Source organism: Nocardia sp. CA-151230 (genome assembly GCF_050942175.1).
Lineage (GTDB): Bacteria > Actinomycetota > Actinomycetes > Mycobacteriales > Mycobacteriaceae > Nocardia.
The window spans coordinates 286,329-343,999 of sequence record NZ_CP192061.1; the positions used below are offsets into that span (position 1 = coordinate 286,329).

Below are 57,671 nucleotides of genomic sequence, written 5' to 3' on the forward strand. Positions count from 1 at the left end.
GCGGTGACCTCGACAGCGCCGAGCGGCTGCTGGATCAGAGCCACGAACTGACCGCCCGGGTCGGCCCGGTGGACTTCCTGGTCACCATCTTCGTGAGCGGGGCCCGGGTGAAGGCGGTCCGCGGTGACCGGGAGACCGCCGCGGCGCGCCTGGACGAGGGGGCGCGCATCGCGGCCGACCGCCGGCTCACCCGCCTGGCCGCCCAGGTCCGGGCGGAGCGCCTACGGCTGGGCCTGCCCGCCGATTCGCTGACCGCGGGCCTGGTCACCGATCCGATGGCCCGCGCGCTGCGGCACGCCACCGGCGCGGCGGCGCTGGCCGCCGAGGCGGAGGAGATCGCCACCATCCGTGCCCTGCTGGCCCGGCACTACCGCGGCGAGGACCGCGCCACCGACGACCTGGCCCCGCTCGGCACCGACGACACCGCGGTCAAGCACGCCCGCGCCCTGTATTCGCGCATCCGTGAACAGCACCGCCCGCGCGCCGAACTCGACGCCGCGCTGCTGCTGGCCGAATGCCTGTCGGTCTCCGGCTGGCTCGGGGAGTCCATCGCGGTGCTCACTCCGGTGGTGGTCCGCTGCGCCGGGCTGGGCTGGTCCCGGCCACTGCTCGATGCCGGGCCGGGCGTGGTGAACATCCTGCGCACCATGCGCCACGAGATGCCGCTGGACGACGATACCGAGGCGCCGGAGCTGCCGCGCCGATTTCTCGATTCGCTGCTCTGAGCAGCGGATTCGGCGATACGGCCGGCGAATTCGGGCGAGCTCGCCCAGCATCCAGGCTTCATGCAGCCTATTCACAGGGTTTCTCGAGGAACGGTGTCGAGAATCGCCGACGTGCCTGTGACGACGATGCTGCAGTCCCCGCCCGCCGTGCCGCCGGCACCGCAGTTGCCCGCACAGATCCAGACCGGGTTCGGGGGCGGCCTCCACCACGGGGTTTCACTGCTGCACGGCTGGCTGCCCCAGGTGATCACCTTCGTCGCGGTCTTCCTGCTGGTCGTGGCGTTCGCACGATTCACCCGCCGGTGGTGGCTGCTGTGGGTGCCGGTCTGTGTGGTGTTCGCGCTCGGGGTGGTGTGGGCCTCCTGGATGTACACCAACGACGAGGGGCTGGCGTCGGATCCGGCGCCGATGCTGCTGTGGGTCGCGATCGGCCTGGCGGGGGCGGCGCTCGCCGCCGCGGTGGTCGGCATCCGAACCGGTGGCTGGTGGCAGCGGATCGTGGCCGTGCTGGCGGTGCCGGCGGCGCTGCTGAACGTGGGTGTCGTGCTGAATCAGTGGGTGGGCTACTACCCGACCGCGAACGCGGCGTGGGCTGCCCTGACGGCGGAACCCCTGCCGCATCAGACCAGTCTGGATTCGCTGGCGTCGCTGCGGAACACGAATGTGGGAACCGGGCGGATCGTGCCGGTGGACATTCCGGAATCGGGTAGCCACTTCAATCACCGCACCGAATACGTGTACCTGCCGCCGGCCTGGTTCCAGGGCGACCAGCCGCCCACCCTGCCGGTGGTCATGATGATCGGCGGTGAGTTCAACACCCCCGCGGACTGGGTGCGCAGCGGTCAGATCATGCCCAGCGTGGACGATTTCGCGAGGTCCAACAACGGCCGGACGCCGATCCTGGTGTTCGTCGACTCCGGCGGCAGTTTCAACAACGACACCGAATGTGTGAACGGCCCGCGCGGTGACGCGGCCGACCACCTCACCAATGATGTACCCGCATATGTGGAATCGACCTTCGGCGCGTCCGCGGATCCCGCGAAGTGGGGGATCGTCGGATGGTCCATGGGCGGGACCTGCGCGGTGGATCTGGCGACCATGCATCCGGAACTGTTCGGCACCTTCGTGGATATCGCGGGCGATCTCGGTCCGGTCGCGGGCAACAAGGAGCAGACCGTCAAGCGGCTCTTCGGCGGCAGCGAGCAGGCCTGGGCGGCCTTCGATCCCACGACCGTGATGCAGAAGCACGGCCCGTATGCCGATACGGTCGGCCTGTTCGACGATCTGACGCCGCCCGCGTGGCAGAAGAAGATGGCCTCCGACCCCAAGGCGAGGGCCTACATGCAGCAGCAGTCGATCGACGAGAGCAAGGTCGGCATGGGCGGCAAGGACGGCGTCTACGACACCGGCGAGGTCGGCGCGGCCGAGGAGCTCTGTGCCCAGGGGCAGCAGGTCAATATCAACTGCACGGTGCACACCACCGAGGGCGGACACACCTGGCAGTTCGCGGCGGCGGCCTTCACCTCGTCATTCCCGTGGATGACCGCCCGACTGGGAATTCCGGTCGCGGGCCTGTCCTCGTAGCAGCGAAGGCAGGCGTGCGGCGAAAGCCGCACGCCTGCTTCGTCTTACGAGGTTTCTACGCCTTCCACCAGGGGCGGAGCGGCACGGTCCACGCCTGGTCCGCGCCGAGCTTGACGCCCAGGATCTGGTGCAGCTGCACCACATTGCGCTCGAAGCCGAGCTGGCAGCCGGCCATGTAGAGCCCCCACACCTTGGCGGTGCCCTCGCCGACCTCCTCGACGGCGGCGTCCCAGTTCTTCACCAGATTGTCGCACCATTCGGCGAGGGTGAGGGCGTAGTGGCGGCGCAGGTTCTCCTCGTGCAGCACCTCGAGGCCCGCGTTCTGGACCTCGGAGATGATGCGGCCGGAGCCGGCCAGTTCGCCGTCGGGGAAGACGTAGCGGTCGATGAAGTCGCCCGCCTTGGTGACGCGGGTGTTGTCCGGCCGGGTGATGGAGTGGTTCAGGAACAGGCCGCCGACCTTCAGCTTCGACTTGATGAATTCGAAGTAGGCCGGGTAGTTGTGCACGCCGATGTGCTCGGTGAGCCCGATGGAGGACACCGCGTCGAAGTCGCTCTCGCGGACGTCGCGGTAGTCGCTGTGGCGCACCTCGGCGAGGTCGGACAGGCCCTCCTCGGCGATCTTGGCCTGCGCCCACTCGGCCTGCTCGGCCGACAGGGTGGCGCCGATGACCCGCACACCCCGCGCGGCGGCGTAGCGCACCATGCCGCCCCAGCCGCAGCCGATGTCGAGCAGCCGGTCGCCCGGCTTCAGGTTGAGCTTTTCGAAGACCAAGCGGTACTTGTTCTCCTGGGCCTGCTCCAGCGTCCAGGCCGGGTCCTCGTAGGTCGCGCAGGTGTAGGTCATGGACGGGCCCAGCACGTACTCGTAGAACGTGTTGGAGACGTCGTAGTGGTGGTGGATGGCCTCGGCGTCGCGAGTCTTGCTGTGCCGCAGTCCTTCCAGCGCGATGCGCCGCCAGCGCGGCAGGGTCTCCTGCGGCGGCGGGGGCACCGGCTTGAGCAGTTCCCAGCCCAGCGAGCGGGCGATGACCACCAGCTGCAGGGCGGTCGGGCGGCGGAACTTCATGCCCGCGATGGCCTTCAGCAGCGCGTAGGGGTCGCCGGGCTCGACGCCGTGGGCGATCAGGTCGCCGGAGATGTAGGCGCGGGCCATGCCGAGATCGCCGGGCGCGGTGGCGATGTAGTTGACGCCGCGCGGGGTGGTGATCTCCAGGCCGAATTCGGAGTCCTCGGGCCCGGCGCTGCTGCCGTCGTAACAGGTCAGGCGGATCGGGACGGGGCCGTCGACGAGGGTCTCGAAGATCTCGGCAATGCTGAGTTTGGTTCCGAGCTCGGCGAATACGTCGGAACGATCCTTGTACGTGGTCACTTGCGTTGCACCGCCTTCGAATACAGATCCAGTAGACGAGAATCCGGGTCGTAGCGCTTCTTCAGAGTGGAGTACGTGTTGCCGCCGTAGTAGAGGCCGGCGAATTCATCCTGGTCGTAGAAGGCGTCCGAATACAGCGATTTGTGACCGTCCAGTTCGGACACCTTGCGCTCGACGGCGCGGTTGGCGGCGCCGTCGGGCTGTCCCGGCACCGTCGGCACCGCAGACCAGAAACCGACATTGACGTAGTCGCGGCCGGGCTCGAGCGGATAGAGCGGCCACGGGCGTTCACCCTCGGTGTCGCGCAATCGCAAGGGGCACAACCAGATCGGCTCGATCGGGATCTCGCGGAGGAACCACTCCACGAAGTCCGCGGTGTGCTCGATGGGCACCTCGATGTCCTGCACCACCCGTTCGCGCGGCGGATTCCCGTGCCGCGCCTCGATCTTGTCGCCGATCGCGTACTTGTGATCCAGCGCGATGAGCTTCCAATAGAAGCTGGAGCGCCGGTACTGCCGGGGCCAGAAGCGCCGGATCTTCGGGTTCTGCGCCCCGAATGCCCGTGAGCACCAGAACCAGTCGGTGTCCCAGCGCCACAGGTAGTCGTGGATGGTCAGCCGATCGCGCTTGGGCCGCGCCGAATCGTGCTGGATGGACCGGTAGTAGATGTCCATGCCGGTGTAGTCGCTGACCGGGCCGGGCTCGTCGGTCTGGCGGCCCAGGATCAGGTAGCTCTCGTCGGCGGTGAACGCCACGCCGTCGAGGTAGTCGACCGGTTCGCCGTCGTAGGAGCGATCCGCGATGATCTGTGCCATCGTCGCCTCCAGCGCCCGCAGATCGTGGAACCGGACGTGCCGGACCTCCACGTATGGCCGCACCGGCTCGAGTTCTATCTTCAGTCGGGTCGAGTACCCCAGTGTGCCGTAGGAATTCGGGAATCCGCGGAAGAGATCCGCGTGTTCGCCGTCGCGGGTGGCGGTGACGATCTCACCGGCGCCGGTCAGCACGTCGATCTCGAGCACGGATTCGTGCGGGAGACCGTTGCGGAACGAGGTGGATTCGATGCCCAGTCCGGTGACCGCGCCGCCCAGGGTGATGGTCTTCAGCTGCGGCACCACGAACGGGGCCAGCCCGTAGCGCAGTGTGGTGGCGACCAGATCCTCGTAGGTGGTCATGCCGGCCACGTCGGCTGTGCGGGTCTCCGGGTCCACCGCGATGACCTGCGTCAATCCGGACACATCGAGGCCGGGCGCGGTGCTGCGGGTCCGGGCCCGGAAGAGGTTGGACGTCTTCTTGGCCAGCCGGACGTTGGCATCCGGCGGGATGGCGCGGTACGAGGCCAGGAGGCGATCGACTCCGGCCCGATGCGCGGCGAAACCTGATTCCTGTGCGGCCGATGCGCGGCCGGCCTTCCCCAACAGACTCACTGCCACCTTCGGAAACCTAGCGTGCACCGACCGGTACGGCCAGCAGGGGAGCACCGGCGGGGCGGGTTTTCACACACAGTTTGCATGCGTGTCGGCGGGTGCGACCTGCCGTGTAGCGAGGGTATTCCCGTCTCCACCGTGATGATTGTTACTTCAGCTAACAATTGGGTTACGGTGCGGCCGAGCCCTTTACAGCGGGTCGTCGAGCTCCATCTGCCGGATCTGCGGCAGATACGGATCCAGTTCGCCCGCCTCGAAACGGCACAATCCGATCACGTGCCAGAACTGGCCCGCCGTCAGGCCCTCGGTCTTGTAGCGGCCGTCCGGTGTGAAGGCCACCCAGCCCTCGGGCAGCCCGAGCAGGGTGCCGCGCGGCTGTGGGGCCGCGGCCGGATCCGTCAGCGACCACAGCATGATCGAACCGTCGTTGCCGGCGCTGGCCAGCAGCCGGCCCGACAGGGCGAAAGCCAAGGATCGCACCCGGTTTCGATGGCCGTAGAGGGTGTGCAGATGCCGGCCCGAGGTGATGTCCCACAGGTTGATGACCAGATCGTCGCCCGCCGTGGCCAGCGTGCCCGACACCGGATCCACCGCCACGCACCACAGCCGCCCGCGGTGCAGGTCCAGCCGGTGCAGCGGGGGACCGCCGGTCGGACTCCAGATCCGCACCATGCCGTCCCAGGAGATGCTGGCCAGCCGGTCGCCGTGGAAGACCACCCCGTAGACCCGGTGGCCGCTCGCACCGTCGCGGACCGGGTCCGACAGTGTTTCCAGCAGGCCGCCGGACGCCACGTCCCAGAGCCGGACATGGCCGTCGTCGCAGCCGGTGGCCATGGTCGCGCCCAGCGCGTCGAAGGCGATCGAGCGCACCCGGCCGCGATGCTCGGCGCAGACGGCGTGCTCGCCGCCGGTCTCGCGGGTCCACAGGGTGACGGTGTCGTCGTCATTGGCGGTGGCGATGTAGCGGGCGGTCGGGTCGTAGGCGATGGCCCATACCGGGGCGGAATCGACGGTGATGTCGCGTTCCGCGGTGGCGGCGTCGATATCGAACACCCGCAGCCGCCCGGCATTGCCCACCGTCACCAGCTGGGCGGGGTGGGCCGGGCTGAAGACGCCGGACTCCAGGGTGATCAGCCCGTCCGCGCTGCCCTGCAGCCGCTGCGCCAGCCGCCCGGTGGCAGCGTCCCAGAGCCGCACGCTGCCGTCGTTGCCGCAGCCCGCGAGCAGGGTTCCGTCGGCATTGAAGGAGACCGCGCGCACATGGCGGCCGTGCCCGTTGAGGGTGTGCAGGCGCTCGCCGGTGGCGGGATCCCAGATGCGCAGCGCGAACTGGTCGTCGGCGACGGCCAGCTGGGTGCCGTCGGGGCGGAAGGCGAAGGGCCAGATGGATCCGGTGTGGCCGGTGAGCCGGTGCAGCGGCGCGCCGGAACGGCCGTCGCGCACGTAGACCGCGCCCGCGGTGTCGCCGGAGGCGAGCATGTCGCCGGCCGGATCGAAGCCGAGCCAGTGGATGCGCGCACTGCCGTGCTCGGTGCGGGTGTGCAGCGTCTCGCCGGTGCCGGTGTCCCACAGGCGAATTCCGCCCGCCGTGTCGCCGCTGGCCAGGATGGGCTCGACCGGGTGGAAGGCCATGGTGTACACGATGTGCCGGTGCCCGGCGAGGTCGCGGATCCGCTCGCCGGTGGCCGGATTCCACAGGCCCAGCGCGCCGTCCGCGCCGCCGGCGGCGAGCAGCGCGCCCTCGGGATCCCAGCAGATGCGGCGGATCGGGCCCGGCGCGCCCCGGAAGACAGCGACCTCGGCGCCGGTCGAGAGCTGCCAGATACGCACCGCGCCATCGTGATACGCGGCGGCCACCCGGTCCCGGTGGAAGGCGATGCTGTAGATGCGTTGCGGCCGGCCGTCCGGCGGCGGGAACTCGTGCAGCCGTTCGCCGTCGGGCAGCTGCCGGATGCGCAGCACCCCGGCCGCGTCGCCGGTGGCGAGCAGCGTTCCGGCGGCGTCGGTTTCCAGCGGCCACGGCCAATTCTCGTGGCCGGACAGGATCTTTCGCACCGCCCCGCTGGCCGCGTCCCAGATCCGGACGGTGCCGTCGGCCGAACCGGTGACCAGGACCTGCTGGGTGTAGGCGACCGCGAAGGTGCGGGCGCGATGCCCGTGCAGAGTGCGCAGCGTGCGCCCGGTGTCGGAGCCGTAGACGACCACACTGCCGGAATCGCAGCCGACGGCGACGGTGCCGCCGTCCGGGCTGTAGGCCAGCGGGCGGGGCAGCCGTCCGCTCTGCGCGTCCACCCCGTGCTTGACCCCGATTGCGGCCGGGGCGAATTCGGTCAGCGGTGGGGTGCCCGGCACCCGCCCGGACCCGGCCAGTTCGGTGCCGATCGGGCTGCCGATCACGTCCAGCAGGGCGGCCCGGGTCCAGCGGCTGCCCTCGCCGCGTGCCCCGGTGAGATCGGTGCGGGCCAGTCGCGCACCGGTCAGGTCGGCGCGGCCGAGGTTGGCGCGCACCAGGGAGGCCTGATCCAGATGCGCCCGGTGCAGGCGGGTCCCGCGCAGGTCGGCGTCCTGCAGGTTGGCGCTGGTGAGTTGGACCTCGGTCATATCCGCCCCGCGGAGATCGGTGCCGACCAGGGAGGCCTGGTCGAGTTGCGCGCCCACCAATCGCACGCCGCGCAGGACCGCCTGGTCCAGCACCGCGCCGGTCAGCCGGGTCTCGGCCATGTTCGCGCCGGTGAAGTCGAGCTGTTGCAGATTGCGGAAGGACAGATCCTCCCGCGAAAGGTCCAGTCCGCGCAGGTCCTTGTCGGGCGAGATGCGCAGCCGGGCCGCGATTCTGGCGGCATTGGTCCGGGTGATCTCGTGCACGTCCGGATCATCCTGGGTGCGCTCGACCCAGCCCTGTAGTAGCTCGACTTCGCCCAGATCGCAAAGGAATTCGACGGCCAGCGGTTCCAGCTGCGCCTGCGCCAGCGGCGCGGGGGCGGCGACTCCCGTGCTCAGCTGGGCGGCGACCTGCTTGGCCACCAGCCAGTCCCGCACCGAGGAGTGGATGAAGCCGAAGCGGTTGTCCTCCGCCCGCACGATCAGGCTGCGGGAACCGAGGGTGTGCACGAACTGCGCGACATTGAGCCGGCTCGCGTCGATCTGCTCGAGGGCGGCGTGGGCGACCTCGGTCAGCTCGGCCAGATTCAGGTACGGTCGCCCGGTCTCCCACACGCGCAGCGCGAAATACGTGACGGCGAGCCACAGTTCGTCGATGCGCAGGGTGGGATGCGAGGCGCGCTCGGGGGAGCGTTCGATCTCGTAGCCGAGCCAGCTGGTCAGGATCTCCTCGTAGAGCCGGGTCGGTCCGATGATGCGGCGGGCCCCGGCCGCGGTGCGCAGCCGCTGTTCGTCGAGATCGGCGATGAAGCTCAGCATGCGCGGGTTGCAGGCCAGCTCGAGTAGCCCGGGAATGCCGCGGAGCAGCCGCATCCGGGCGTCGGCCGAGGGGCCGGCGGTGCCGTAGCGATTGACCAGGAAGGCGTGCACCTGCTCAGCGGTGAAGTTCTCCACGCTCAGCAGGTAGCGATCCGGATGGGGTTCCTCCTGGGTCTCCAGCGCGGTCGCGATCTGGTCGTAGGACTTGAAATGCTGGGTGCGCCCGGCCACCACGACCTTGGCCCGGCCCACCGCGGCCTGCAGCAGGGTGGCCATGTGCTCGGCGGCGCTGTCGTAGTTGAGGCGGGTGAGCAGTTCGTCGAAGCCGTCGAAGAGCAGCACCACCCGGCCCTGTTCGAGCATGTAGCGCAGGGCGCGCAGATCGATGCGGGATTCGCCGTTGTTGGCCAGGTGCGCGGCCAGCAGGGTGTCGAGGGAGCTGGTGCGGTCCAGGTCCCGCAGTTCGATGAGGATGGGGACGAGCCGCCCGGCGTTCGCGGTGATGCGGCGGGTCAGCTCGCGCAGGGCGAAGGTCTTGCCGAGCCCGAAATCGCCGAGCAGCAGCACGAATCGGCCGTCGTCGGCGGTCACCAGGCGCATGAGTTCGGCGACCAGGTCGCTCTGCACCTCGCGGCCGTGCGGGGCGAGCATGCGGAAGCGTTGCGGCACATACAGATCGGGTGCGTAGGCGGGGTCGTCGTGCAGCCGGGCCGACTGTTTGCGCAGGTAGTCGCCGAGGTTGGCCATGCCCTGGAAGTCGGGGAAGCTGCGGATCCGCACTCCCTCGGCGGCCGCGCGGTCGAGCAGTTCCCGGCTCGGCGCGGGACCCAGGTAGATGAGCTGGGAGCCGGGTTTCGGTTCCGGGCCGAGGAATTCGTCGAGGACCTGGCCGGTCACCTCGCCCACGTGCGCGCCGATGATGAGCTGCTCGATCACCGGCTCGGATTTCACGGTGACCAGCAGGTACGGCAGGTCGGAGGCGATGCGGCGGATGCGCGCGCCCGGATAGCGGACCTCGCACACCTCGGCGACCTGCTCCAGCAGCATGTCGTGCGGGCGGGCGGTCTCGCTCGCCCGGAGCTCGGGCCGGCGGGGTTCGGGCGGGGGTGGCGGCAGCTCCGAGGGCGCGGCCCGGCTCGACAGCGCGACAGCGCAATTCGTCCAGGTGAGCTGCTGCAGGGCAGGGGTCTCGAAGGATTCGTCGCACCGGTGGCGGGTCAGTCCGGCGGCGGTGATGTGGAGGAGTTCGGCCTGGCCCGGGGCGGGAGCCGACAGCACCGGCAGGGTGCCGGTGGGATGGGCGAGCGAGCGGCCCGCCCGCCCGGGGCCGCGCAGCAGCAGGTTCAGACGCGGGCCCAGGCGGCGGAAGGTGCGTTCGGCGTCGCGGAGCACGCCCGGGTCGTACGGTGAGACGTTCGCGCCGGGGGCGGGGTCGTGGCGGACGACGCCCAGCCGGAACCAGCCCTGCGCCTCCTGGGCGCGCAGGTGCTCGGCGAACCAGTCCTTCTGCTCGGTGCCGACGAAGCCGTAGTCGTCCTCGGGGCGGTGCGTGGCGGCCATGGTGGAGTTCAGACCCGCCACCACGAGCCGCAATTCGGGCACCGGGAACAGGGTCCAGGGCTGGCCGACATCGAAGACCAGATTGTCGAGTCCGCGGTACAGGGTGTTGAACATCTGCTCGAACAACCGCAGTTTCGCGTAGTAGGGCGGCCGGGGGAGGCGGTCGTTGGCCTCGCAGTCGAGGAAGTGGGCCCGGCAGAGGAGTCGGGAGATGTCGTGATTGCCGGGGACTACGACCAACCGGTCGGGTTCCAGCTTGAGCAGGACCCGCAGTCCCGTGAGAAACGAGACGGCCTTGCGGAATTCGGCCGGATGGGCGGACTCGGTGAGGTCACCGCTCACCACGATCAGGTCCGGCGCGGGGGCCTGCCGGTCGATGAGCTCGGTGACCTCGCCATAGATATGCGACTGCAGGCCTTCCGGATCGGCGGGTACATCGGTGGACGACAGGGTGCGGCCGAATCGCGGGCCGCCGACATGCAGGATCGACAGCCCCGCATGCGGACGACTCGCCGCCGTGTCCCCCGGAAAGGCCGGCGGCGACAGCGGACGTCGGCGGACCTGGGCGGATTCCGCTGCCGGAGACCAGATGTCGTCCGCGCGCGGGTCCGGCTGCCGCCGCGGCGTCCACCGGTCCGAGAGCATCCGCTCGACCCGGTCCAGCATCGCCCGCCGCATCTGCGCCGCATCGCTCACCCCGAGCAGATCGAGGCACGCGACACCCGTGGGCAGCCACTCCAGCGAACACTCGCTGACCCGAACCGCCAGCAGCTTCCCCGGATCCACATCCAGCGCGGCCTGCGACTCCCGGTTCGCGTGCCGCGAGGACACGTAGTCCCGCGTCAGCACCGCCACCACCAGATCGGACTCCCGCACCCCGCGCTGCACGAAGTCCGCATAGTTGGTCGCCGGATCGAAATCCCACGACGACAACACGGTTCGATACCGCGCCTCGGCGTGCTCCAACTGCCAGGCCAGCCAGATGGCCCACCGCTCGTCGGCCGGTGAGTAACTCGTGAAGAGCATCCGCGACCGCCCACCCCACAGCGTCACCCTGCCAGTATCCCGCCATCGAAAGCGTCCCGAGGCCAATCGAATTGACCTATTTCGCAATTCTCGGCCGCGCGACAGTTCTCGTCGGCCGCGCGGCAGTTCTCGGCCGCCGCGATATCAGCCGCTGCGACCCTCCCCTCAACCCTGCGATCATTGGCCAATGCCCGAACAGCTGCGACCGGATCGCCGATGAGCGCGTTCCGAGTACTCGTTCAGCGCCCTGCGGTGATCATCGCCGTACCGGAGTCGATCTCGGTGCTCCGCAGTCGAAAGCAGCCTCGCCCCAGGGGAAAGCGACATGCGTAGCGTGGAAGAGGTGGACCGGCCCGTCGGCGCGTGGCGGCCCAGTGTGCTGGATTCGGTCCGGATCGGGCTGCTGATTGTTGGATTGCTCTGTGTGGCAACGGGACTGCTGCCACGCCAGGAGGCGGCGGAGAACATGCGGCGGATCGCGCCGTTGCTGTTGTTTCTGGGCAGTGTGATCGTGCTGGCGAATCTGGCTCGGCGGGCCAAGGTGTTCGATGTGATCGCGCACCGGCTGGCGATCATTGCCGGTGGGAATTATGCCGGGTTGTTCCTGCTGTGCGTGCTGTTCGCGTCGACCACGACGACGGTGCTGAATCTGGATACCACGGCGGTGTTGCTGACGCCGGTGATGCTCGCGCTGGCGGGGCCGGCGCGGATTCCGCCGCTGCCGCTGGCCATGACGACGCTGTGGCTGGCGAATACGGCGAGCCTGTTGCTGCCGGTGTCGAATTTGACCAATCTGCTGGCGGCGGATCGGGTGGCGCTCGACGCGACCGGGTTCGCTGCCAGAATGTGGCTGCCGCAACTGCTTTCGATCGCGGTGACCATGCTGTGCCTGTGGTGGTGGTACTGGCGGCGATCGCAGCGCGGGGCCGACCGGTATGTGGTGCCGGAGCCGATCCGGCCGGCGGATCCGCGGGAACGCGTGCTGCTGTACGCGTCCGGGGGCGCGTGTGCGCTGTTCGTGCTGGCCATTCCGTTCGTGGGGGATCGGATCGGGATCGCGGCCACGGTGGCCGCGGCCATCGCGGTGCTGGCCTTCGCCATCTGCGACCGGTCGGCGCTGCGCCCGTCGCTGTTCCCCTGGCAGCTCCTGGTTTTCGTGTCCGGGCTGTTCCTGGTGGTGCCCACGCTGTCCGCGCACGGGCTGTCGGCGGTGATGGATCATCTGATCGGGCAGGACACCAGTGGTCCCGGCGTGTTCCGGGCCGCCGGTGCGGGCGCGGCGCTGTCCAATGTCGTCAACAATCTGCCCGCCTACACCGCGGGCGAGGCCGTGATCGCGCCGGGTGAGCGCAATCAGTTGCTGGCCTTGTTGATCGGCACCAATGCCGGCCCGGTGATCACCCCCTGGGCCTCCCTGGCCACGCTGCTGTGCCTGGAGTTCTGCCGCACCCACGCGGTGCGGGTCCCCATGCGCCGGTTCCTGCTGACCGGCCTGGTGCTGGCGGTGGCCGCGACCGCCGCCGCCACCACGGGGCTGCTGCTCACCGGCTAGAACGTATTCACCGGGCGCAGTGCGTATTCCACGATCTCGATGACGTCGTCGTCGGTATACACGGTCGGCAGGGGTAGACCGAGGCTTTCCAGCAGCCTGCGCACCTGCCCGATCGTCGGCTCGCTCGGCGGCCGCAGATCGGCGTCGCGGCTGAGCTGCACCGGCTGCGCCTGTTTGAAACTCACCGCCAATTCCCGGGTGAAATCCGAATATTGGGACTTGCCGCGCTCGAACAGCAGCGCCGGGGTCTTCGAGCCGCGCTGATTCATGATCACCACATTGTCCGACATATCCCAGCGGTAGGTCGACAGCGTCGACGACAGCCCGAGTTCGACGGTGAGGAACTCCGATTGCTGCCGATACCAGGCGCAGGCCAGCGCCGTGGCATAGGACTGCTTGCGAATGCGGTCGGCCGTCCACGGTCGCCCGCTGGCATCCCCCTGCGGCTGGAGCGAATTGCGGTACTGCGCATCCGCCAGGCACAGCTGCTCATTGCCCGGGTCCAGGACCTCCACCCGCAGATTCAGCAGGTGGCTCTCGTCCCGCGCCCGCCCGAGGAAATACGGCAGCGTCACCGCGCGCAGGTAGGTCCCGGTGCCGCCCTTGTAGATCCAGTTGTCGGTGTCCCGACGGGCCTGCGCGTGCGCCTGGTCGATCTCCGCGCCGTGCAGCAGCCGGACCGCCGCCAGTTCCCGGACCAGCCGGGAGGTCCGATTGCGGTCGCGCAGCAGGGTGAGCGCGAGCAGGCTCAGCACGAGCAGCGTCGCGCCGCTGACCGCGTTCAGATTGGCGAACTTGTCGAAGGCCTCGACCACAATGGCCGTGGCCGCCACGACCAGCGTCACGACACCGTCGATATTGAGCCGGATCCAGGTCACGAACCGCGTCATCACCGCGTCCTCCCCCGCAGTAGTGCACCCAGGATAGGTGGCCGACCCGACACGGCGCAGCGAACCGGCGCACCCGGATGCGGCGTAGCATGACCGAGCGGTAACAGGGCAGAGTGCCGGTCGGCCCGCGCAATCACTAAGGAGCACATGGTGGGACAGGTCAGCGCCTCCAGTTCGATCGTCGTCGCGGCGGATCCGAAGCGCACCCTCGACGCGATCGCCGATTACGAGACAGTGCGGCCCAAGATCCTCTCCGCGCACTACCGCGACTACAAGGTGGTCGAGGGCGGCCAGGGCGCCGGCACCGTCGCCGAGTGGACGCTGCAGGCCACCGAGAAGCGCTCCCGCAATGTGCGCGCGGCCGTCTCGGTCTCCGATTCCATGGTGACGGAACGGGATTCGAACTCCTCCATGGTCACCGCCTGGACCGTGACCCCCTCGGGCACCGGCTCGCTGGTCACCGTGCGCACCACCTGGAAGGGTGCGGGCGGCATCGGCGGCATCTTCGAGGGCATCTTCGCACCGATCGGCCTGAAGAAGATCCAGGCCGAGGTGCTCGAGAACCTGAAGCGCGAGCTCGCCTAGCGAACGGGGGTCAGCCCTAGCCGCCGATATCGAAGAGGTTGCCCTCCGGGTCCGCCAGCGTCGCCCACTTCACGCCGTATTCGTCGAAGTCCGCGAGATGTTTGGCCCCGAGGGCAACCGCACGCTCGACCTCGGTGGTCAGGGCGCTGCCCGCACTCAGGTCGACGTGCACGACGTTCTTGCCCGGGTTCTTGTCCGGCACCTGGACGAACATGAACGCCGGGCCGGCGGCGGCATTGTCGATGGTCGCGAAATGCTCGTTCGCGCCCTCGTCGACCGGGCGGTCCAGCAGCTGCGCGTAGAAGCCCGCCAGCGCGGCGGCGTCGTGGCAGTCGAAGACGATATTGCCGAGGGACAGTGCCATGGATTCTCTCCTTCTTCAGAGCCGGCCGATGGGCCAGCAGACTTCGGTGCGGTAGTCGGCGGGCTCGGCGTCACCGGGCCCGACCAGGTAGATCTCGCGCACGGGTTCGGCGAGCGCGGTGTCGTGTTCGGCCACATGGCTGCCCAGCGCGCCATAGGTGCGGTCGAATTCGGTGAACGGGCCCGCGTGGACGGCGATGGCGAACCGGCGGGCGGGCAGGTCGAGGACGGTCCCGGCGTCGATGCGGTCCCGGTGCCGCTCGTCGATGGGCACGAAGGTGACGACTTCGCCCCGGTCGTATTCGAAGAACTCCGGCGCATACGTGGCGCCGCCCGGTCCGGCAGGTGCGAGGTTCGCGGCGGCCAGTTGCGCGTACATGGTTCCGTAGCTGTGCTCACACCATGTATCGCAGTCCTCGCGCGCCACCTCCGCCGTCATGGCCAGTGCCGGATAGCTTGCGACGGAACGGTATTCGACGCTGATCCCGGTCGACGGCAGCAGCAGCGCCCGAAGCGAGGCCACCACGTCGCGGGTGCGCACCAGCTCGGCCTCCATGCGCTCGAGATGCGCCCGGATGGCCGCGTCCCGCGCCGCCTGATCCGGGGCGGCCATCACCGCCTTGATCTCCGGCAACGGCATGTTCAGCTCGCGCAGCCGCTTGATCAGGTGCGCCTGGTCCACCTGCTCGGTCGAGTAGAACCGATAGCCGGAGCCCGGGTCGATCGTGACCGGGGCCAGCAGGTCGATCTCGTGGTAGTACCGCAGCGTTTTGATGGTCAGGTAGGTGAGCCGGGAGAACTCGCCGATCGGAACCGTTGCCGTCATGCCCTGAGCGAACACCCTCCAGCGAGGGGAGAGTCAAGCAGCGCGGCGCGCGTCGCCGACTAGGCTGGGGAGCGATCACCATCCCCCAGGAAGGACGCGCCGTGCAGCCCGGTGAAGGTTTCGATTTCCAGCAGTTGATGGCCCAGGCCCAGCAGATGCAGCAGGCCGTCATGGCCGCGCAGCAGGAGATCGCGGAGTCGGAGGTCGAGGGCGAGGCGGGCGGTGGCCTGGTGCGCGCCCGGATCCGCGCCACCGGCGAGGTGCTGGCGCTGACCATCGACCCGAAGGTGGTCGATCCGGAGGATGTGGACACGCTGCAGGACCTGATCATCGGCGCGCTCAACGACGCCATGGAGACCGCGCAGAACCTGGCCGCCGAGCGGCTGGGCCCGCTGGCCGGCGGTCTCGGCGGCGGCGCGCTGCCCGGACTCTGATCGGGGCTGGGTAGGTGTACGAGGGTCCGGTTCAGGATCTCATCGACGAGTTGGGCAAGCTGCCCGGCGTCGGCCCGAAGAGCGCGCAGCGCATCGCGTTTCATCTGCTCTCGGTGGAGCCGCCGGAAATCGACCGGCTGCAGGCGGCCCTGCAGAAGGTGCGGGACGGCGTGCGGTTCTGCGCCGTCTGCGGCACCGTCTCCGACGGTGAACTGTGCCGTATCTGCGCCGATCCGCGCCGTGACCGCACCATGATCTGTGTGGTCGAGGAGCCCAAGGATGTGCAGGCGATCGAGCGCACCCGTGAATTCCGCGGGCGCTATCACGTGCTGGGCGGCGCCCTGGACCCGCTGTCGGGTATCGGACCGGACCAGTTGCGCATCCGGGAATTGCTGACCCGCATCGGAAATCAGGACGACGGCGTCGATGTCACCGAGGTGATCATCGCCACCGACCCGAATACCGAGGGCGAGGCGACGGCCACCTACCTGGTCCGTATGCTGCGCGATTTCCCGGGACTGAGCGTGACGCGCCTGGCCTCGGGCCTGCCCATGGGCGGCGATCTGGAATTCGCCGACGAATTGACCCTGGGCCGCGCCCTTTCCGGGCGTCGCGCCCTGTAAGTGGTTTACCGGGATCGGGTTATGTCCAGGTCGGCGGCGCGGGGAGTGCCGCCGGCTGCGGGCAGGGAATGTGTTGAACGTTCCTGGGGATATCGGCGCCGGCCCCGCTGGCGTGTAATGCCACGGCGATAGCGAAGGTAGCCGCCAAACCGGCCACGACTGCCAAGCCCTTACGCAAGGTCCCGTTCTTCAAGGACGGGCGTAGCTTCGACGGGCGTAGCTTCATTTTTCGCTCCTCGCCTCGGTGAGTAATGCGTACAAGCTCGGAAACACCGCGTGCAATTAGCGAAATGCTAGCTTTCCTGCGCGTGCGCAGCCTTCATTCCGGGGGGTTGGAAGTGGAAATTGGAATCTGTCCGTTATTCGACGGTCAGAACGTGAGACGCTGCCAATCCAGAGCGGCGAATCCCGAACGATCTCCGGTGGCCCAGCCCCAGATGAGATCGGCCACAATTCGCGAGTCGTTCGCGGTGGCGGCGAAATGCTTGTCGGCGGACCCGTCCCGGTATTCCAGGTCGTAATGCCCGTCCTGATGCCGATAGGTCTGGATGTAGATCTGATCTCCGGTTTCCACGATCAGATATGGACCGGGCTGTCCCAGCTCCGGAATCCACAGCTCCACCAGTTGCCGTGTCAGGTATGGGAATTCACCCGCCCCGCCGTGTGTGACGGCGGCCGTGACCGATTCGGCCGGATCCACCAGCCAGGCCAGCTGCGGGTCCCACAGCGCGTAGTCGTGCGGGGTGCCCAGCTCGAACAGCAGCCCGCGTACATGCCCGATGGCGTCGTAGGGGGTGGACACGAACAGGGCGTCGCCGAGCACGCCGTCGCCGGCGGGTGAGCCCAGGAAGCTGTCCGCCTCGGGCAGTTCGCCATTGCGCTCGTCCAGCTCGGCCGCGATCTCGGTGACGGCGTCACCGGCCGGTCTGCCGTCCTGCGCGGTCAGATACGTGTCCACCTCGGCGGGGGACACGGCGGCTCCGGAGGGCAGCAGAACGAGGTCGTAGCTCACCCGGCCAGGCTAGTGGCTAGCCGGCGCGGGTCCGCCGCCCGGTCTCCGCCGCGGCGGCGGCGCAGGCGCAGCCGCCCGCCATAGCGGAGCAGTCGGCCACGAACAGATGCCGGGACCGATCGGTATCGAAGCAGTCGGATTCGGTGCATTCCACCGATCCGGCGGCGTGCACGATCAGTGTCCCGTGACAGTGATCGAGGGCCGATTCGCACAGTGAGCAAACCGCAGGATGCACCGCAACCTCCTTCACGCGTCGTTACGGTGATATCACCCGGGTGCGACATCTGCGGGAGCTCACCGCGTGTCGCCCGAACTGTCGGAAATACTCCAGCGTGTCCCGGCCTTCGCGTGGTGAACTGGACAGATGGGGATCAAGGTTTCCCTCGAACATCGCACCACCTATTCCTTCGACCATCCCGTGCGCGTCCATCCGCACGTGGTCCGCCTGCGACCCGCCCCGCACACCCGCACCGCCATCGAGGCGTACTCGATGCGGGTGACGCCGGGGAACCACTGGGTGAACTGGCAGCAGGACGCGTTCGGGAACTTCCTGGCGCGCTTGATCTTCCACGAGCCCACGCCGGAACTGTCCATCGTGGTGGGGCTGATCGCCGATATGGACGCCATCAATCCCTTCGATTTCTTCGTCGAGGAGCACGCCGAGCGTTTCCCGTTCGGCTACTCGCCGCAGTTGTCCGCCGACCTCGAGCCCTATCTGCGACCGGTGGACGAGGGCGAATCCGGTTCCGGCCCCGGCGCTTCGGTCCGGGACTGGGTGCGCCGCCAGACGCCGGCCGATCGGCCGCGCACCATCGACTTCCTGATCGCGGTGAATCAGGCGCTGCGCCACGATGTCGCCTACACGGTCCGGATGGAGCCGGGCGTGCAGTCGCCGGATCACACGCTGCGCGCCGCCCTCGGCTCGTGCCGGGATTCGGCGTGGCTGCTGGTGTCCGTCCTGCGGGAATTCGGGCTGGCCGCCCGCTTCGTCTCCGGGTACCTCATCCAATTGGCCCAGGACGTACCGTCTCTGGACGGACCCTCCGGGCCGCCCGCCGATTTCACCGACCTGCACGCCTGGACCGAGGTGTACCTGCCCGGCGCGGGCTGGGTGGGCCTGGACCCCACCTCGGGCCTGTTCGCCGGGGAGGGCCACATCCCGCTGGCCGCCACCCCGCATCCGGTCTCGTCGGCGCCGATCACCGGATCCACCGACCCGGTCGCCGCCAGCCTCGACTTCTCCAATACCGTGCGCCGGATCCACGAGGATCCGCGAGTCACCCTGCCCTACAGCGATTCCCAGTGGGAGCGCATCCGCGCCGCGGGCGCGGCCGTGGACGCCCGCACCGAGGCCGCCGGGATCGGCCTGACCGTCGGCGGTGAACCCACCTTCGTCTCCCTCGACGATCGGACCGGTCCGGAATGGACCACCGAGGCCGACGGGCCGCGCAAGCGCGAACGCGCCGCCGACCTGGCCGAGCGCCTGCGCCGCATCTACGCGCCGACCGGCCTGGTGCAGTACCGCCAGGGCAAGTGGTACCCGGGAGAACCCCTGCCGCGCTGGGAAATCGCCATGACCTGGCGCGACGATGGCGAACCGCTGTGGCGGCACCCCGACCTGCTCGCGCATCCGTGGCTCCGGCAGGCCGGCGACCTGGGTGAGGCCGCCGCGGGGACGCCCGGCGCGAACGAACAGCGGCGGACCGCACCGGGCGATGAACCGCAATCGCATCGCTCGGACCCGGTGACCGAAATGCTCGGCACAGGCGAGGTTTCGAGTTCGAATGGTACGGCCGAGCGGCGGGCGGTCGCGTCGAGTCCGGACAGTCCCTCGCCGGAGCCGGCCGGGGCCGTGGGGGAACCGTCGTGCCGCCCGGACGCACGGGCCGCGCGGGCGGTGATCGCCCACATCGCACGGGGCTTGGGACTGCCGGACGGTCAGGTGCGGCCCGCTTACGAGGATTCGCTGCTCCGAATGGCCGCCAAGGCCGCTGTGCCACAGGGTGATCCGGTCCGCGCCGATGAGGATCTGGACAGCGGCGAGGATTCGCCGTCGGCGCGCAGCGCGCTGCTGGCTCGGCTGGACTCCACCGTCGGCGAGCCCGCCGCCTACGTGCTCTCGCTGTACCGACGGGACGACGAGGCCGGGTGGGCGAGCGCCGACTGGAAGCTGCGGCGCGGTCGAATCGTCTTGACGGAGGGTGATTCCCCGGCCGGACTGCGGTTGCCGCTGCGGTCCGTCACCTGGCACGCGCCGCCGCCGCGACCCGAGGCGGATCCGTTCGCCCCGCGGCCGCCGCTGGCCGCGGAGGAGCCGCCCGCGGTGGTGGAGTCCGCCGAGCGCGCGCCGATCACCGCGCTGGTCGCCGAGGTCCGCGACGGCCGGCTGTTCGTATTCCTGCCTCCCGTCGAGGAATTCGGCGCGTTCTGCGATCTGGTGCGCCGGGTCGAGGAAGCCGTCGCCGCGGTCGGGCAGCCGGTCGTGCTGGAGGGTTATCCGGCTCCGGTGGACGGCCGGTTGCATACCTTGTCCCTGGCTCCCGACCCGGGCGTGATCGAGGTGAACGTCCAGCCCACCACCGGTTTCGCCGAGCAGTCGCGGCTGCTGGAGACGCTCTACGAGCAGGCCCGGCTGGCCCGGCTGAGCACCGAATCCTTCGATGTGGACGGCACCGACCGCGGCACCGGCGGCGGCAACCACATCACGCTCGGCGGCCGCACCCCGGCGCGCTCGCCCCTGCTGCGCCGCCCGGACCTGCTGGTGTCGCTGCTCACCTACTGGCAGCGGCATCCGGCGCTGTCCTATCTGTTCTCGGGCCGCTTCATCGGCCCGACCTCCCAGGCGCCCCGCGTCGACGAGGGCCGCGAGGACGCGCTCTACGAACTGGAGATCGCCTTCGCCGAGATCGCCCGCCTGAGCGGGGCCGCCAACTCCGGTGAGCCGGCCGCGCCGCCCTGGGCGGTGGATCGCGCGCTGCGCCACCTGCTCACCGACCTCACCGGCAATACCCACCGCGCGGAATTCTGCATCGACAAGCTCTACAGCCCGGATTCGGCGCGCGGCCGCCTCGGACTGGTGGAACTGCGCGGCTTCGAGATGCCGCCGCATTTCCGCATGGCCATGGTGCAGTCGCTGCTGGTGCGGGCGCTGGTGCTGCGCTTCTGGGAGCACCCCTACACCGCGCCGCTGCTCCGGCACGGCGCCAACCTGTACGGGCGCTACCTGCTGCCGCATTTCCTGCAGGCCGATATCGCCGAGGTGGCGGCCGATCTGCGCGCGCACGGCATCGAATTCGATACCAGCTGGCTGGATCCCTTCTCGGAGTTCCGTTTTCCCCGATTCGGCACGGTGGTACTCGGGGATATGGAGGTGGAACTGCGCGGGGCGATCGAGCCGTGGAACACCCTCGGGGAACAGACCACCGCCTCCGGGACCGCGCGATATGTGGACTCCTCGGTCGAGCGCCTGCAGGTCCGGGTGACCGGGGCGGACCGGGACCGGTATGCGGTGACCTGCAACGGTTTCCCGCTGCCCCTCATTCCGGCCGGGCGGGCGGACGTGCAGGTCGCGGGCGTGCGGTATCGGGCATGGCAGCCGCCGGAGTCCCTGCATCCGACGATCACGGTGGACGCGCCGCTGGTCTTCGACGTGGTCGAGCTGCAGACCGGTCTGTCCCGCGGCGGCTGCACGTATCACGTGAGCCATCCGGGCGGCATGTTCTATCCCGGGCCGCCGGTGAATTCGGTGGTGGCGCAATCCCGGCGCAATCGGCGATTCGAATCCTCCGGGCACACCCCGGGCCCGGTCGATATCGCGGATTTGCGTGCCAAAATGGCCATACAGGCAACAGACGTCGGTGCGCCCGGAATACTCGATCTGCGCCGGGCGCGGACCGTGTGGGGCGTCGTCGGCGATCGATAGGCATACCCGGGGATGTGGTAGCGGTGACAGTGCTCGACGCAGTGCCACCCGGCGAGGAGTTCGCGAATTACCGTGCCGCCGCGGCCGATACCGGCGCCCGCGACGCCTGCGGCCTGGCGACCGGCGGCTTCTACGACGAACTCGTCGATCACGACGGCCGCCTGCGCGGCCTGTGGGCCGACCTGTCCGCCGACTTCCTCGACCAGGGCCGGGCCGGACTGCACCGCATCGACGGTCGGGTCCGGCGGCTGATCGAGGACGACGGCATCACCTACACCGAACTGACCGGCTCCGGGGGGCCCGCGACGCCCGCACCGTGGCGGCTGGACCCGATTCCGCTGCTGCTCTCCGACACCGAGTGGGCGGCGCTGGAATCCGGTGTGGTGCAACGCTCCCGGCTGCTCGACGCGGTGCTCGCCGACGTGTACGGCCCGCGCCGCACCCTCACCGAGGGCCTGCTGCCGCCGCAACTGGTCTTCGCGCACCACGGCTATGTCCGTGCCGCGCACGGTATTTCACTGCCGGGACGGCATCAGCTGTTCCTGCACGCCTGCGATGTCAGCCGCTGGAGCGACGGCGGCTTCCGGGTGCTCGCCGACTGGGCGCAGGCCCCTTCCGGCGCGGGCTACGCGCTGGCCGATCGCCGCGTGGTGTCCGCCGCCATTCCCGAGGCCTTCGAGCTGGCGGGCCCGCGTCCGCTCACCCCCTTCGTGCGGGCCATGCGGCTCATGCTCATCGAGGCCGCGCCGCGGGGCGCCGACGAGGACCCGGTGGTCGTGGTGCTGAGCCCGGGCGTGCACTCCGAAACCGCCTTCGACCAGGCGTATCTGGCCTCCGTGCTGGGCTTCCCGCTGGTGGAGAGCGCCGACCTGGTGGTGCGCGACGGCCGGCTGTGGATGCGCTCGCTCGGCACGCTCGAACGGGTCGACGTGGTGCTGCGCCGCGTGGACGCGGAGTTCTCCGATCCCCTGGACCTGCGGCCGGATTCGCGCCTGGGCGTGGTGGGCCTGGTGGAGGTGCTGCGGCGCGGCGCGGTCACCGTGGTCAACACTCTGGGCAGCGGACTGCTGGAGAGTCCGGCGCTGGCCGCGTTCCTGCCGCGCCTGTCGCGGCGGCTGCTGGACGAGGAACTCACCCTGCCGGGCATCGAATCCTACTGGGGTGGAGACGATTCCGAACGCTCGCACCTGACGGCCAACCTGCACCGCCTGATCCTGCGCTCCGCCGTGGACGGCACCACGGTCTTCGGCCCCATCCTCACCGCCGTGCAGCGCGCGCAGTGGCGGGCCCGCATCGAGACCGAGGGCTGGAAGTGGGTCGGCCAGGAACCGGCCCGCTTCTCGGTCGCCCCCGCGGTCGACGGCTCCGGCGGACTCGCTGCCGCCCCCGTCGCCGTCCGCCTGTTCTCCCTGGCCGGACGCGTCGGATACCGCATCATGCAGGGGGGATTGGGGCAGCTGCATCAGCACGGCGGACCCGACGGCATGGTGGGGGAGGCCGCCGCCAAGGACGTCTGGGTGCGCGCCGCGCCCGCCGCCGTCCCGGCCGCGCCCGCGGCCACCGCCGAGGTACCCGACGAGCGCGGGCGGCGGGTCGTCGCAGTCGCCCCGATGGACGTGGTCAGCTCGCCGCGCGTGCTCAACGACCTCTTCTGGCTGGGCCGCTACGGCGAGCGCGCCGAGGTCACCGTGCGCCTGCTCAGCGCCATCCACGAACGCCACCAGGACTACCGCTACCGGCCGTGGCTGGAGGGCGCGGAGGCCATGCCCATCCTGATGGCCGCCCTCGCCCGGATGACCGGCACCACCCCGGCCGAGCCCAAGCTGCCGTCCGTTCCGAAACCGACTGCTGTGCAACTGGATTCGTCGGAGCGCAGGCGCGGTCGTCGCCAGCCGGAGGCGCAGTCCGCGGCGCGGACCCGATCCGGGTCCCGGCCGCCGCGGCGCCGCGAGTTCTCCGACGAGCCGACCGTCCCGATCGCGCTGCCCGGCGCGTCCCGCCTCGACCACGACTACCTGGTCTCCCTCACCGTCGATCGCGAGGTTCCCGGCTCGGTCGCGTTCTCCGTGGAGCACTACGCGAAAGCCGCACGCGCCGTGCGTGATCAGCTCTCGCCCGACACCTGGATGGTGCTCGGCTCCATCGATCGCGCCCTGTCGGAGTACCGGGCGGTCCGCGGCGATCGCGGCGCGGCGCTGTCGGCCGTGCACTCCCGCGCCCTGTCGGCCCTGCTGTCGCTGACCGGCATCGACGCGGAATCGACGATGCGGGACACGGGGTGGCACGTCATGGACATCGGCCGCCGCATCGAGCGCGCGCTGGCGCTGTCGGCGCTGCTGACCGCCGCCCTCACCGACACCTATCCGCCGGAGGTCGGGCGGGTGGTGACCGACGCGGTCCTGCAGGCCACCGTGTCCGCGGTGAGTTACCGCCGCCGGCACGGTGATTCGGTCCGCATCGCCGCCGTCGCCGGACTGTTGCTTTTCGACGGGCACAACCCGCGCTCGCTGGCCTACCAGCTGGAACGCCTCGAGGACGACTTCCCGGCGCTGCCCGGGGCCTCCGGATCCTCACGCCCGCAACGACTCCTGGCCGATGCCCAGCGCATGCTGCGCCGCGTCGACCCGGCCGAGCTGGAGACCGTCGCCGACGGCCGCCGCACCGAACTGGCCGAGCTGCTCGACGGCGTCCACCTGCGGCTGCGCAAACTCTCCGAATCCTTCGAGGCGAGCCGGCTGTCGGTGCCGCGCGAGATCCAGCCGCTGTGGGGCTCCGCCCGGGTGGTGGGCTGATGCGCCGCTACCGGGTGCTGCACCGCACCGTCTACCTGTACTCGGACGTGGTCAGCAGCTCCTACGGCCGCGCCTATCTGACGCCGCGCGAGTTTCCGGGACAGCGGTTGCTGTCCCACGACATTCGCGTCGATCCCCTCCCGTCGGATCGATCGGTCGGCACCGACGTGTACGACAACACCACCCTCTACTTCCACGTCACCGCCGAACATCGCCGGCTGGAGGTGACCGGTGAATCCCTCGTCGAAGTCGGCGCGCCCGCCGCGCCGGCCGTGCAGCCGGCCTGGGAGCAGGCCCGCCCGACCGCCGAGAACGGCCCGCTCGCCGTGGAATTCGCCCTCGACCTGACCCCGCCCGAGATCATCCCCGAGGTCGCCGCCTACGCCGCCGAATCCTTCCCGCCCGGCCGCCCGCTGCTGGACGCGGTGCGGGAACTGACCACGCGCATCCATACCGACTTCGCCTACGAATCCGGCTCCACCACCGTCAGCACCAGCGTCGCCGACGTCTTCGCCGCCCGCCACGGCGTCTGCCAGGACTTCGCCCGCCTCGGCATCGCCTGCCTGCGCTCCCAGGGCCTGGCCGCCCGCTATGTCTCGGGTTATCTGGCCACCGACCCGCCCCCCGGCACGGAACGCATGGTCGGCGCGGACGCCACCCACGCCTGGGCCGCGGTCTGGCTCCCCGGCGCCGCCGGGCACTGGATCGGCTTCGATCCCACCAACGACCAGTTCGCCGACGACCGCTACGTCACCGTCGCCTGGGGTCGCGACTACGCCGACGTGCCGCCCCTGCGCGGCATCATCTATACCGACGCCAAGGAATCGACCATCACGGTGTCGGTCGATGTGGCACCGATCGCCGCCGATGAGTGACACGCCCGGGCTGTGGCCCCCGCCTCCCCTGCTTCCGGGCATCTATTGCGCCCCTGTAAACTCGTCGCCATCATGCAGCGGGCACTTCTCCTCGGCCGCCGCGACGGGGTCTGATTCGGACCGGCTCCCGTCGCGGGGATCTGCCGTGCCGGTCTACCCCATACCTGGGATCCAGCCACACCCTCGGAGATAAATCGCCATGTCAGCCGCTGACGCTTTCGTATCCGGTACACGGTCCATCACCGCGCCGTCCAAGCCCGCGCCCGCCGACCAGCCGGCCTGGAACACACAGAAGAACTCCTCCATGCCGGTCTTCCGGTATCGGCCCTTCGCCGACGAGGTCGAGCCGGTCACCCTGCCCGACCGCACCTGGCCGGACAAGATCATCGACCGCGCGCCCGGCTGGTGTGCCGTGGACCTGCGCGACGGCAACCAGGCGCTGATCGACCCGATGAGCCCCGCCCGCAAGCGCCGCATGTTCGACCTGCTGGTGCGCATGGGCTACAAGGAGATCGAGGTCGGCTTCCCGTCCGCCTCGCAGACCGACTTCGACTTCGTCCGCGAGATCATCGAGGACGGCGCGATTCCGGCCGACGTCACCATCCAGGTGCTGACCCAGTCCCGGCCCGAGCTGATCGAGCGCACCTTCGAGGCCTGCGCCGGCGCCGCCAATGTGATCGTGCACTTCTACAACTCGACCTCGATCCTGCAGCGCCGCGTGGTCTTCCGTGCCGACCGCGACGCCGTCAAGAAGATCGCCACCGACGCCGCCAAGCTGTGCCTGGAGGTCGAGAAGCGTTACCCGGACACCAACTGGCGCTACGAGTACAGCCCGGAGTCCTACACCGGCACCGAGCTGGACTACGCCCGCGAGGTGTGCGACGCGGTCTCCGAGATCATCGCGCCGACCCCGCAGAAGCCGCTGATCATCAACCTGCCCGCGACCGTGGAGATGGCGACGCCCAACGTCTACGCCGACTCCATCGAGTGGATGCACCGCAACCTGGCCCGCCGCGACTCCATCGTGCTGTCGCTGCACCCGCACAACGACCGCGGCACCGCCGTGGCCGCCGCAGAACTGGGCTACCAGGCCGGCGCCGACCGCATCGAGGGCTGCCTGTTCGGCAATGGCGAGCGCACCGGCAATGTCTGCCTGGTGACGCTGGGCATGAACATGTTCTCGCGCGGCGTCGACCCGCAGATCGACTTCTCCAACATCGACGAGATCCGCCGCACGGTCGAGTACTGCAACCAGCTGCCCGTCGCCGAGCGCCACCCGTACGGCGGCGACCTGGTCTACACGGCCTTCTCCGGCTCGCACCAGGACGCCATCAACAAGGGCCTGGACGCCATGAAGGCCGCCGCCGACGCGCAGGGCGCCGACGTGGACGACATCGTGTGGGAGGTCCCGTACCTGCCCATCGACCCGAAGGACGTCGGCCGTACCTACGAGGCCGTGATCCGGGTGAACTCGCAGTCCGGCAAGGGCGGCGTGGCCTACATCATGAAGACCGATCACGGGCTGGTGCTGCCGCGCCGGCTCCAGATCGAGTTCTCGCAGGCCGTGCAGAAGATCACCGACGGCGAGGGCGGCGAGGTCACCCCGAAGGAGATGTGGGACGTCTTCTCCGAGGAGTACCTGACCCCGATCCTGCCGCTGGAGCGCATGCGCCAGAAGGTCACCGCCGCCGAGACCGACGGGGGCGTCGACCACATCGACGCCGTGGTCAAGGTGGACGGCGTCGAGCACGCCATCTCCGGTGAGGGCAACGGCCCGCTGGCCGCCTTCGTCGACGCGCTGGCCACCATCGACTACGACGTGCGCGTGCTGGACTACAGCGAGCACGCCATGTCCTCCGGCGACGACGCCCAGGCCGCGGCCTATGTCGAATGCGCCATCGGCGATCAGGTCACCTGGGGTGTCGGCATCGCCACCTCCATCACCACCGCCTCGCTGCGCGCGGTGGTCTCCGCGGTCAACCGCGCTGCCCGTAGGGCCTGAGGGCGTGCTGCCCCGTCGGGCCTGAGGGATTGCTCCCGACCCTCGCGAACGTGATGACTGATTTCGCGAGGATCGGGGTAACTCACCGGGTACGTCCAGAATCGGTTCGGCACTGGACGCAGGTACGCATACAGGAGCGATAACGGCACTCAGCCGTGCGCTGAAGCTGCGGGGAGGCGGCTCTGCCTCGCCGCGTCCGGACGGGTCAACAATGCTAGCGTTGGGTCGCATTAGCGCCGAGCTCTCTGTTCGAGCCGTCGAGCAGATGGGGGACACGTGACCACGAAAGATCAGAATTCGACCTCGAAGCCTGTGCAGGGCAAGGGGGTTACCGACGACGCCGTCGAGGTGGCCGATGTCGAGGCCGAGCAGGACGCGGTGAAGGCCGACGGACAGGCCGAGAACAACGGCGCGGCGAGCGATTCCGAGGAGCAGGCGGCCGGATTCTTCCCGCCGGTGCCGGATTCGATCGACCAGGCCCTGCCGCACCAGGGTGCGGGGCCCAACCCCTTCGCACCGCCCAACGGTCCTTTCCCGGGGCCCTACGGTGGTCCGGACGGCCACAATCCGTTCGCGGGCGATGGCCACAATCCATTCGCGCCGGGCGGTCCCGGGCCGTACGGCCAGCCGGGCTTCCCGCCCGCCGGCGCGTTCCCGCCGCCGGATGCCGGGCAATTCGCGCCGCCGCCGAATCCCGGTGCGCCGGGCGGTTTTCCGCCGCCGGGCGTACCGCTGGGTGAGGTGCGGGATCAGACACCCTACGGCGAGATCCGGCAGGAGATCGGCAGCGACGGCATGGTGCGCCGGGTCTTCGCCGAGCCGCCGGGCGTGCCGGGTGACGGTGAGAAGCCCGGGGAGCCGGGACATTTCGGTGGTCCGGGACAGCCGGGGCAGTTCGCGCCGTCCAATGATCAACCGGGCGGACCGATCTACAGCTGGTCGCCGCCCCCGGCCGCGCCGCCGCAGCAGACCCAGCTATCTCAGCCGCAGCCCCAGGTGGGTTTCCAGCCGGGCTGGAATCCGCAGCCGCAGCAGGGTTTTCCGCAGCAGCAGGGCGGTTTCGGGCAGCAGTTCGGGCAGCAGCCGATGCCTCCGGGGCATTCGGTCAATGATCTGAACCTGTTGAAGCGGGCCAAGCGGGCGCCGCGCAGCGGGTGGCGGCGGGCCGTGCACAAGGCGTCCGGCGGTGCCATCAACCCGGGCGAGTCGGCCGCGGACGTGGTGTACCGGCAGCTGGTGGACCGGGTGAACCAGCCGGTCCGCGGTGACTACCGGATCGCGATCCTGTCGCTCAAGGGCGGCGTCGGAAAGACCACCACCACGGTCGGTCTGGGCTCCACCTTCGCCTCGCTGCGCGGTGACCGCGTGATCGCCATCGACGCCAACCCGGACCTCGGGACGCTGGCGCACCGCGTGCCCCGGCAGACCCGGTCCACGGTGCGAAACCTGTTGGAAGACGGGCACATCTCGCGGTATTCGGATGTGCGCGCCCACACCTCGCAGGCGCCGAGCCGACTGGAAGTGCTCGCCAGTGAACAGGATCCGGCGGTGTCGGAGGCGTTCTCCGAGGCGGACTACCGCAAGGCCATCGGCATCCTGCAGCAGTTCTACAACATCATCCTCACCGACTGCGGCACCGGTCTGATGCACTCGGCCATGTCCGGTGTGCTGGATATGGCCAGTTCGCTGGTGCTGGTGACCTCCCCGGCCATCGACGGCGCGCGCAGTGCCTCGGCCACCCTGGACTGGCTCGACCACCACGGCTACCACAAGCTGGTGGAGCGAACCGTGGTGGTGGTCAACGCCTCTCGCAAGGGTTCCTCCACGGTGGACCTGGACCAGCTGCGCAAGCTGTTCCTGGACCGCACCCGCGCGGTGCAGGTCGTCCCGTTCGACGACCACCTGGCCGAGGGTGCGGAGATCGACCTCGAACTGGTCGGCAAGCCGACGCGGCGGGCCCTGCTGGAACTGGCCGCCATGGTGGCCGACGATTTCGGCTACCAGGCTGCGCAGCAAGGCTTCCCGCCGCACGGCGGCTTCCAGCAGCAGCCCCCGCAGGGCGGATTCGCGCCGCAGCAGGGCGGCGGCTACCTGCCGCAGGGTGACGGAGGTTATCCGCCGCAGGGTGACGGCGGCTATCCGCCGCACGGCGACGGCTTCCGGCCGCAGGGCTGATCCGGTATCGAACGACGAAATGCCCCGCAGTTCAACTGAACTGTGGGGCATTTCCCATGGGTCAGCCTCGGAAAGAGAGCGGGTCAACCCCGGACCAGGGGAGCCAGGGCGCGACCGGCGAGTTCGACCGCGCCGGCCTCGTGGCCGTTGGTGACCATGTTCACGATGATGCCGTCGATGCCCTGGTCGAGCACGCGGGACTGGATCTGCTCGGCGACCTGGTCCGGGGTGCCGACGAACTGGCGGTCCGCCGGGGTGTTGCGCAGGGCCTCGTTCGGCAGCGCGCCCAGATCGGTGATGCCGATGCGGGCCAGCATCTCGGCCTGGGTCTTGCGGGCGCGGTCGCCGTCCTCGTCCACGATGACGAACGCCAGGAAGCTGGTCTCCAGGGTCTTCGGGTCGCGGCCCACCTCGTCCAGGCGCGCGTGCAGGGCCTCGAGCTTGCGGGGGATCTCCGAGGCATTGCAGATGATGTTGAGGTGGTCGGCGAAGCGGGCGGCCAGGCCGAAGGTCTTCTTCTCGCCGCCGCCGCCGAGCAGGATCGGCAGGTCGTCGCGCACGCGCGGCTCGTTCATGGCGTCGTTCGTGCGGTACCACTTGCCGTCGAAGGTGGAGTGCTGCCCGCGCAGCATCGGGGTGATGATCTCGAGGGCCTCCTCCAGCTTCTCGAACCGCTCGGTGAAGGTGCCGAAGTCGAAGCCGTAGGCCTGGTGCTCGAGCTCGAACCAGCCCGCGCCGATGCCCAGCACGGCCCGGCCGCGGCTCACCACGTCCAGGGTGGTGACGGTCTTGGCGGTGAGCGCCGGATTGCGGTAGGTATTGCCGGTCACCAAGGCGGACAACTGGATTCGCTCGGTCGAGGCGGCCAGGCCGGACAGCGCGCTGTACGCCTCCAGCATGGGCTCCTCGGGCGCGCCGAGCAGCGGCAACTGGTAGAAGTGGTCCATGACGAAGGCCGCGTCGAAGCCGGCCGCCTCGGCCTCCCGTGCCTGGGCCACCACCGCCGGGAACAGGTCCCGCGGCGCGACCCCGTAGCTGAAGTTCGGCATCTGATACCCGAGTCGAATGCTCATGCCGCAAAGGTAGGACCTGGAGTGCGCTCCAAGTCAACCGCTGGTTTTCGATTCGCAGTCGCGCGGTGTGGCGGGGCTATTCGGTCTCGGTGGCGCGGCGGGCCGCGGCCTTGAACGCGGCGATGACCATGGCTACGGCCGGGCGCTTGTCGGCATGCGGGCGGGTGGCCAGGTCGTAGACGCGGGCGGCGCGGACACCGGCCAGCCGGAGCATGACCAGGTCGGGGTGACGGACCGCGTGGCGGGGCATGAGGGCGACGCCGTAGCCGGTGGCCACCAGCGCCTCGATGACGCTGAACTCGTTGAGCCGCTGCGCGATTCGCGGCTGCACGCCGGTCACGGTCGCGATCGAGCGCAGCACGTCGTCGACGGGGAAGCCGGTGCGGACGCTGATCCAGGTCTCGTCGGACAGCTCCGCCGGAACCACCGCGCCCTGCCGGGCCAGCCGGTGATCGGGCGCGACCACCACGTCGATCGGCTCCCGCATGAGCACCCGAGAGGAGACCCGCGGCCCGCTGAGCGAGGGCGCCCGCTCGTCGCGATGGGTGAGCACCACGTCGTAATCGGCCAGCAAACGCGGCACCTCGCTGGGCGGCACGTCCTCGTCGCGCGCCACCATCTCCACGCCGCTGTCCGCCAGCTCGGCCAGTACATGTGGCAGCAGCAGCGCCGCCCCGGACGGGAACAAGGCCACCCGCACCCGTCCGCGTGGCGACCCGCGATACTCCGCCATCTCACTGACCGCCCGTTCCATCGCCTCGAGCACCTCATCGGCCCGCACCACCAGCGCCCGCCCGGCATCGGTCAACCGCACCCGCCGCCCATCCGGCTCCAGCAGCGCCACCCCCGCCTCCCGAGCCAGCACTTTCAACTGCTGCGACACCGCCGACGGTGTCATCGACAATGCCTCCGCCACTGCGGCAACCGTCCCGCGATCGGCCAGTTCCCGGAGTACCCGCAGCCTGTCGAGTGACATGAGCGGCCCCTCGGACCGCGCCGCGCCGGACTCGTCCGGCAGGGCAGGGCCGGTATCTGCGGCTCCCGCACCTCGGCCACCTGCCCGGACCGGCGCAGCGCCGGGCGGGCCCGGTCTGACGCGTCGCGCTCGAATCGGGGCGGCTCGCTCTGCGGCGCCGGTCGTGTCGCTACTGCCCGCCGGACTCGCGGCGGTCGCCTTCACGGAGGTGTGCCCGATGCTTCGAGCAGGGGCCGGACCATCGCCGACTTCCGGCACTTCGTGGGTTGAGCCGACCCGGCGTGCCCGAATGGGGGTGGCGGCCGGCGCATCCGATTCGGCATCGGCACGGGTGTCGCGGGGGATGCGGCGCGGGGGTGGGACGGAGCGGGGTGGGTCGGGCTGGGGCATGGTTAAGTAGTACTACATTGTTGCTGCAGAATTATTCGATTGTTCTTATCTATTAGCGTCAGCAAGATTTTCCGCATGACCAATCGCGATCGACTGCTCGGGCTCACCGTCGTGGTGCTGTGGGGGTTGAACTTCCTGGCCATACACGTGGGGCTGGAGCACTTCCCGCCGTTCTTCTTCGCGGGGCTGCGGTTCGCCGTGATCGCGATTCCGGTGCTGCTGTTCGTGCCGCGGCCCAGGGTGCCGTGGAAGTGGTTGCTGCTGTACGGGATCGGGTTCGGGATTCTGCAGTTCGCGTTTCTGTTCACGGCCATGCGGGCGGGGATGCCGACGGGGCTGTCCTCGCTGGTGCTGCAGTCGTCCGCGCCGTTCACGGTGCTGCTGGGCGCGGTGTTCCTGCGGGAACGGCTGCGCGGCGTTCAGCTGGCGGGGATCGCGGTGGCCATGGCGGGTATGGCGGTGATCGGGTGGGACCGTTCGCACCATGCGGCGCTGCTGCCGCTGGTGCTGACCCTGCTGGGCGGATTGAGCTGGGCTTTCGGCAATATCGGGTCCCGGCTGGCCGCGGCCTCGTCCGAGCAGGCGAACCCGCTGCACCTGACCCTGTGGATGGCAGTGGTGCCGCCGATCCCGATGTTCGTGCTGTCCGCGCTCACCGAGGGCCCGGCCACCGGCTGGAACGACCTGATCGACTCCTTCTCGGCGACCGGTTGGCCCGCCTTCGCGGCCCTGGCCTACATCGTCGCGCTGGGGACGATCGCGGGGTCGGGGCTGTGGACCTATCTGATGAGCCGCTATCCGGCGGGCACGGTGGCGCCGCTCTCGCTGGCCGTGCCCCTGGTGGGAATCGCCGCCTCCTGGGTGTTCCTGCACGAGGCTCCGTCCGCATTGTCCCTGTTCGGGGCCGTTATCGTGATCGCCGGCGCCTTCACGGCCACCTCGGCGGGCCGCCGGGTCCGAGTGCCGGAGGCAGCGCTCGACACGCCCGGACCCATCCGGCCCGCCGAGCCGACACGCCGGTCAGAATTGGACCCGAATCTCGTCCAGGCCTAGCTGAGCAGTCCGATTTGCTGTAGAACGCCCGTCTTCCGGGTTTTCGGGATGAAATTTTCCACCCCAACCGACCATCTGTCTGCGACAGCTCCATAGGATGCGGACCAGGCGTGGGAGGTAACGGGTATGGCAGGACAACGTTTGTCCGTCACGCGGCGATCAGTGCTGCGTGGAGCGGTCGCAGCCGGGGCAATGGCGGGAGCGGTGGCGGCGGGGGCCGCCCGCCCCACCGCCGCCCGGGCCGAGACCGGACGGCGGGTCGCGGTGCTGGGCGGTGGGGTCGCGGGTCTGACCGCGGCACACGAACTGGCCGAACGCGGATTCGAGGTGACCGTCTACGAGCGGCGGGCCCTGGGCGGCAAGGCGCGCAGCATCGCTGTCCCGGGCAGTGGCAAGGACGGACGGCCGGAGTTGTGGGGTGAGCACGGATTCCGGTTCTTCCCCGGCTTCTACCGCCACCTGCCCGACACCATGCGGCGAATCCCGTTCGCGGGCAACGCCAATGGTGTGTGGGACAACCTGATCGCCGCCCCCGAGGCCCGGTTCTCGCGCAAGGACGCGGACGACACCATCATTCCGATGGGCAGGTTCGGCAAGCCCTGGTCGAGTCCGGACGACTTCCGCGAGACCGTCGGGTCGGCCATTACGACCTCCACGAAAATGGGCACCAGCGATGCCCTCTATTTCGCGAGCCGCCTGCTGGTCTTCAACACCAGCTGCGACGCCCGCCGCTACGGGCAGTGGGACAACATGGCCTGGCGGGATTTCGTGGGCGCGGGCAGGCGCTCCAACGAATTCCGCATGCTGCTCTCGCGCACGCTCACCACGCTGTTGGTGGCCGCGCGGGAGGACAAGGCCAGCACCCTCACCATCGGCACGATGGGCGAGCAGTTCCTGGGCAATCCGCTCGAGATCGGCAATGACGGCGCGCTGGACCGGCTGTTGAACGGTGCCACCAACGAGGCATGGATCGATCCCTGGGCGAACCGCCTCCGGGATCTCGGCGTCACCTTCGTCAACGCCGAGGTCCGGGGTCTGGATCTGGAGGGCGCGCGCATTTCCGGTGCGCGCGTAGTGGATTCGTCGGGCGCCGCCCGGACGGTCACCGCCGACCATTTCGTGAGCGCACTGCCGGTGGAGGTGGCCCGCACCCTATGGACGCCCGAAATCCTGTCGCTGCGACCGGAATTGGCGGGTATGAGCCAGCTGACGGTGGACTGGATGACCGGCATCCAATTCTTCCTCCGCCGCCCCACCGATATCGCGCGCGGGCACACCGCCTACGTCGACTCCCCGTGGTCGCTGACCTCCATTGCGCAGGGCCAGTTCTGGAACCGCAGCCCGGTCACCGGCATGGGCGACGGCACCGTGCAGGACTGCCTGTCGGTCGACATCTCCGACTGGAACACACCCGGAATGCTCTACGGCAAAACGGCCAAGGAGTGCACCCATGACGAGATCGCGCGCGAGGTGTGGGCGCAGCTGAAGGCACACCTCAACGATCGCGCCGACCTGCTGCGCGACGAGGATCTGCACTCCTGGTTCCTCGACACCGGCATCGCGTGGGACGCCGCGCAGCAGCGCAACACCAATGCCGATCCGCTGCTGATCAATACGGCGGGCTCCTGGGCGCTGCGCCCGGAATCGCATTCCGACTCGCTCCAGAACCTTTATCTGGCAGGCGATTACGTGCGCACCAATGTGGACCTGGCCACCATGGAGGGCGCCTGCGAGGCGGCCCGCGGCGCGGTGAACAAGCTGCTGGAGGTGGCGGGTTCGGATGCCCCGCGCTGCAAGCTGTTCACGCTCTACCGCACGGAGGTGCTGGAGCCGTTCCGGCAGCTGGACATCCAGCGGTACGCGGCGGGACAGCCGAACATGTTCGACGCCTAGGGTGCTTGCTCACACCGGCGAAAAAGGCTGGTGTGAGGCCCGTGCCGCGCGTTGAATCGGGAGCATGAGCGAGATCACGGACCCGGTCGAACTGCGTGAACTGCTGGGGGAGGTCGCGCCGCGGCCGCGGAACAAGGACCGGTACTCCCTGCATCGGTGGGATCGGGAATGGATCGCCCGCTCACCGTTCGTGGTGCTGGCCACCAGCGACGCCGACGGTAACTGCGACGCCTCGCCGAAGGGTGATCCGGCGGGGTTCGTGCAGGTCATCGACGACAAGACGATCGCCATCCCCGAGCGGCCCGGCAATCGCCGCGCGGACGGCTATCTCAATATCCTGAGCAATCCGCATGTCGGCGTGCTGTTCCTGATTCCGGGTCGCGGCGACACCCTGCGGATCAACGGCCGGGCCCGGTTGGTCCGTGACGCACCGTATTTCGACGACATGGTGGTCAAGGGTCATCGTCCGATCCTGGCCATCGAGGTCGCCATCGAGCAGATCTTCTTCCACTGCTCCAAGGCGTTCATGCGCAGCGCGCTGTGGCAGCCGGAACAGTGGCCCGACGACACGATGCCCAGTGTCGCGCGCCTGGTGAAGGATGTGCAGCCGGCCACCCCCGAGACCGTCGAGCAGCTCGAGGCGTACTACACGGGCGAGGGCTATCGAAAGATGCTCTACAACGGCTGAGTGCGGCGCGTATCACGCCGTGGGCCCCGATGCCGCCTGCACGTCCCGCCCGCCATCCCCATAAACTCGCGTCGTGGCAGACATCTCGATGCGCGGACAGCTGGCGCTGCGGGCGGCGACGGCGGCGTCGTGGGCCTCGCGGCGGGCCGGGCGCGGCAACGGCTCGATGATCGGCGGGCTGATCGCGCTGAAGATCGATCCCTCCCTCATGACCCAGCTGGGTCGCGGCAAGCGCACGGTGCTGGTGACCGGCACCAATGGCAAGTCCACCACCACCCGCATGACCGCCGCGGCGCTGCAGAGCCTCGGCCGGGTCGCCACCCAGGCCGACGGCGCGAACATGGACGCCGGGATCGTGGCCGCGCTCACCGCGCACCGCAGCGCGCCGCTGGCCGCCATCGAGGTGGACGAACTGCATCTGCCGCACGTCGCCGACGCGTTGAACCCGTCGGTGGTGGTGCTGCTGAACCTCTCCCGGGACCAGCTGGACCGGGTCGGCGAGATCAATATGATCGAGCGCCGCCTGCGCGAGGGCATGGCGCGGCATCCCGCGGCCGTGCTCATCGCCAACTGTGACGACGTGCTGGTCACCTCCATCGCCTACGACCACCCGAATGTGGTGTGGGTGTCGGCCGGCAGCGGCTGGTCGGTGGACGCCACCAGCTGCCCGCGCAGCGGCGAGCCCATCGTGTGGGAGGGTGAGCACTGGTACAGCACGGGCGCGGACTTCCAGCGGCCCGTGCCGCAGTGGCGGGTCGGCGAGCACACGCTGTCCGGGCCGGACGGCCTGGAAATCCCGCTCGCCCTTGCCCTTCCGGGGCGCGCCAATCGCGGCAACGCCGCGCAGGCGGTGGCCGCCGCCGTGGCGCTGGGCGCGGATCCGGACACGGCCGCGGCGGCCGCGGGCACCGTGCGCGAGATCGCGGGCCGCTATCGGACGGTCGAGGTGGACGGCCGCCGCACCCGAATGCTGCTGGCCAAGAATCCGGCCGGCTGGCAGGAGGCGCTGTCCATGATCGATCCGGCCGCAACGGGTCTGGTGATCGCGGTCAACGGCCAGGTGCCCGACGGCGAGGACCTGTCCTGGCTGTGGGATGTCCGCTTCGAGCACTTCGAGGGCACCCAGGTGGTGGCCGCCGGCGAGCGCGCCACCGATCTCGCGGTCCGGCTCACCTACGCCGGCGTCGAGCACATCACCGTCGCTGATCCGCTGGACGCCATCGCCTCCTGCCCGCCAGGACGGGTCGAGGTGCTGGCCAACTACACCGCGTTCCGCGACCTGAACCGCGACCTGGAGACGGGGACCCGCGCATGAACGGTCAGGCCCGGAGGCGGGAGCGAAGCGTAACCATGGAGGGCCCGTTCGGGCGCGAAAGGGCCCGCGCATGAACGGTCAGGCCCGGAGGCGGGAGCGAAGCGTAACCATGGAGGGCCCGTTCGGGCGGGAAAGGGCAGAGCATGAGTGAATCGACCGTCCGCATCGGCCTGGTCCTGCCCGACGTCATGGGCACCTACGGCGACGGCGGCAATGCCGTGGTGCTGCGCCAGCGTCTGCGCATGCGCGGCTACGACGCCGAGATCATCGAAATCCCGCTCACCGAGCCGGTTCCCAACTCGCTGGACGTCTACACCCTGGGCGGCGCGGAAGACTCGGCCCAGCGCCTGGCCACCCGCCACCTGCAGCGCCACCCGGGCCTGCAGGAGGCCGCCGGACGCGGCGCGCCGGTGCTGGCCATCTGCGCCGCCATCCAGGTGCTCGGCCACTGGTACGAGACCTCCTCCGGGGAACGAGTGGACGGCGTCGGCCTCTTCGATGTCACCACCTCCCCGCAGGACAAGCGCGCCATCGGCGAGGTGGCGACCCAGCCCCTCGTTCCGGGCCTCTCACAGCCCCTCACGGGCTTCGAGAACCACCGCGGCGGAACCAAACTCGGCGGCGACGCCAAACCGCTGGGGCGCGTCACCAAGGGCGTCGGCAACGGGGTGGGCGACGGCCTCGAGGGCGTCATCCAGGGTTCGGTGCTCGGCACCTACATGCACGGCCCGGCCCTGGCCCGTAACCCGGAGCTCGCCGACTATCTGCTGACCCGCGCCCTGGGCGTGGATTCGCTTCCGCCCCTGGATCTCCCGGAGGTCGATCAGCTCCGCCGCGAGCGCCTACGGGCCTGACAGCGGCCTGCCTCCGCCCGGTCCCGCGATGCCGGTGAAGTGTGGAAACACATAGCCGGCCCGCATATCTCGGTGGTGATCTCTCACCAAGCTGTTGAGGCGTTGCCGACCGACCGGTAGTCTCGCGCGCGGCCATGCGTGATGAGGGAGGTGGCCGCTTGCGTAGGCGCGCCGTGTTGAAGGCTGCCGTTTCGGCGGCTCTGCTGGCAGGTGTCGGGACGGGTACCGCGGTTCGGGGCGCCGGACCGGCTTCGGCCAATCCATTGTGGAACGCGCTTTACCAGGCGTGGGTACCGGAAATCTTTGCGCCGCTGCCGGATCCGCCTGAACACAGCGAGGCCATCGTCATCGGCTCCGGCTTCGGGGCCGCGGTGACCGCGCTGCGGCTGGCCGAGGCGGGCGTGCAGAACAGTGTGCTCGAACGTGGTTCGCGCTGGCCCAACGACCCGTGGCGGGAGATCTTCACCGGCGACGACCTGCCCGACGGGCGCGGCTTCTGGCATCGAACCAGCTTCACCGGCATCACCAAGGTGCCCATGCCGTGCTCGGATTTCGGTGGCGTACTGGATGTCACGGAGTATCCGGGCATCGACGTGTGGCGCGCGGCCGCGGTGGGCGGCGGGTCCATCGTGTTCAGCGGCGCCATGGTCGCGCCGCCGCGGCACCTGTTCGACCAGGTCTTCGGGGGCGTGGTGAACTACGACGAACTCGATTCGGTCTACTACCCGCGGGTCCGCCAGATGCTGCGGCTATCCGCCATGCCGCCGGACGTGTACGCCTCCGTGCCCTTCACCCATTCGCGGGTATGGGATCAGCAGGTGCGGGCCGCGGGTTATGAACCGCAGGCCAATGATTCGATCTTCAACTGGGATGTGATCCGCGCGGAGCTGGCGGGCGCCAGCAGGGCCTCGGCCACCGCGTCGCGCAGCAATCTCGGGAATTCCAATGGCGCCAAGTTCGATCTGAACCAGAACTACCTGCGCTACGCCGAGGGCACCGGCCGCTCGGCCATCTACCCGGGCCACCGGGTGGATGCCATCGGCCAGGACGGCAGCGGCAGGTACGTGGTCACGGTGACCAAGCTGGCCCCGAGCGGTCAGGTGCTCGGCACCCGAACCCTCACCTGCGACCGCCTGTTCCTCGGCGCGGGCTCGGTGGGCACCTCCGAACTGCTGGTGCGCGCCCAGGCCACCGGCACCCTGCCCAACCTCAACGAGCACGTGGGCGACGGCTGGGGCACCAATGGCGATGTGGTGCTGGCCCGCAGCGTCAGCTCGCTGTCCATGACCGGCGGCGGCGTGCCCAGTGCCAGCCGTATCTTCGACGACTCGGGCATGCCGCTGCACCTCGAAAGCTGGTATGTGCCGGGCATTCCGGTGGACACCGGCGCCATCGCCTCGCTCGGCATCACGCTGGATCCGACCCGGGCCCGCTTCGGCTACGACGCCGGCCGCAACGCTGTGGGACTGAGCTGGTCCAGAGCGGCCCAGGATCAGGTGGTCGCCGCCTGCCGCGCGGTCGATCAACGGGTGGCGCAGGCCGACCGCTCACTGGTGAACTACACGCCGATCGGCTTCGACGCGCAAGGCTTCTTCACCGCGCACCCCCTGGGCGGGGCGGTGCTGGGGCAGGCGACCGACGCCTACGGCCGGGTCATCGGTCATCCGGGCCTGTACGTCATGGACGGCGCCGGCATCCCGGGCAGCACCGCGACGGTGAACCCGTCGCTCACCATCACCGCTGTGGCGGAACGCAATATCGAGGCGATCATCCGGGCGGGGAAGTAGCCTGCCCGGCCGCCCGGCCCCTGGAAGCCCGCCTCGCGGTCATTTGCGCCGACTACGCTGGCGGGACCGTTCGATGAGGAAGGGGACGTCGTGATCGAGCCCGGCGCTGCGGATGAGAATGAATTCCCCCACAAGCCCCCCACCCTGTGGACCGATTTCGTCATGCTCGGACTCGCGGTGGTCTCGGTGGCACTCGTCACCTGGGTGACGTTCTTCCCGGTCTCCGATCACACCTACCTGACGATCCGCATCACGGACTACAGCATCTGCGCGGTGTTCCTCGCCGAATTCCTGTGGCGTTGGCGACGTGAGGGCTGGAGCTGGACCTTCCCCTTCATCTACTGGTACGAGGTCCTCGGCATGGTCCCGGTGACCAGTCCCTTCTTCCGCGGTTTCCGGCTGCTGCGCATCGTGGTGATCGCGGTGCGGGTGGGCCGGGTGGCCGACCGCGCGTTCGGTGACCGGATCACCGCGGCCGTGGTGAACCGATCGATCGGCGCCATCGTCGAGGCCATCGAGCGCCCGATCACGGTGGCCGTGCTGGACGAGGTCGCCGAGGTGTTGCGGTGCGGCAGGTACACCCGCAATATCGCGAATGCGCTGGAGGAGAACCGTTCCGAGATCGACCAGATGATCCTCGAGGTGATCCGCAATGATCCCCAGCTGGGGAAGGTGCGCTATGTCCCGTTCCACGAGGAGATGATTCGCGGCATCGCCGACGCCAGTTTCCGCGTCGTGCAGCAGGTGCTCGCTGATCCGCGCACCGACGAGCTGGTGGCGGATGCCCTGCGCGAGAACATCAATCAGATCCGCCAGGCCGTGAATTCGGGGGAACGGGTGCCGGAGGCCATCGACAACCGGCTCACCCCGCGCCCCTGAGCCGTTGCCGGCCGGGTGTCCGAGGGCCTCAGTCGAGCCCGTGCCGGATCAGATCGCGCGGCTGGGCATACCGCACCACCTCGAACACGATGAGCGCCAGCAGGACCGCGCAGAGCATGCCGAGCGCGGCCAGTGCGGGCACCGCCGACGCCAGCGGAATCAGGGCCAGCAGCACCGCCGCCGCCACCAGTCGCGGCACCAGCACCTTGCCGGTCGCGTAGTGCCGGAACCCGACCAGGGCGACCAGGTACGCGATCACGCCGCCGTACAGCGCGAACAGTGGGATCCCGTGCAGCTCGTCGCTGAGCGAATGTCCTTGCGCCCCACCCACGTAGTTGAGCACCTTCTTCAAACCCAGTGCCATGGCCACGATTCCGGCGATCATCGGGAAGTGCCAGAAGGTGTAGCAGTTGCGCGCGATCTGGATGCGGCGCTCGCCGCCGGCGCGATGCATCGCGTGCTCCACGACCAGCGCGGCCACATCGAAGTACGCCCACCACAGCAGGCCCGCCACGCCCAGGCCCAGCATCGAGCCCACGGTGATGGACCAGGAGATCGGCAGCCCGGCCACGCCGACGCCGATGGACACGATGGATTCGCCCAGCGCGATGATGACGATCAGCCCGTACCGTTCGGCGAAGTGCGAGGGCGAGTAGAGCCGCCACTCGTTGCCCGCGAAGAACGTCCAGCCCATGTCCCAGACCAGCGCCGCCAGCCACAGCACCAGCTGCGCGGTCCCGGTGGTGAGCGCGCCGGCCACCAGCAGCACGCTGGCCACGCTGAGTGAGCCTGCGGCCCAGCGGATCACCTGCCGGCGTAGCTGGGCGTCGTGGCTGCTGGCCATCCAGAACACGGTCAGGTGGACCAGCCGGACGGCCAGGTACGCGATGACGAACACCAGCGGCCCGTACCAGCCGCCCGGCAGATCGTGGAAGGACTCGGGAATGGTGAGCGCGATGATGAACGCCGCGCCCATGGCCACGAACATGGCCACCCGGGCGATGCCCTCATCGGCCTTGACCACATTGCCGAGCCAGGAGTAGCCGATCCAGCCCCACCACAGCATGGCCAGAATGAGCAGTGCGCGCAGCAGATTGGCCGCGGTGGTGTCGTGCGCGGCGAAGTCGGTGACCATGGTGAAGGCGAAGACGATCACCAGGTCGAAGAACAGTTCCAGCTGCGTCACCGAGGCGTCCTCGGCGACGGGCATCATGCGGGTGCGTACGGGACCGGGCATGAGGGACATACTGCCCAATGCGCGGCGCGAAAGGCAGTGCCGATCACGAATGTTCGCTGCTCGCGATCAGCTGCGAAGTGTTCGCGGCCCGCCTAGGCGGTGCCGAAGCCGGGCTCGAAATTGCGGCCGTAGTCCAGGCGCTGCGCGTAGCCCGGCTGGGCGTACCCGGGCTGGACCTGACCGGGCTGCTCGAAAGCAGCCGACTCGGTGTAGGGCGCTTCCTCCACGTCGGCGAGTCCTTGGACGCCGGTGACGGATTCGACGAATGCGATGAAGTTGCTGATCATCGTGTCGCCCTCGCGGCGGGCGGTGCGCTTGAGCAGCATGCCGGGCGCGGGAATCGGCAGGTAGACCTCGGAGTGGTACCAGACCTCGGTGGCGCCGTCCTCGGTTTCACCCAGGTCGAACCAGCCCTTGCCGCCGGCGCCGGCGCTGGATTCGGAAACTCGCCATTCGACGCGGTTCTCGGTGCAGGTGTACTCGACGACCTGCCGGTCGGGGCGGCCCATGAGGTTGGCCGACACGTAGACGCGCTTGGGGCGGCCGCGCTTGTCGCGGGTGGCGACCCGGACGTCCTGATGGGAGGGGGACCAGTCGGGCATCTGCTCGACCATGAGCAACGCATCCATCACCTGTCCGGGATCGATGTCGATGACGAACCGGTGATCAGTCTTCGTTCTCATATCTACCCTTCCATCCGGGCACCGATTGTGACCAGGGTCGCTCGGAGAGTCAACTGTGCTACCCCTCGCTTCTGACCGACTGGTCGGTCTGGTAAGTCCCGATTTCCCTGCTCGGCAGGGCTATCCGGTCACGCCGGGGCGTGATCGGAAAATCTTGGGCTAACGCGGCCGAAAGGGGTTGTGACCGGGTGTCGTCAGCCCCGCTCCACCACCGAGTCCGGGCCCGGGAACACCAGGCTCGTACGGCCGTCGGCAAACCGCACCACGTATGGCGGTTCACCTTCCGCGCCGCGCACCTCGACAATTTCCGCGGTGTGATCGGGGAGTCCGACATTGCGCCCATGGATGACCAGATGATCACCGACACTTGCTCGCATACTTGGGATTATTCGCCTCTGGTGATGCTCGTCACAAGGTCGGGATGGCACGTTCGACCGCCATGCGCACCAGCCGCGCCGCCTCCTCGTCGGTGAAGATGTCCGGCAGGGTGAGTCTTTCGACGATCAGCCAGTTCAGGGCCAGGTAGAGCAGCGTCACCGAGTCGGCGTCGCCGGGCAGGCCGGAGTCCAGATGGTTGCGGACATTGAAATCGAGGTCCGCGCGCACCCGTTCGGCGAGGATCGCCTGCAGCTCCGGGCGGCGGGTGGCCTCCAGTCGCAGTTCCAGCAGGGCGAGGTAGCCGGTGCGGAACCCGGTGATGCGGGAGACGGTCTCCGTCATCAGTTCCGCGATGGTCTGGCGGGTGCGCGGGCCGGTGAAGAGGTGGTCCATCGTCTCCTTGCTGGGTTGTAGCCGCTCATAGAAACGGTGCCCGGCCTGGATCAGAAGTTCGTCGCGATTGGCGAAGTAGTTCGAGGCCGTGCCCGCGGGCACCCGGGCCTCCTTGTCGACCGCGCGGAAGGTGAGTCCGCGCGCGCCGTCGCGTGCCAGTACTTCGATGGCCGCGTCGATCAGGGCATTGCGTCGTTCCGGATTCGTCCGAACCATTGACACCACTCCATGTGTAGTACTACGTTAGTAATCACTACGGACATAGTACTATGAACAAGGCGGTAAACCATGCGAAAGCTCGTCTACTACGTGGCGGTCTCCCTCGACGGCTACATCGCCGGTCCGCAGGGGGAATACGACTTCTATCCGACCGGTGACGACATGGTGGCCTGGTTCACCGAGGCCATGCCGGAGACGGTCCCGACCCACGTTCGCGAACTGGTCGGCATGCCGATCGATACGCCGAACCGGCAGATCGACACGGTCCTCATGGGGCGCGGCAGTTATGAACCCGGCCTGGCCGCCGGAACCGACAGCCCGTACAACCACCTGAAGCAGTACGTCTTCTCGACCACTCTCGCGCCGGTCGGCAATCCGCAGGTGGAGATCGTCTCGGGTGATCCGGCCGAACTGGTCCGGCGCCTGAAAAAGGAAGAGGGCCTGGACATCTGGCTCTGCGGCGGTGCAAATCTGGCGGGACAGGTGATCGACGAGATCGACCGGTTGATCCTCAAGAGCTACCCGGTCATCGCCGGTGCGGGCCTGCCCATGATCGTCGGCAACTTCAGCCCGGCCCGGTTCCAGGTCACCCAGCGCCGGGAATTCGGCAACGGCGCGCAGGTCACCTGGCTCGACAGGGCCTGAGTCCCGGTCCTGCTCAATCGCTTTCGCGGATGCGGGTGGTGACGTCCATCGAGGTCTCGTGCAGCCGGTTGAAGATCTCGAGCAGTAGCTTCAACTGCTCGTCCGAATAATCGCGGGCGATCTTGGCGAATTCCGTTGCCAGGAGCTCGTAGTGCGGTGCGATCTCGTCGATGCGGTCGGCCAGGGCGGTGATGATCACCCGCCGCCGATCCTTCGAATCATGTTCGCGCCGAACGAATCCGCCCTTCATCAACCGGTCGATCATCCGGGTGATGGCCCCGGTGGTGAGGCTGGTGCGCTGGGCCAGTTCGCCCGCGGTGGCGGGTCCGCCGATGCGCAGCGTGTTGAGGCAGCGCAGATCGGTGACGTGCAGGCCGAGCTTGTCGGCCATGGCCCCGTGCAGCATCACGGCGTCGGTGGCGCTGCGCTGGGCGGCGAAGGTGAGGGCGGCGCCCAGCTCGTCGTGTTTCTCGCTCATCCCTTGACAGCATAGTCTCACTCGGACAATATCTGAATGAGTCAACTACTTCTCAAGTCAATTGATGACTCGTTCAGATATCTTCGGGAGGGATGTCATGACCGTGCAGCAGATCACCGACGAAACCGCCGTTCGCGCGCTGTTCGACCGCTCGAATCGGGCATGGGGGGACGGGGATGCCGCCGCCTACGCCGAGGTCTTCACGCCGGACGCCGACTACGTCACCTGGTTCGGCGCCCGGCTGCGGGGGCGCGAGGCGATCCGGGCCTCGCACGAACCGCTGTTCGCCAAGTACATGAAGGGCACCCGCCTCGACGGTGAGATCACCGGTCTGCGGTTCCTCACCCCGGATGTCGCGGTCGTACACGGCCGTGGCGCCGTAGTGAAGGGCAAGCGCCGCCGGAACCGCTTCAACACCAAGGTGAACGTGTACGTCGCGGTGCGGCGGGACGGCGAGTGGGGCTTCGCCGCCTTCCACAACACCAAGTACGGCTGGCTGTTCAACGCCCTTGTCGCCAAGCATGATCCGGGCGTGCGGATGTCGGCGCCGGAATAGCTGCCGGGTGACTGGAATCCGCCGACAGGAGGTGGGACGAAAAGTCGTGGACCTGGGCCGGTAGTCTTGTGGGTCGGTAGCAGCAGTTTGTCGATCTTGGAGGATTTCCGCCGTGGCTCTCGTCGTCCAGAAGTACGGAGGATCCTCGGTCGCCACCGCCGAGCGCATCCGGAGGGTCGCCGAGCGGATCGTCGAGACCAAGAAGCTCGGCCACGATGTGGTCGTCGTGTGTTCCGCCATGGGCGACACCACCGACGAACTGCTGGATCTGGCCCAGCAGGTCGCGCCGGCCGCCCCGGCCCGCGAGATGGACATGCTCCTCACCTCGGGTGAGCGCATCTCCAATGCGTTGGTCGCCATGGCCATTCACTCGCTGGGCGCCGAGGCTCGTTCGTTCACCGGCTCGCAGGCCGGTGTCATCACCACCGGCACGCACGGCAATGCCAAGATCATCGACGTGGCCCCGGGCCGGGTGCAGCAGGCGCTCGGGCAGGGCACCATCGTGCTGGTCGCGGGCTTCCAGGGCGTGAGCCAGGACAGCAAGGACGTGACCACGCTGGGCCGCGGTGGTTCCGACACCACCGCCGTCGCGCTGGCCGCCGCGCTCAATGCCGATGTCTGCGAGATCTACACCGATGTGGACGGCGTCTTCTCCGCCGACCCGCGCATCGTCTCCGACGCCCAGAAGCTGGACACCGTCTCCTACGAGGAAATGCTGGAGATGGCCGCCTGTGGCTCGAAAGTTCTCATGCTGCGTTGCGTCGAGTACGCGCGCCGCTACAACGTGCCCGTTCACGTGCGGTCCTCGTACACCGACAAGACGGGCACCATGATTACCGGATCGATGGAGGACATCCCCTTGGAGCAAGCAATCCTCACGGGCGTCGCGCACGACCGCAGCGAGGCCAAGGTGACCGTGGTCGGCATTCCGGACGAGCCCGGCTACGCCGCCAAGGTGTTCCGCTCGGTCGCCGATGCCGAGATCAATATCGACATGGTGCTGCAGAACATCTCCAAGGTGGAGACGGGTAAGACCGACATCACCTTCACCCTGCCCAAGCTGGAGGGCCCGCGTGCCGTCGAGCTGCTCACCAAGCGCCAGGGCGACATCGGCTTCTCCCAGGTCGTGTACGACGACCACATCGGCAAGGTGTCGCTGGTCGGCGCGGGCATGAAGTCGCACCCGGGCGTGACCGCCACCTTCTGCGAGTCGCTGGCCGAGGCCGGCATCAACATCGACCTCATCTCCACCTCGGAGATCCGGATCTCGGTGCTGGTCAAGGACACCGACCTGGACGAGGCCGTGAAGGTGCTGCACTCGGCGTTCGATCTGGGCGGAGACGAGGTCGCGGTCGTGCACGGCGGAACGGGACGGTAGCGGCATGGGTGTGCGTGTAGGCGTCGTGGGCGCGACCGGTCAGGTCGGCGCGGTCATGCGAAAGCTGCTGGAGGAGCGCAACTTCCCGGCCGACGAGGTGCGGTTCTTCGCGTCCGCGCGCTCGGCGGGCAAGACGCTGCCGTTCCGCGGCCGTGACATCGTGGTGGAAGACACCGAGACCGCCGACCCGAGCGGACTGGACATCGCGCTGTTCTCGGCCGGTGCCACCATGTCCCGGGTGCAGGCTCCGCGTTTCGCGGCCGCCGATGTCACCGTCATCGACAACTCCTCGGCCTGGCGCAAGGATCCCGAGGTGCCGCTGGTCGTCTCCGAGGTGAACCCGGAGGCCACCCGCAACCTGGTCAAGGGCATCATCGCCAACCCGAACTGCACCACCATGGCCGCCATGCCGGTGCTCAAGGTGCTGCACGACGAGGCCGGGCTGCAGCGGCTGATCGTGTCCAGCTACCAGGCGGTGTCGGGCTCCGGCCTGGCCGGTGTCGAGGAGCTGGCCTCGCAGGTGCGCGCCGTCATCGGCGATGCCGAGAAGCTCGTGCACGACGGTTCGGCCGTGGAGTTCCCGGCGCCGAACAAGTACGTGGCCCCGATCGCCTTCGACGTGATCCCGCTGGCCGGTTCGCTGGTGGACGACGGCAGCGGCGAGACCGACGAGGACCAGAAGCTGCGCAACGAGTCCCGCAAGATCCTGGGTCTGCCGGATCTGCTGGTGAGCGGCACCTGTGTGCGCGTCCCGGTCTTCACCGGCCACTCGCTGTCGATCAATGCCGAGTTCGCGCAGCCGCTTTCGGTGGAGCGCGCCGAGGAGTTGCTGGCGAAGGCGCCGGGTGTGAAGCTCACCGACGTCCCCACCCCGCTGGCCGCCGCCGGTATCGACGAGTCGCTGGTGGGCCGCATCCGCCAGGATCCGGGTGTGCCGGACGGCCGCGGTCTGGCGCTGTTCATCTCCGGCGACAACCTGCGTAAGGGCGCCGCGCTCAACACGATTCAGATCGCGGAAGTTCTTTTGAACAACTGATCAGATCTATCCGCTACGGACCGTGCACAAGAAAGTGCACGGTCCGTTTTCGGATATTGTCCGAGTGTCAATGCGATAGGCTCTCCGGAGTCGGTCAATCCGCCCAAAGTTCGGCACAGGGGAGCGGCGGTAGTCGATCGGTCCGGAGCCCGTCGATCGTGACTTCTATGCGATGCGGTCGCAATTGCGCAGCGAGGCGTTCGGCAATTGCGCGTTCCGCGCGGTAATCCAAGATCATTCCGCCGGGAAACCGCAGGCGCACATGGACTTCGTCGTTTTCGGCGCGGCGGTCATCTCGGTGTTGCCCGATGCGAAGCTGGTTGACCTTTCATCGAGCGCGAGTTCCGGATACCCTCGCGTTCGAGGCGCGCGGTGATGCTTTGCACCGTCGCTCCGTCGGCAGTGGAGGAATACTTGGTGGCCGCAAGGGCGCACGCCGCGAACCACATTGCCGCGCCGCCGATTCCGGCTCCGAGTAGGAAGAAGAGAAGTTCGCCGGGCATGACCACCTCTTGTCGTCCGTTTGGTTCGACGGGTCCTCTTCAAACGTTAAACACAGAAAAATTGCGGTGCAATAAGAAAAATCCATGTTCCATACTGTGCGCCGTAAGCTCGGTCGGTCTGGAATCCTTGTCGACAGATCCCCCTTTGGATGGAAAGGGCGGAAGGAGAAGGGCATGGTAGACATCGGCGAAACAAGCGGGCGGTGACGGCCGGGAAAGCCGATCAGGCAGAAGGAGTTTGACCCGGTGGCCGAAAGTACCCTTGGGGCACGGGTAGCGGAGTTGCGCCGGCGGCGGGGACTATCGCAGAAAGAGTTGGGAGCGGCGATTCGGCGCTCGGAAAGCTGGGTGTCGCAGGTCGAGCGAGACGTGCTGCCTGTTGAGCGACTGTCCGTTCTGCAAAGACTGGCGGACGTGCTCGGAGTGGCGGTACGCGATCTGCGTCCCGAAGCGGCCGAACCGATGGCCGCCGACCGCGGTGACGGGCATCGGCCCGGCTCAGCGGTATTCGAGCAGCTGCGGCTGCTGCTCACCGGGCATCCCGCCCTGGAACAGCTCTTCGGAGACGAGGCCGATCGCAGTCTCGAGATGAGCACTGCGGCCGCGAAACTGCCGGAGCTGCAACAGCGAGTGGACCTGGCCTGGCAGCTGGCGCACGAGTCCCGGCTGGTCGAGGTGGGCAGCAGTCTGCTGGAACTGATTCCGGATCTCGAGCACGCCGCGCGGGCGGATGCCGCGCGGCGGCCGGAGGTGCTGACCCTGCTCTCGCGCGCCTATCAGGTGGCCGCGACCGCGTTCACCCGCCAGGAGGAGGTCGACGCGGCGTGGGTCGCGGCCGATCGCGCACTGTCCGCGGCCGAAGAATCCGGTGACGCGCTCAGCGTGGTGGCCGGAACCTATCGCATGGCACAGGCTTTCCTGCGTCTGCAACGCCTGGAACAGGCCGAGCAGGCGGCGCGGGTGTCGGTGGCCGCGCTGGCCGCGCAGGTGGCGGCCGAGCAGCCGCGGCCGGAAGTGCTGTCGCTCTACGGATCTCTGCAGCTCATGCTTGCGGTGATCGCGGCGACGGACGGGAATCGCACGGCCGCCCGCACCGGGCTGGCAGCGGCGCGGGCCGCCGCCGACCGGCTGGGCGAGGGCCGCAACGATTTCGACACCGAGTTCGGTCCGACCGGGGTCGCCGTGCACGCGGTGGCCGTGGCGGTCGAACTGGGCGACGCCGGCGAGGCGCTCGATACCGCGCGCACCGTCGACGCCTCGATCCTGTCTCCGGAGCGGCAGGCGCGCTTCCTGGTCGATGTGGCCCGCGCGCACGCACAGCGGCGGCAGGCGAGCGAGGCACTGGAAGCGTTGCTCAATGCCGAGCGACTAACCCCCGAACTGGTGCACACCGATCATCGCGCCCGCGAAGTGGTGCGGGATCTGCTGCAGTTCTCCGGTCGCCGACCGGCCGACGAACTACGGGAGCTGGCGGGCCGCGCCGCGGTCACCCCCTGAGCGAACCAGGGGCGGCGGTCGCGGGCATTCCGCTCAGGCCAACCGGAAAGTTGAAGCCGACGCCCAACAAGCGCCTCTCGGCGAGTGGTCGCTCGTAGCGACGAAGGGTGCGGCCCGGGGCTGTTCCGACGCCGGCAAGGGGAGTCAACCCGGGGGCCGCCGGATCTATTCCGGGGCGGGGACTGTGATCTGGGCAACGGTCCCGCGATGGTGTCCGGTGTCACCCCGAGCGTTTAGCATTCGGCGAGTACGTCTGCACATCTCTGGGGGAGCCTTGACCGACGATCCGGTGATCACCAACCTACTGACCGTGCTCGACTCCCATCCCGAGCTGCTGCCGGTGCGGATCAGTGTGATCGAGCTGCCGGCCGCGCGTGGCCGGCACGCCGAGGCGCTGACCCACTGCGCCACGGCGCTGGCCCAGGATCCGCGGAACGAGCAGGTGACGGCGCTGCTGCAACGGTCCACCGCGGCATTGGCGGGTGCGGCGATCGTGGCTGAACCGGATGAATCAGGCACGCCCACATCGGTTTCCGGCCCGTCGGCGAACGGTGTGGCGGCGTCCGCCACCGACTACGACTGGGACGCCGCCGAGGCGCAGGTCGGCGACCTCATCCAGCCGGCCTTCGTGAACGAGCGGCCCGAGCCGTACGCCGAGGGCGATGTGGGCCTGTTCGAGCGGCCGAAGCTGACCCTCGCCGATGTCGGCGGCATGGATCACGTCAAGCAGCAGCTGGAGCTGTCCCTGCTGGGCCCGGTGCGGAACCCGGAGCTGGCAACTCGCCTGGCTGGCCGAGCAGGATGAGCTCCGGGGCCAGGCCGCGCGCGAGGCGGCCACGGCCCGGGCCGGCGGGCAGGCGGCCGGTATCGCGATTCCGGTTCCCGCGCCGGCGGAGCTTCCTGTGGATCTCGGGCGTCCCCCGGCCGCCGTACCATCCGCCGACAGCGCCACCAGTGGTCCCGCGATAACTCTTCGCTAGATATTTGCCAAACCTGCGCGGCTGGACTGTATATCCCTTTGTTTACTCACCGCCCTGCCGACTTTTCTTGACTAGTTCCAGAAAACTCGGCACGCTCGAAAACATGACCAAGGCGACCACCACCAATACCGGCGCCCCGGTGCCCAGCGACAACGAATCGCTCACCGCGGGCACACAGGGCCCGATCCTGCTGCACGATCACTATCTGATCGAGAAGCTCGCCCACTTCAACCGGGAGCGGGTGCCCGAGCGCGTGGTGCACGCCAAGGGCTCGGGCGCGTTCGGCGAACTGGTGGTCACCGGTGATGTCAGCCGCTACACCAAGGCCGCGCTGTTCCAGCCGGGCACCCGCACCGAGTCGCTGGTGCGTTTCTCCACCGTCGCCGGTGAGCAGGGCAGCCCCGACACCTGGCGCGACCCGCGCGGTTTCGCGGTGAAGTTCTACACCACCGAGGGCAACTACGACATCGTCGGCAACAACACCCCGGTGTTCTTCATCAAGGACCCGATCAAGTTCCCCGACTTCATCCACTCGCAGAAGCGCCTGCCCGGCTCCGGCCTGCGCGACGCGAACATGCAGTGGGACTTCTGGACCCTGCGCCCGGAGACCGCTCACCAGGTCACCTGGCTCATGGGCGACCGCGGCATCCCGGCCACCCTGCGCCACATGGACGGCTTCGGCTCGCACACCTACCAGTGGATCAACGAGGCCGGCGAGCGCTTCTGGGTGAGGTACCACTTCAAGACCGACCAGGGCATCAAGAACCTGACCCAGGCCGAGGCCGACGAACTCGCCGGTAAGGACGCCGACTTCCATCGTCGCGACCTGTACCAGGCCATCGAGCGCGGCGACTTCCCGAGCTGGACCCTGAAGGTCCAGATCATGCCGGTCGCCGAGGCGGACAACTACCGCTTCAACCCGTTCGACCTGACCAAGGTCTGGTCGCAGCAGGACTACCCGCTCATCGAGGTCGGCCGCTGGACCCTGAACCGCAACCCCGCGAACTTCTTCGTGGACATCGAGCAGGCCGCCTTCACGCCCTCGAATGTGGTTCCCGGCATTGCCTTCTCGCCCGACAAGATGCTGCTGGGCCGCGTCTTCGCCTACGCCGACGCGCACCGCTACCGCATCGGCGCGAACCACGAGCAGCTGCCGCCGAACCGGGCCAAGGCCGCGCCGGTGAACTCCTACTCGCAGGACGGCGCCATGCGCTTCGCGCACAATGCCGCGAGCGTTCCGGTGTACGCGCCCAACTCCTTCGGTGGCCCGCACGCCGATCCGGCGCGCGCCATCGACGACGGTGCCTGGGCGTTCGACCCGACCATGATCCGGGCCGGCTATGTCCAGCACCGCGAGGACAACGACTTCGCGCAGGCCGGCACCCTGGTCCGCGAGGTCATGAACGACGCCGAGCGGGATCGCCTGGTGGGCAATGTCGTCGGCCACATCCTGGGCGGCGTGCGCGAGCCGATCCTGAGCCGGGTCTTCGACTACTGGAAGAGTGTCGACGCCGAACTCGGCAAGCGCATCGAGATCGGCGTCCGCGAGCAGCTCTGACCCGGCTCCCGGAACAGTCCGGGCTTTCCCGGACCCCGCACGAGGCCCGCGCCGCGAATTGTGGCGCGGGCCTTCGTCCTGTCCGCGCAGCGGATAGCTGCGGTGTCTATAACGCGGCTATCTATGATGGTGGCTCGGTGGGCGAGCCCCGCGCGGCGACGAGGAGGTCCGATGCGAATCGGGGAGCTGAGCAAGGCCAGTGGCGTGTCCACCCCGACGATCAAGTACTACCTGCGGGAAGGCCTGCTGCCCAAGGGGGAGGCGACCGGCCACAACCAGGCGCAGTACGACGACGCGCATCTGCGTCGCCTGCGGCTGATCCGGGCGCTCATCGAGGTCGGCGGGCTCTCCATCGCCTCGGCGCGCGAAGTGATCGCGGCCCTCGACGATTCGGATCTCGGTACCCACAAGATCCTCGGCGTCGCCCAGCACACCGCCGCCCGCAGCATCGCCTTCTGCGACGAGGAATCGCGCACTGCCGCCCGCGCCGAGGTGGAGGCCATGCTCGATCGCCTGGGCTGGCGCGTCGGCCGCGGCAATCCGGCGGTGTCGGCCGCCGCCGAGGTGGTCGGCGCGCTGCGCCAGCTCGGCCACAGCGATATCGCGGACCGCCTCGACGACTACGCCCGCGCCCTGGCGCCGATCGCCGAACTGGATATGGCCGTGCTGACCTCGGGCGGCGATATCGACAGCATGGCCGAGACGGTCGTGGTCGGAAACGTGCTCGGTGACGAGCTCATCGCCGCGCTGCGGCATCTGGCGCAGACCGATCGCTCGGCCGAATTCTTCAGCGGCCGGGCAGCATCGAGTCGGTGAGCCGTTCGGCGAGCGCGTCGTCCAGGGGCGCGTGGCCGAGGATGAAGCGGTACCAGAACACCCCGTAGAACTGGTCGATCAGCAGATCGAGATCGGCGTCGGCGGGCAGTTCGCCGCGCTGCCGCCCGCGCTCGAGCACGGCCCGCACCGCTGCCCGGCGCTGTGCGGTGAAGGTCCGCAACAGCTCCGCGAGATGCGGGTCGTGCGCCGCCTCGCGCACCAGCGTGCGCAGTGCGGGTGCGGTCGAACTGCTCTGTGCGCCAAGGAAAGTCGATGCCATGAGGGTGCGCAGATCGGTGCGCAGCGAGCCGCTGTCCGGCGGCGGTACCTCGAGCGCCGACCGCTCGGTGAGCGCGTCCAGCAGGACCGCGCCCTTGGATGGCCACCACCGGTACACGGTCTGCTTCCCGACGCCGGCCGCCCGCGCGATGGCGTCGATGGTGACCGGGGCGCCGTCGGATTCGCCGAGCAGCCGGAGCGAGGCATCGAGGATGGCCTGCCGGGTGGCTTCGTTGCGCCGTCGCCCGGTGTGCGGTCGCGCCGGATTGGGCTGTGCCGCCGTGCTTTCCATGATCGCCCTCCTGTGACGCACCTCACCGATTTGTCGAGACTAAAAGTCTCGCCAACAGTGTTGTCGAGACTGTCAGTTCCGTAAGAATAAACGGACAGCGACAGAGAGGGTTTCCGACAATGACCACAACACCGCGCGTCGTCGTCATGGGTGGCAGCTCCGGCATCGGCGAGGCCACCGCCACCGCCTTCGCGGCCGACGGCGCCGAGGTCGTCATCACCGGCCGCGGCCGGGACAAGCTCGACGCCTCCATCGCGCGTATCGGCGGGAAGACCACCGGCTACGCCCTGGATGCCACCAGCCAGGCCGATGTCGACGCCTTCTTCGCCCAGGCCGGGACCATCGACCACCTGGTCATCTCGGTGAGCGGCTCGGCCGGCAGCGGTCCCTTCGCCGACCTCGATCTGGACCAGCTGGCCGCCGGCTTCGACGGCAAGTTCTGGCCGCAGGTGCGCATCCTGAAAGCCGCGCTCCCACACCTGGATTCGCAGGGCTCGGTCACCCTGGTGACCGCGGGCTCGTCCCGCTCGGCCTTCCCCGGCACCGCGGGCCTGGCCGCCATCAACGGCGCGCTCGACGCCTTGGTGCCGCCGCTCGCCGTCGAACTGGCCCCGCTGCGCATCAATGCCGTCTCCCCGGGCGTCATCGACACCCCGTGGTGGGACCGGGTTCCCGAGGCGCAGCGCACCGCCCTGTTCGACGGCCTGGTGGCGACCACCCCGGTCGGCCGCGTCGGCCGCCCCGCGGACATCGCCCGCGCCATCCACATGCTGGCCACCAACGGATTCATCACCGGCGTCGTGCTCGACGCCAATGGCGGCACCAGTCTCGCGACGGGTCGCTGACCGGCCAGTAGTTTGGTCGGCATGCTCGAAAGCTCCGCCGCCACACCGGAAACCACACCGCGCCGGGCCACCTGGTTCGAATGCTTCGGGGATCTGGTGTTCGCGGCGGCGGTCGGTCAGATCACGCATCGGGTGGGCGCGCACCCCGACGCCGGATCGGTGACCGCGGCGGCCGGCCTGTTCGTGCCGCTGTGGTGGGCGTGGGTCCTGTACGCGGTGCACGCCAATCGGGCCGATCGGGATACCGCGGCCCATCGTTTGCTCACCGGTTTCGGGCTGACCGGCATCGTCGGCATGGCGGTGTTCGCGGGCGCGGTCGGCCAGAGCCGGGGCGTGGACGCCGGATTCGTTCTCGCGTACCTGGTGGCCCGGGCCGGTGTCGCCCTGTTGTACGCCTGGGATTCCCGGCGGAATCCCGCACTGCAGGCCGTATTCCGTTCGTTCACAATGGGTTCGGCCGTGAGCGCGGTGGGCTGGCTCGGCGGCCTCGCCTTCGACGCCGGCCCGCTGCGCTACGGTGCCTGGACGCTGGCCATGCTCGTGGAGCTGGCCCTGCCGCTGGTGGTGACCCGGCGGCTGGCCGGCGTCGAGCAGGAGACCGACCATCTGCGAGAACGCTTCGGACTCTTCACCATTGTGATCCTGGGCGAATCCGTGCTGGGCTTCACCAATGGCCTGGCGGCCGTACACACCGCGGGCTGGGCGGCGGTAACCGCGGCCGCTGCCTTCGCGCTCACCGTGGGCCTGTGGTGGTCCTACTTCAATGGGAGCGGGATGCGCCCGGGATCGCACACCGAGCTGGCGCGCACCGGAAAACTGCTGCACCTCTACACCTTCGGGCACCTGCCGCTGCTGCTCGGCCTGGCCTTGGCCGGAGCGTCCATGGGCATCGCGGTGACCGGCGGCAGTGCGCATTCGAATGCCACCGCCGCGGACTGTGTCGTCGGTGGCGTGATCATGTATCTGGTCTCGGTGGCGCTGACCCGGGCCGCCTTCACCGGAATTCGCGAGCGGGTCGTACTGATACGCCTGGCAACCGCGGTGCCGGTGGTGGCGCTGCTGCCGATCGCCACCCGCATTCCGGTGGCCGCACTGCTGACCGCGCTCGCGGTGCTGGTAATCGGCTCGGTGATCGTGGAGACTCCGGCCCAGCGTCGGCGGCTGGCGGCACTGGGCTGAATCATCCGGCGCGACAGGCTCATCGACCCTCGGCGCGACTGCGCTGCAGCTCCAGTCCGTCGAGGATGAGTTCGAGTTCGGCGTTGAAGAAGTCTTCGCGCGACTGCGTGGGATCGAGCTCGCGGTAGACGTCATAGCGCTTGGCGACGTGCGGATAGCCCTGCACGGCCTGTTCGGCCACGGTCATCATCCTGGTGAACCATTCCCGCTCGCCGAGTCCGCTGCGCGCGACGCTGGTGAGCATGGCGGTCTCGGTTCCGGCGGAGCCGAGGACGAAGGCGAAGATGGCGTTGGACGCACGGTCCGCGGTGGCGTCGTCGAACCCGGCGGCCTCGAGGATGGCGAGCATGGTGTCGGACGTGCGCAGCAGATTCGGGCCCAGGTAGGCGAGTCCGGCCCCGGTGATGGCGATGCTGATCCAGGGATGCCGCAGGACGGCCGCACGCACATCCTTCCCGAGGCCGAGCAGATCGGCGCGCCAATTCTCCGGCTCGATGGCGGTGGGCATCCGGACGTCGCCGAAGGCCTCGTCGATCACCAACTCCAGGATCTCGTCCTTGTTGGCGACGTGCGTATACAGCGAGGTGGCGCCGGCATTGAGGCGGCTGCCGAGCTTGCGCATGCTGAGCGCGTCGTAGCCCTCGGTATCGAGCAGGGCGAGCGCTTCGCTGACGATCTGTTCCCGGCTCAGGGCGGGTTGGTCGCGCCGCTCACGTTGTGGGCGGGTCCACACCGACGAGAACTCCTGGGTTTTGGCCGCCATGGCTCTTCCTCCTTTGTCTGCGGAACAGCATAACCCCAGCTAGAACGCCGTTCGCTCGGCCGTACACCGTTCCTGATTGCGAACAGTGTACGGAGACCGTACAGTGTGCGACAACACCGCACAGTGTGCGGAAGAGCTTCTGGAAAGGGACCTGAAATGACTGCCGAAGACGTGACCGGGCCGTTGACATCGCCTGCGGCGCAGCGCAATCCGAAGCGCTGGCTGATCCTGGTCGTACTCTGCATGGCCACGCTCGTGCTGGTGATCGACAATATGGTCCTCACCGTCGCGCTGCCGCAGATCGCGATCGACCTGCACGCCGGGTCCCAGGCCCTGCAGTGGGTGATCGACTCCTACATCCTGGTTTTCGCGGGCCTGCTGCTCACCACCGGCAGCCTGTCGGACCGCTTCGGCCGCCGGTTGGTGATGGTGCTCGGGCTCGCGCTCTTCGGCGCGGCCTCACTGATCGCCGCCTACGCGACCAGCGCGGGGATGCTCATCTCCGGCCGCGTGATCATGGCGGTGGGCGGCGCGCTCATCATGCCGAGCACGCTGTCCATCCTGATCACGGTGTTCGACGAGGACGAGCGGCCCAAGGCGATCGCCGCCTGGACCGGTGTGTCCGTGCTGGGCATGGTCGGCGGCCCGGTGCTGGGCGGCGTACTGCTGAACCACTTCTGGTGGGGTTCGGTGTTCCTGCTGAACGTGCCGATCGCGGCTTTGGCCATCGTGGCCGCCTTCGCCCTGATGCCGGAATCCAAGGGTCCGGCCCGTCCGATCGATCTGCCGGGCATGGTGCTCTCGATCGTCGGCATGGTGTCGCTGGTGTGGTCCATCATCGAGTTCCCGGCCAAGGGCCTCAGTGGTACCTGGGTGACGCTGGTGCTCGCGGTTGTCGTATTGGCGGCCTTCGTGATTCGGGAACTGAGGGCCGAGCACCCGATGGTTCCGCTGCAGCTGTTCCGCAACCGGGTCTTCACCGGATCCAGCTTCTCGCTGGTGCTGGCCACCTTCGCCAATGCCGGCCTGACCCTGGTGCTGACCCAGTACCTGCAGTTCGTGCTCGGCTACTCGCCGATCAAGACGGCGCTCGCCTTCACGCCGTTCGCACTGACCGCGCTGGTGTTCAACGGCCTGGGCGCCGCGCTGGTGCAGAAGCTGGGCGTGCGTCCCGTCGCCCTGGTCGGCATGCTGGTGCTGGCCGGCGGCTTCGGCGCCCTGGCTGCGCTGACCTCCGATTCGGGCTTCTGGCTGCCCGCCCTGGCCATGTCGCTGGTCGGCGCCGGTGCGGGCCTGGCCATGCCGGCCGCGGTCGGTGCGCTGATGGGGGCGATCCCGCCGGAGCAGGCGGGTGTGGGTTCGGCGCTGAACGACACCATCCAGCAGACCGGTGGCGCGCTCGGTGTCGCCGTGCTCGGCGCGGTGCTCGCCGGTACCTACACCGATGGCATGCCCGCCGATGCCCCGGCGGCGGCCCGGGAGGGCATCGCCGGCGCCTTCGCCACCGGTGACGGCAGCCTGGTGGCCGCGGCCCGCGACGCCTTCACCGACGCCATGTCCAACACCTTCCTCGCCGGCGGCGCGGCGGTGCTGGCCGCCACGGTGGTCGCCTTCTTCTTGATGAAGGGCGCGAAGCCGGCTGCGCCGGAAGGCGTTCCGGCCGAGTCCGAGGCCGCAATGGTCGACGCCCGCTGACCACAACCGGAAGAGCACACCGCGCCCCCGGCGAATCGCCGGGGGCGCGGTGCCCTTTGTCGCCGATCGACCGCGCGGAGCCGAAGGGCGGGAATCGGTTTCGCCCCGACAGCGCCGGCAGGGCGAAACACGCGAGGATTATCGGTCAGCCGAGCAGCTGCTCGATCCGGCTGGTGCAGAACCCGGTG

At 68.9% G+C, this 57,671-nt stretch carries 47 protein-coding genes (2 of these 47 cut by a window edge); 29 read left to right on the plus strand and 18 right to left on the minus strand.

What is annotated here, in order from left to right; all coding sequences use genetic code 11:
* Together ACQP1O_RS01235 and ACQP1O_RS01240 are read left to right on the plus strand one after the other, a co-directional pair.
* Positions 1-725, plus strand: partial view of a protein kinase domain-containing protein gene (locus ACQP1O_RS01235; RefSeq protein WP_433564105.1) — the end only. 2,806 nt of this gene lie to the left of the window's left edge; only the last 725 of its 3,531 coding nucleotides appear in the window; its start codon lies off the left edge, out of view; it ends in the stop codon at positions 723-725.
* 126 nt (positions 726-851) lie between these two features.
* On the plus strand, positions 852-2,309 hold the full coding sequence (locus ACQP1O_RS01240; RefSeq protein ID WP_433567538.1) for an alpha/beta hydrolase: 1,458 nt from the start codon (positions 852-854) through the stop codon (positions 2,307-2,309).
* 55 nt (positions 2,310-2,364) lie between these two features.
* Here the strand turns inward: ACQP1O_RS01240 and ACQP1O_RS01245 are convergent, their stop codons facing one another.
* The 3 genes from ACQP1O_RS01245 to ACQP1O_RS01255 form a co-directional block, all read right to left on the minus strand.
* Positions 2,365-3,681 (minus strand): class I SAM-dependent methyltransferase, encoded by a 1,317-nt coding sequence (locus tag ACQP1O_RS01245; protein ID WP_433564106.1) that lies wholly within the window; start codon positions 3,679-3,681, stop codon positions 2,365-2,367.
* Entirely contained in the window at positions 3,678-5,108 is a 1,431-nt protein-coding gene (locus ACQP1O_RS01250) for an FAD-binding oxidoreductase (protein ID WP_433564107.1), read from the minus strand. Before ACQP1O_RS01250 ends, ACQP1O_RS01245 begins: the two co-directional genes overlap by 4 nt.
* Positions 5,109-5,297: 189 nt before the next feature.
* The gene (locus ACQP1O_RS01255) at positions 5,298-11,114 is read right to left on the minus strand and encodes a pentapeptide repeat-containing protein (protein ID WP_433564108.1); all 5,817 of its coding nucleotides are present in this window, start codon (positions 11,112-11,114) and stop codon (positions 5,298-5,300) included.
* 325 nt (positions 11,115-11,439) lie between these two features.
* Here ACQP1O_RS01255 and ACQP1O_RS01260 point away from each other — a divergent pair, with 325 nt between their 5' ends.
* Positions 11,440-12,666: an SLC13 family permease gene (locus tag ACQP1O_RS01260; RefSeq protein ID WP_433564109.1), complete on the plus strand. Its 1,227-nt coding sequence runs from the start codon at positions 11,440-11,442 to the stop codon at positions 12,664-12,666.
* Here ACQP1O_RS01260 and ACQP1O_RS01265 read toward each other — a convergent pair.
* Positions 12,663-13,556, minus strand: coding sequence for a hypothetical protein (locus tag ACQP1O_RS01265; protein WP_433564110.1), 894 nt, complete (start codon positions 13,554-13,556; stop codon positions 12,663-12,665). The two genes, ACQP1O_RS01260 and ACQP1O_RS01265, sit on opposite strands and share 4 nt — an antisense overlap.
* A 150-nt stretch (positions 13,557-13,706) precedes the next feature.
* Between ACQP1O_RS01265 and ACQP1O_RS01270 the strand changes: the two genes are divergently transcribed.
* Positions 13,707-14,141 carry an SRPBCC family protein gene (locus tag ACQP1O_RS01270; protein ID WP_433567539.1) on the plus strand — a complete coding sequence of 145 codons (435 nt, stop codon included), beginning with the start codon at positions 13,707-13,709 and terminating at the stop codon, positions 14,139-14,141.
* A gap of 16 nt (positions 14,142-14,157) precedes the next feature.
* Here the strand turns inward: ACQP1O_RS01270 and ACQP1O_RS01275 are convergent, their stop codons facing one another.
* Positions 14,158-14,505 carry a VOC family protein gene (locus ACQP1O_RS01275; protein ID WP_433564111.1) on the minus strand — a complete coding sequence of 116 codons (348 nt, stop codon included), beginning with the start codon at positions 14,503-14,505 and terminating at the stop codon, positions 14,158-14,160.
* Positions 14,506-14,520: 15 nt separating this feature from the next.
* The gene (locus ACQP1O_RS01280) at positions 14,521-15,330 is read right to left on the minus strand and encodes a MerR family transcriptional regulator (protein WP_433564112.1); all 810 of its coding nucleotides are present in this window, start codon (positions 15,328-15,330) and stop codon (positions 14,521-14,523) included.
* Between the two features lie 101 nt (positions 15,331-15,431).
* Here ACQP1O_RS01280 and ACQP1O_RS01285 point away from each other — a divergent pair, with 101 nt between their 5' ends.
* Together ACQP1O_RS01285 and recR are read left to right on the plus strand one after the other, a co-directional pair.
* On the plus strand, positions 15,432-15,764 hold the full coding sequence (locus ACQP1O_RS01285; protein ID WP_354838861.1) for a YbaB/EbfC family nucleoid-associated protein: 333 nt from the start codon (positions 15,432-15,434) through the stop codon (positions 15,762-15,764).
* 14 nt (positions 15,765-15,778) lie between these two features.
* Complete coding sequence (gene recR / locus ACQP1O_RS01290) at positions 15,779-16,387, plus strand: recombination mediator RecR (RefSeq protein WP_033090831.1); 609 nt, start codon at positions 15,779-15,781, stop codon at positions 16,385-16,387.
* A gap of 370 nt (positions 16,388-16,757) precedes the next feature.
* On the opposite strand, the gene ACQP1O_RS01295 is transcribed toward recR, so the two are convergent.
* Positions 16,758-17,399 (minus strand): hypothetical protein, encoded by a 642-nt coding sequence (locus ACQP1O_RS01295; RefSeq protein WP_433564113.1) that lies wholly within the window; start codon positions 17,397-17,399, stop codon positions 16,758-16,760.
* 16 nt (positions 17,400-17,415) lie between these two features.
* A complete protein-coding gene (locus ACQP1O_RS01300; protein WP_433564114.1) occupies positions 17,416-17,634 on the minus strand; it encodes a hypothetical protein in 219 nt (72 codons plus the stop codon).
* 129 nt (positions 17,635-17,763) lie between these two features.
* Between ACQP1O_RS01300 and ACQP1O_RS01305 the strand changes: the two genes are divergently transcribed.
* The 5 genes from ACQP1O_RS01305 (at position 17,764) to ACQP1O_RS01325 (ending at position 29,165) form a co-directional block, all read left to right on the plus strand.
* A complete protein-coding gene (locus tag ACQP1O_RS01305; protein ID WP_433564115.1) occupies positions 17,764-21,321 on the plus strand; it encodes a DUF2126 domain-containing protein in 3,558 nt (1,185 codons plus the stop codon).
* Between the two features lie 23 nt (positions 21,322-21,344).
* Positions 21,345-24,113 carry a circularly permuted type 2 ATP-grasp protein gene (locus ACQP1O_RS01310; RefSeq protein WP_433564116.1) on the plus strand — a complete coding sequence of 923 codons (2,769 nt, stop codon included), beginning with the start codon at positions 21,345-21,347 and terminating at the stop codon, positions 24,111-24,113.
* Complete coding sequence (locus ACQP1O_RS01315; RefSeq protein WP_433564117.1) at positions 24,113-24,988, plus strand: transglutaminase family protein; 876 nt, start codon at positions 24,113-24,115, stop codon at positions 24,986-24,988. Before ACQP1O_RS01310 ends, ACQP1O_RS01315 begins: the two co-directional genes overlap by 1 nt.
* A 199-nt stretch (positions 24,989-25,187) precedes the next feature.
* A complete protein-coding gene (leuA, locus tag ACQP1O_RS01320; RefSeq protein ID WP_433564118.1) occupies positions 25,188-26,990 on the plus strand; it encodes a 2-isopropylmalate synthase in 1,803 nt (600 codons plus the stop codon).
* A gap of 276 nt (positions 26,991-27,266) precedes the next feature.
* On the plus strand, positions 27,267-29,165 hold the full coding sequence (locus ACQP1O_RS01325) for an AAA family ATPase (RefSeq protein ID WP_433564119.1): 1,899 nt from the start codon (positions 27,267-27,269) through the stop codon (positions 29,163-29,165).
* Between the two features lie 83 nt (positions 29,166-29,248).
* Here ACQP1O_RS01325 and ACQP1O_RS01330 read toward each other — a convergent pair whose 3' ends face one another.
* Entirely contained in the window at positions 29,249-30,238 is a 990-nt protein-coding gene (locus ACQP1O_RS01330; protein WP_433564120.1) for an LLM class F420-dependent oxidoreductase, read from the minus strand.
* A gap of 76 nt (positions 30,239-30,314) precedes the next feature.
* Complete coding sequence (locus ACQP1O_RS01335) at positions 30,315-31,214, minus strand: LysR family transcriptional regulator (protein ID WP_433564121.1); 900 nt, start codon at positions 31,212-31,214, stop codon at positions 30,315-30,317.
* A gap of 465 nt (positions 31,215-31,679) precedes the next feature.
* On the opposite strand from ACQP1O_RS01335, the gene ACQP1O_RS01340 reads away from it, so the two are divergent.
* The 7 genes from ACQP1O_RS01340 to ACQP1O_RS01370 all read left to right on the plus strand — a co-directional run bounded on the left by ACQP1O_RS01340 (position 31,680) and on the right by ACQP1O_RS01370 (position 40,073).
* The gene (locus ACQP1O_RS01340) at positions 31,680-32,657 is read left to right on the plus strand and encodes an EamA family transporter (RefSeq protein ID WP_433564122.1); all 978 of its coding nucleotides are present in this window, start codon (positions 31,680-31,682) and stop codon (positions 32,655-32,657) included.
* Positions 32,658-32,783: 126 nt separating this feature from the next.
* Positions 32,784-34,550, plus strand: a complete 1,767-nt coding sequence (locus tag ACQP1O_RS01345; RefSeq protein ID WP_433564123.1) for a hydroxysqualene dehydroxylase — start codon at positions 32,784-32,786, stop codon at positions 34,548-34,550.
* 64 nt (positions 34,551-34,614) lie between these two features.
* On the plus strand, positions 34,615-35,238 hold the full coding sequence (locus ACQP1O_RS01350; protein ID WP_433564124.1) for a pyridoxamine 5'-phosphate oxidase family protein: 624 nt from the start codon (positions 34,615-34,617) through the stop codon (positions 35,236-35,238).
* 88 nt (positions 35,239-35,326) lie between these two features.
* Complete coding sequence (locus ACQP1O_RS01355; protein ID WP_433567540.1) at positions 35,327-36,553, plus strand: MurT ligase domain-containing protein; 1,227 nt, start codon at positions 35,327-35,329, stop codon at positions 36,551-36,553.
* Between the two features lie 143 nt (positions 36,554-36,696).
* A complete protein-coding gene (locus ACQP1O_RS01360; RefSeq protein WP_433564125.1) occupies positions 36,697-37,407 on the plus strand; it encodes a type 1 glutamine amidotransferase in 711 nt (236 codons plus the stop codon).
* A 134-nt stretch (positions 37,408-37,541) separates the two neighbouring features.
* Positions 37,542-39,194: a GMC oxidoreductase gene (locus tag ACQP1O_RS01365; protein WP_433564126.1), complete on the plus strand. Its 1,653-nt coding sequence runs from the start codon at positions 37,542-37,544 to the stop codon at positions 39,192-39,194.
* A gap of 90 nt (positions 39,195-39,284) precedes the next feature.
* The gene (locus ACQP1O_RS01370) at positions 39,285-40,073 is read left to right on the plus strand and encodes an ion transporter (RefSeq protein WP_433564127.1); all 789 of its coding nucleotides are present in this window, start codon (positions 39,285-39,287) and stop codon (positions 40,071-40,073) included.
* A 28-nt stretch (positions 40,074-40,101) separates the two neighbouring features.
* Here the strand turns inward: ACQP1O_RS01370 and ACQP1O_RS01375 are convergent, their stop codons facing one another.
* The 4 genes from ACQP1O_RS01375 to ACQP1O_RS01390 all read right to left on the minus strand — a co-directional run bounded on the left by ACQP1O_RS01375 (position 40,102) and on the right by ACQP1O_RS01390 (position 42,980).
* Complete coding sequence (locus tag ACQP1O_RS01375; protein ID WP_433564128.1) at positions 40,102-41,310, minus strand: low temperature requirement protein A; 1,209 nt, start codon at positions 41,308-41,310, stop codon at positions 40,102-40,104.
* A gap of 92 nt (positions 41,311-41,402) precedes the next feature.
* Positions 41,403-41,993: an SRPBCC family protein gene (locus ACQP1O_RS01380; protein ID WP_433564129.1), complete on the minus strand. Its 591-nt coding sequence runs from the start codon at positions 41,991-41,993 to the stop codon at positions 41,403-41,405.
* A 194-nt stretch (positions 41,994-42,187) separates the two neighbouring features.
* Positions 42,188-42,370 (minus strand): DUF1918 domain-containing protein, encoded by a 183-nt coding sequence (locus ACQP1O_RS01385; protein ID WP_433564130.1) that lies wholly within the window; start codon positions 42,368-42,370, stop codon positions 42,188-42,190.
* 31 nt (positions 42,371-42,401) lie between these two features.
* Positions 42,402-42,980 carry a TetR/AcrR family transcriptional regulator gene (locus ACQP1O_RS01390; RefSeq protein ID WP_433564131.1) on the minus strand — a complete coding sequence of 193 codons (579 nt, stop codon included), beginning with the start codon at positions 42,978-42,980 and terminating at the stop codon, positions 42,402-42,404.
* A 72-nt stretch (positions 42,981-43,052) separates the two neighbouring features.
* On the opposite strand from ACQP1O_RS01390, the gene ACQP1O_RS01395 reads away from it, so the two are divergent.
* Complete coding sequence (locus ACQP1O_RS01395) at positions 43,053-43,628, plus strand: dihydrofolate reductase family protein (RefSeq protein WP_433564132.1); 576 nt, start codon at positions 43,053-43,055, stop codon at positions 43,626-43,628.
* 13 nt (positions 43,629-43,641) lie between these two features.
* Here ACQP1O_RS01395 and ACQP1O_RS01400 read toward each other — a convergent pair whose 3' ends face one another.
* Complete coding sequence (locus tag ACQP1O_RS01400; protein WP_433564133.1) at positions 43,642-44,106, minus strand: MarR family winged helix-turn-helix transcriptional regulator; 465 nt, start codon at positions 44,104-44,106, stop codon at positions 43,642-43,644.
* A gap of 97 nt (positions 44,107-44,203) precedes the next feature.
* Between ACQP1O_RS01400 and ACQP1O_RS01405 the strand changes: the two genes are divergently transcribed.
* The 7 genes from ACQP1O_RS01405 (at position 44,204) to ACQP1O_RS01435 (ending at position 52,430) form a co-directional block, all read left to right on the plus strand.
* Positions 44,204-44,662 carry an SgcJ/EcaC family oxidoreductase gene (locus ACQP1O_RS01405; RefSeq protein ID WP_433564134.1) on the plus strand — a complete coding sequence of 153 codons (459 nt, stop codon included), beginning with the start codon at positions 44,204-44,206 and terminating at the stop codon, positions 44,660-44,662.
* A 112-nt stretch (positions 44,663-44,774) separates the two neighbouring features.
* Positions 44,775-46,040: an aspartate kinase gene (locus tag ACQP1O_RS01410; protein ID WP_433564135.1), complete on the plus strand. Its 1,266-nt coding sequence runs from the start codon at positions 44,775-44,777 to the stop codon at positions 46,038-46,040.
* A gap of 4 nt (positions 46,041-46,044) precedes the next feature.
* Complete coding sequence (locus tag ACQP1O_RS01415; protein ID WP_433564136.1) at positions 46,045-47,076, plus strand: aspartate-semialdehyde dehydrogenase; 1,032 nt, start codon at positions 46,045-46,047, stop codon at positions 47,074-47,076.
* A 749-nt stretch (positions 47,077-47,825) separates the two neighbouring features.
* Positions 47,826-49,076, plus strand: coding sequence for a helix-turn-helix domain-containing protein (locus tag ACQP1O_RS01420; RefSeq protein ID WP_433564137.1), 1,251 nt, complete (start codon positions 47,826-47,828; stop codon positions 49,074-49,076).
* 274 nt (positions 49,077-49,350) lie between these two features.
* Positions 49,351-49,881 (plus strand): hypothetical protein, encoded by a 531-nt coding sequence (locus ACQP1O_RS01425; protein ID WP_433564138.1) that lies wholly within the window; start codon positions 49,351-49,353, stop codon positions 49,879-49,881.
* A 278-nt stretch (positions 49,882-50,159) separates the two neighbouring features.
* Positions 50,160-51,614, plus strand: a complete 1,455-nt coding sequence (locus tag ACQP1O_RS01430; RefSeq protein WP_433564139.1) for a catalase — start codon at positions 50,160-50,162, stop codon at positions 51,612-51,614.
* 171 nt (positions 51,615-51,785) lie between these two features.
* Complete coding sequence (locus ACQP1O_RS01435; protein WP_433564140.1) at positions 51,786-52,430, plus strand: MerR family transcriptional regulator; 645 nt, start codon at positions 51,786-51,788, stop codon at positions 52,428-52,430.
* On the opposite strand, the gene ACQP1O_RS01440 is transcribed toward ACQP1O_RS01435, so the two are convergent.
* Positions 52,402-53,001: a TetR/AcrR family transcriptional regulator gene (locus ACQP1O_RS01440; RefSeq protein WP_433564141.1), complete on the minus strand. Its 600-nt coding sequence runs from the start codon at positions 52,999-53,001 to the stop codon at positions 52,402-52,404. The genes ACQP1O_RS01435 and ACQP1O_RS01440 overlap by 29 nt on opposite strands.
* Before the next feature lie 119 nt (positions 53,002-53,120).
* Between ACQP1O_RS01440 and ACQP1O_RS01445 the strand changes: the two genes are divergently transcribed.
* Together ACQP1O_RS01445 and ACQP1O_RS01450 are read left to right on the plus strand one after the other, a co-directional pair.
* Positions 53,121-53,846 (plus strand): SDR family oxidoreductase, encoded by a 726-nt coding sequence (locus ACQP1O_RS01445; protein WP_433564142.1) that lies wholly within the window; start codon positions 53,121-53,123, stop codon positions 53,844-53,846.
* A 21-nt stretch (positions 53,847-53,867) separates the two neighbouring features.
* Positions 53,868-55,025 (plus strand): low temperature requirement protein A, encoded by a 1,158-nt coding sequence (locus ACQP1O_RS01450; RefSeq protein ID WP_433564143.1) that lies wholly within the window; start codon positions 53,868-53,870, stop codon positions 55,023-55,025.
* Positions 55,026-55,044: 19 nt separating this feature from the next.
* Here ACQP1O_RS01450 and ACQP1O_RS01455 read toward each other — a convergent pair whose 3' ends face one another.
* On the minus strand, positions 55,045-55,788 hold the full coding sequence (locus ACQP1O_RS01455) for a TetR/AcrR family transcriptional regulator (RefSeq protein ID WP_433564144.1): 744 nt from the start codon (positions 55,786-55,788) through the stop codon (positions 55,045-55,047).
* Between the two features lie 156 nt (positions 55,789-55,944).
* Here ACQP1O_RS01455 and ACQP1O_RS01460 point away from each other — a divergent pair, with 156 nt between their 5' ends.
* A complete protein-coding gene (locus ACQP1O_RS01460; RefSeq protein WP_433564145.1) occupies positions 55,945-57,483 on the plus strand; it encodes an MFS transporter in 1,539 nt (512 codons plus the stop codon).
* Between the two features lie 145 nt (positions 57,484-57,628).
* On the opposite strand, the gene ACQP1O_RS01465 is transcribed toward ACQP1O_RS01460, so the two are convergent.
* On the minus strand, positions 57,629-57,671 hold the 3' portion of the coding sequence (locus ACQP1O_RS01465) for a phosphotransferase family protein (protein WP_433564146.1). It continues 983 nt past the right edge of the window; the window shows 43 of its 1,026 coding nt (coding positions 984-1,026); the start codon falls outside the window, past its right edge; its stop codon occupies positions 57,629-57,631.

Excerpts from the sequence above, each read along its gene's own strand:
- ACQP1O_RS01240 (WP_433567538.1), top strand. The coding sequence starts at position 852 with ATGCTGCAGTCCCCGCCCGCCGTGCCGCCGGCACCGCAGTTGCCCGCA.
- ACQP1O_RS01255 (WP_433564108.1), bottom strand. The coding sequence starts at position 11,114 with ATGCTCTTCACGAGTTACTCACCGGCCGACGAGCGGTGGGCCATCTGG.
- ACQP1O_RS01260 (WP_433564109.1), top strand. The coding sequence starts at position 11,440 with ATGCGTAGCGTGGAAGAGGTGGACCGGCCCGTCGGCGCGTGGCGGCCC.
- ACQP1O_RS01265 (WP_433564110.1), bottom strand. The coding sequence starts at position 13,556 with ATGACGCGGTTCGTGACCTGGATCCGGCTCAATATCGACGGTGTCGTG.
- ACQP1O_RS01275 (WP_433564111.1), bottom strand. The coding sequence starts at position 14,505 with ATGGCACTGTCCCTCGGCAATATCGTCTTCGACTGCCACGACGCCGCC.
- ACQP1O_RS01280 (WP_433564112.1), bottom strand. The coding sequence starts at position 15,330 with ATGACGGCAACGGTTCCGATCGGCGAGTTCTCCCGGCTCACCTACCTG.
- ACQP1O_RS01305 (WP_433564115.1), top strand. The coding sequence starts at position 17,764 with ATGGGGATCAAGGTTTCCCTCGAACATCGCACCACCTATTCCTTCGAC.
- ACQP1O_RS01315 (WP_433564117.1), top strand. The coding sequence starts at position 24,113 with ATGCGCCGCTACCGGGTGCTGCACCGCACCGTCTACCTGTACTCGGAC.
- leuA (WP_433564118.1), top strand. The coding sequence starts at position 25,188 with ATGTCAGCCGCTGACGCTTTCGTATCCGGTACACGGTCCATCACCGCG.
- ACQP1O_RS01330 (WP_433564120.1), bottom strand. The coding sequence starts at position 30,238 with ATGAGCATTCGACTCGGGTATCAGATGCCGAACTTCAGCTACGGGGTC.
- ACQP1O_RS01335 (WP_433564121.1), bottom strand. The coding sequence starts at position 31,214 with ATGTCACTCGACAGGCTGCGGGTACTCCGGGAACTGGCCGATCGCGGG.
- ACQP1O_RS01340 (WP_433564122.1), top strand. The coding sequence starts at position 31,680 with ATGACCAATCGCGATCGACTGCTCGGGCTCACCGTCGTGGTGCTGTGG.
- ACQP1O_RS01345 (WP_433564123.1), top strand. The coding sequence starts at position 32,784 with ATGGCAGGACAACGTTTGTCCGTCACGCGGCGATCAGTGCTGCGTGGA.
- ACQP1O_RS01350 (WP_433564124.1), top strand. The coding sequence starts at position 34,615 with ATGAGCGAGATCACGGACCCGGTCGAACTGCGTGAACTGCTGGGGGAG.
- ACQP1O_RS01355 (WP_433567540.1), top strand. The coding sequence starts at position 35,327 with ATGCGCGGACAGCTGGCGCTGCGGGCGGCGACGGCGGCGTCGTGGGCC.
- ACQP1O_RS01360 (WP_433564125.1), top strand. The coding sequence starts at position 36,697 with ATGAGTGAATCGACCGTCCGCATCGGCCTGGTCCTGCCCGACGTCATG.
- ACQP1O_RS01365 (WP_433564126.1), top strand. The coding sequence starts at position 37,542 with ATGCGTGATGAGGGAGGTGGCCGCTTGCGTAGGCGCGCCGTGTTGAAG.
- ACQP1O_RS01375 (WP_433564128.1), bottom strand. The coding sequence starts at position 41,310 with ATGCCCGGTCCCGTACGCACCCGCATGATGCCCGTCGCCGAGGACGCC.
- ACQP1O_RS01380 (WP_433564129.1), bottom strand. The coding sequence starts at position 41,993 with ATGAGAACGAAGACTGATCACCGGTTCGTCATCGACATCGATCCCGGA.
- ACQP1O_RS01385 (WP_433564130.1), bottom strand. The coding sequence starts at position 42,370 with ATGCGAGCAAGTGTCGGTGATCATCTGGTCATCCATGGGCGCAATGTC.
- ACQP1O_RS01390 (WP_433564131.1), bottom strand. The coding sequence starts at position 42,980 with ATGGTTCGGACGAATCCGGAACGACGCAATGCCCTGATCGACGCGGCC.
- ACQP1O_RS01395 (WP_433564132.1), top strand. The coding sequence starts at position 43,053 with ATGCGAAAGCTCGTCTACTACGTGGCGGTCTCCCTCGACGGCTACATC.
- ACQP1O_RS01400 (WP_433564133.1), bottom strand. The coding sequence starts at position 44,106 with ATGAGCGAGAAACACGACGAGCTGGGCGCCGCCCTCACCTTCGCCGCC.
- ACQP1O_RS01405 (WP_433564134.1), top strand. The coding sequence starts at position 44,204 with ATGACCGTGCAGCAGATCACCGACGAAACCGCCGTTCGCGCGCTGTTC.
- ACQP1O_RS01415 (WP_433564136.1), top strand. The coding sequence starts at position 46,045 with ATGGGTGTGCGTGTAGGCGTCGTGGGCGCGACCGGTCAGGTCGGCGCG.
- ACQP1O_RS01430 (WP_433564139.1), top strand. The coding sequence starts at position 50,160 with ATGACCAAGGCGACCACCACCAATACCGGCGCCCCGGTGCCCAGCGAC.
- ACQP1O_RS01435 (WP_433564140.1), top strand. The coding sequence starts at position 51,786 with ATGCGAATCGGGGAGCTGAGCAAGGCCAGTGGCGTGTCCACCCCGACG.
- ACQP1O_RS01440 (WP_433564141.1), bottom strand. The coding sequence starts at position 53,001 with ATGGAAAGCACGGCGGCACAGCCCAATCCGGCGCGACCGCACACCGGG.
- ACQP1O_RS01445 (WP_433564142.1), top strand. The coding sequence starts at position 53,121 with ATGACCACAACACCGCGCGTCGTCGTCATGGGTGGCAGCTCCGGCATC.
- ACQP1O_RS01450 (WP_433564143.1), top strand. The coding sequence starts at position 53,868 with ATGCTCGAAAGCTCCGCCGCCACACCGGAAACCACACCGCGCCGGGCC.
- ACQP1O_RS01455 (WP_433564144.1), bottom strand. The coding sequence starts at position 55,788 with ATGGCGGCCAAAACCCAGGAGTTCTCGTCGGTGTGGACCCGCCCACAA.
- ACQP1O_RS01460 (WP_433564145.1), top strand. The coding sequence starts at position 55,945 with ATGACTGCCGAAGACGTGACCGGGCCGTTGACATCGCCTGCGGCGCAG.